Source organism: Neorhizobium sp. P12A (genome assembly GCF_008365395.1).
Classification (GTDB): Bacteria; Pseudomonadota; Alphaproteobacteria; order Rhizobiales; family Rhizobiaceae; genus Rhizobium.
On the sequence record NZ_QOVX01000002.1, the window covers coordinates 1,013,627 to 1,067,260 of the forward strand.

The 53,634-nt window shown below is 59.5% G+C and carries 61 protein-coding genes and 1 pseudogene (2 of these 62 only partly in view); 26 read left to right on the forward strand and 36 right to left on the reverse strand.

Annotated elements, in window-relative coordinates; genetic code table 11:
- Window positions 1–651: the 5' portion of a YafY family protein gene (locus DTW90_RS10975; protein WP_149338194.1), read on the reverse strand. 48 nt of this gene lie to the left of the window's left edge; the window shows 651 of its 699 coding nt (coding positions 1–651); its start codon is at window positions 649–651; the stop codon falls past the left edge of the window.
- Window positions 652–777: 126 nt separating this feature from the next.
- Here DTW90_RS10975 and DTW90_RS10980 point away from each other — a divergent pair, with 126 nt between their 5' ends.
- From DTW90_RS10980 to DTW90_RS10990, 3 genes are all read left to right on the forward strand, one after another.
- Window positions 778–1,413 (forward strand): LysE family translocator, encoded by a 636-nt coding sequence (locus DTW90_RS10980; RefSeq protein ID WP_149338196.1) that lies wholly within the window; start codon window positions 778–780, stop codon window positions 1,411–1,413.
- 253 nt (window positions 1,414–1,666) lie between these two features.
- Entirely contained in the window at window positions 1,667–2,110 is a 444-nt protein-coding gene (locus DTW90_RS10985; protein ID WP_149338197.1) for a cytochrome c, read from the forward strand.
- 104 nt (window positions 2,111–2,214) lie between these two features.
- The gene (locus DTW90_RS10990) at window positions 2,215–3,129 is read left to right on the forward strand and encodes a cytochrome c (RefSeq protein ID WP_149338199.1); all 915 of its coding nucleotides are present in this window, start codon (window positions 2,215–2,217) and stop codon (window positions 3,127–3,129) included.
- Between the two features lie 273 nt (window positions 3,130–3,402).
- Here DTW90_RS10990 and DTW90_RS10995 read toward each other — a convergent pair whose 3' ends face one another.
- The 4 genes from DTW90_RS10995 to DTW90_RS11010 form a co-directional block, all read right to left on the reverse strand.
- A complete protein-coding gene (locus DTW90_RS10995) occupies window positions 3,403–4,716 on the reverse strand; it encodes a rhomboid family intramembrane serine protease (protein WP_188079916.1) in 1,314 nt (437 codons plus the stop codon).
- Between the two features lie 433 nt (window positions 4,717–5,149).
- Complete coding sequence (locus DTW90_RS11000; RefSeq protein ID WP_149338203.1) at window positions 5,150–5,548, reverse strand: DUF805 domain-containing protein; 399 nt, start codon at window positions 5,546–5,548, stop codon at window positions 5,150–5,152.
- A gap of 517 nt (window positions 5,549–6,065) precedes the next feature.
- Window positions 6,066–7,676: an adenylyl-sulfate kinase gene (locus tag DTW90_RS11005; RefSeq protein WP_188079917.1), complete on the reverse strand. Its 1,611-nt coding sequence runs from the start codon at window positions 7,674–7,676 to the stop codon at window positions 6,066–6,068.
- Window positions 7,677–8,623: 947 nt separating this feature from the next.
- A complete protein-coding gene (locus DTW90_RS11010) occupies window positions 8,624–9,889 on the reverse strand; it encodes an adenylate/guanylate cyclase domain-containing protein (RefSeq protein ID WP_188079918.1) in 1,266 nt (421 codons plus the stop codon).
- A 56-nt stretch (window positions 9,890–9,945) separates the two neighbouring features.
- On the opposite strand from DTW90_RS11010, the gene rpe reads away from it, so the two are divergent.
- Both rpe and DTW90_RS11020 read left to right on the forward strand, forming a co-directional pair.
- Window positions 9,946–10,851: a ribulose-phosphate 3-epimerase gene (rpe, locus tag DTW90_RS11015; RefSeq protein ID WP_281407564.1), complete on the forward strand. Its 906-nt coding sequence runs from the start codon at window positions 9,946–9,948 to the stop codon at window positions 10,849–10,851.
- A gap of 81 nt (window positions 10,852–10,932) precedes the next feature.
- Window positions 10,933–11,328: a hypothetical protein gene (locus tag DTW90_RS11020; protein ID WP_149338208.1), complete on the forward strand. Its 396-nt coding sequence runs from the start codon at window positions 10,933–10,935 to the stop codon at window positions 11,326–11,328.
- A gap of 108 nt (window positions 11,329–11,436) precedes the next feature.
- Here DTW90_RS11020 and DTW90_RS11025 read toward each other — a convergent pair whose 3' ends face one another.
- The 3 genes from DTW90_RS11025 to DTW90_RS11035 form a co-directional block, all read right to left on the reverse strand.
- Window positions 11,437–12,198 carry an isocitrate lyase/phosphoenolpyruvate mutase family protein gene (locus DTW90_RS11025; RefSeq protein WP_149338210.1) on the reverse strand — a complete coding sequence of 254 codons (762 nt, stop codon included), beginning with the start codon at window positions 12,196–12,198 and terminating at the stop codon, window positions 11,437–11,439.
- Window positions 12,199–12,284: 86 nt separating this feature from the next.
- Window positions 12,285–13,466, reverse strand: a complete 1,182-nt coding sequence (locus tag DTW90_RS11030; RefSeq protein ID WP_149338212.1) for an MFS transporter — start codon at window positions 13,464–13,466, stop codon at window positions 12,285–12,287.
- 84 nt (window positions 13,467–13,550) lie between these two features.
- The gene (locus tag DTW90_RS11035) at window positions 13,551–14,417 is read right to left on the reverse strand and encodes an SDR family oxidoreductase (protein ID WP_149338214.1); all 867 of its coding nucleotides are present in this window, start codon (window positions 14,415–14,417) and stop codon (window positions 13,551–13,553) included.
- A 166-nt stretch (window positions 14,418–14,583) separates the two neighbouring features.
- Here DTW90_RS11035 and DTW90_RS11040 point away from each other — a divergent pair, with 166 nt between their 5' ends.
- The 3 genes from DTW90_RS11040 to DTW90_RS11050 all read left to right on the forward strand — a co-directional run bounded on the left by DTW90_RS11040 (window position 14,584) and on the right by DTW90_RS11050 (window position 17,883).
- Complete coding sequence (locus DTW90_RS11040) at window positions 14,584–15,183, forward strand: TetR/AcrR family transcriptional regulator (RefSeq protein WP_132517647.1); 600 nt, start codon at window positions 14,584–14,586, stop codon at window positions 15,181–15,183.
- Window positions 15,184–15,465: 282 nt separating this feature from the next.
- Window positions 15,466–17,049 carry a Na+/H+ antiporter gene (locus DTW90_RS11045; RefSeq protein WP_149338216.1) on the forward strand — a complete coding sequence of 528 codons (1,584 nt, stop codon included), beginning with the start codon at window positions 15,466–15,468 and terminating at the stop codon, window positions 17,047–17,049.
- A gap of 99 nt (window positions 17,050–17,148) precedes the next feature.
- Complete coding sequence (locus DTW90_RS11050; RefSeq protein ID WP_149338218.1) at window positions 17,149–17,883, forward strand: phosphotransferase; 735 nt, start codon at window positions 17,149–17,151, stop codon at window positions 17,881–17,883.
- A 90-nt stretch (window positions 17,884–17,973) separates the two neighbouring features.
- On the opposite strand, the gene DTW90_RS11055 is transcribed toward DTW90_RS11050, so the two are convergent.
- The 4 genes from DTW90_RS11055 to DTW90_RS11070 all read right to left on the reverse strand — a co-directional run bounded on the left by DTW90_RS11055 (window position 17,974) and on the right by DTW90_RS11070 (window position 20,135).
- Window positions 17,974–18,261, reverse strand: a complete 288-nt coding sequence (locus DTW90_RS11055; RefSeq protein WP_132517641.1) for a hypothetical protein — start codon at window positions 18,259–18,261, stop codon at window positions 17,974–17,976.
- A 242-nt stretch (window positions 18,262–18,503) separates the two neighbouring features.
- A complete protein-coding gene (locus tag DTW90_RS11060; RefSeq protein ID WP_149338220.1) occupies window positions 18,504–19,208 on the reverse strand; it encodes a DUF2807 domain-containing protein in 705 nt (234 codons plus the stop codon).
- 31 nt (window positions 19,209–19,239) lie between these two features.
- Complete coding sequence (locus tag DTW90_RS11065; protein ID WP_149338222.1) at window positions 19,240–19,812, reverse strand: DUF1700 domain-containing protein; 573 nt, start codon at window positions 19,810–19,812, stop codon at window positions 19,240–19,242.
- Window positions 19,809–20,135: a PadR family transcriptional regulator gene (locus DTW90_RS11070; protein ID WP_149338223.1), complete on the reverse strand. Its 327-nt coding sequence runs from the start codon at window positions 20,133–20,135 to the stop codon at window positions 19,809–19,811. Before DTW90_RS11070 ends, DTW90_RS11065 begins: the two co-directional genes overlap by 4 nt.
- Window positions 20,136–20,355: 220 nt before the next feature.
- On the opposite strand from DTW90_RS11070, the gene DTW90_RS11075 reads away from it, so the two are divergent.
- Together DTW90_RS11075 and DTW90_RS11080 are read left to right on the forward strand one after the other, a co-directional pair.
- Window positions 20,356–21,267 (forward strand): alpha/beta fold hydrolase, encoded by a 912-nt coding sequence (locus tag DTW90_RS11075; RefSeq protein ID WP_246664920.1) that lies wholly within the window; start codon window positions 20,356–20,358, stop codon window positions 21,265–21,267.
- 108 nt (window positions 21,268–21,375) lie between these two features.
- Window positions 21,376–21,906 (forward strand): GNAT family protein, encoded by a 531-nt coding sequence (locus DTW90_RS11080; protein ID WP_132517631.1) that lies wholly within the window; start codon window positions 21,376–21,378, stop codon window positions 21,904–21,906.
- Window positions 21,907–21,960: 54 nt separating this feature from the next.
- Here DTW90_RS11080 and DTW90_RS11085 read toward each other — a convergent pair whose 3' ends face one another.
- On the reverse strand, window positions 21,961–22,581 hold the full coding sequence (locus DTW90_RS11085; protein WP_132517629.1) for a YdeI/OmpD-associated family protein: 621 nt from the start codon (window positions 22,579–22,581) through the stop codon (window positions 21,961–21,963).
- Between the two features lie 161 nt (window positions 22,582–22,742).
- A complete protein-coding gene (locus tag DTW90_RS11090) occupies window positions 22,743–23,714 on the reverse strand; it encodes a DMT family transporter (RefSeq protein ID WP_132517627.1) in 972 nt (323 codons plus the stop codon).
- 167 nt (window positions 23,715–23,881) lie between these two features.
- On the opposite strand from DTW90_RS11090, the gene DTW90_RS37080 reads away from it, so the two are divergent.
- Both DTW90_RS37080 and DTW90_RS11095 read left to right on the forward strand, forming a co-directional pair.
- Window positions 23,882–24,055 carry a hypothetical protein gene (locus DTW90_RS37080; protein WP_165927740.1) on the forward strand — a complete coding sequence of 58 codons (174 nt, stop codon included), beginning with the start codon at window positions 23,882–23,884 and terminating at the stop codon, window positions 24,053–24,055.
- On the forward strand, window positions 24,055–24,300 hold the full coding sequence (locus DTW90_RS11095) for a hypothetical protein (RefSeq protein ID WP_132517625.1): 246 nt from the start codon (window positions 24,055–24,057) through the stop codon (window positions 24,298–24,300). Before DTW90_RS37080 ends, DTW90_RS11095 begins: the two co-directional genes overlap by 1 nt.
- Here the strand turns inward: DTW90_RS11095 and DTW90_RS38030 are convergent.
- Window positions 24,287–24,415, reverse strand: a complete 129-nt coding sequence (locus DTW90_RS38030; protein ID WP_281024702.1) for a hypothetical protein — start codon at window positions 24,413–24,415, stop codon at window positions 24,287–24,289. The two genes, DTW90_RS11095 and DTW90_RS38030, sit on opposite strands and share 14 nt — an antisense overlap.
- A 246-nt stretch (window positions 24,416–24,661) precedes the next feature.
- On the opposite strand from DTW90_RS38030, the gene ftsZ reads away from it, so the two are divergent.
- Window positions 24,662–25,705, forward strand: a complete 1,044-nt coding sequence (gene ftsZ, locus DTW90_RS11100) for a cell division protein FtsZ (RefSeq protein ID WP_132517623.1) — start codon at window positions 24,662–24,664, stop codon at window positions 25,703–25,705.
- Here the strand turns inward: ftsZ and DTW90_RS11105 are convergent.
- Window positions 25,699–26,487: a class I SAM-dependent methyltransferase gene (locus DTW90_RS11105; protein WP_149338225.1), complete on the reverse strand. Its 789-nt coding sequence runs from the start codon at window positions 26,485–26,487 to the stop codon at window positions 25,699–25,701. The genes ftsZ and DTW90_RS11105 overlap by 7 nt on opposite strands.
- A gap of 108 nt (window positions 26,488–26,595) precedes the next feature.
- Here DTW90_RS11105 and DTW90_RS11110 point away from each other — a divergent pair, with 108 nt between their 5' ends.
- Window positions 26,596–27,222 carry a C39 family peptidase gene (locus DTW90_RS11110; RefSeq protein WP_149338227.1) on the forward strand — a complete coding sequence of 209 codons (627 nt, stop codon included), beginning with the start codon at window positions 26,596–26,598 and terminating at the stop codon, window positions 27,220–27,222.
- 18 nt (window positions 27,223–27,240) lie between these two features.
- Here the strand turns inward: DTW90_RS11110 and DTW90_RS11115 are convergent, their stop codons facing one another.
- Together DTW90_RS11115 and DTW90_RS11120 are read right to left on the reverse strand one after the other, a co-directional pair.
- The gene (locus tag DTW90_RS11115; RefSeq protein ID WP_149338229.1) at window positions 27,241–27,573 is read right to left on the reverse strand and encodes a hypothetical protein; all 333 of its coding nucleotides are present in this window, start codon (window positions 27,571–27,573) and stop codon (window positions 27,241–27,243) included.
- Between the two features lie 208 nt (window positions 27,574–27,781).
- Window positions 27,782–28,294 carry a DUF6428 family protein gene (locus DTW90_RS11120; RefSeq protein WP_149338231.1) on the reverse strand — a complete coding sequence of 171 codons (513 nt, stop codon included), beginning with the start codon at window positions 28,292–28,294 and terminating at the stop codon, window positions 27,782–27,784.
- A 42-nt stretch (window positions 28,295–28,336) separates the two neighbouring features.
- Here DTW90_RS11120 and DTW90_RS11125 point away from each other — a divergent pair, with 42 nt between their 5' ends.
- The 4 genes from DTW90_RS11125 to arsK are packed head-to-tail and all read left to right on the forward strand — an operon-like array spanning window position 28,337 to window position 31,020.
- On the forward strand, window positions 28,337–28,687 hold the full coding sequence (locus DTW90_RS11125) for a metalloregulator ArsR/SmtB family transcription factor (protein ID WP_132517613.1): 351 nt from the start codon (window positions 28,337–28,339) through the stop codon (window positions 28,685–28,687).
- Window positions 28,687–29,388, forward strand: coding sequence for an MIP/aquaporin family protein (locus DTW90_RS11130; protein WP_149338233.1), 702 nt, complete (start codon window positions 28,687–28,689; stop codon window positions 29,386–29,388). The genes DTW90_RS11125 and DTW90_RS11130 overlap by 1 nt, the downstream gene beginning before the upstream one ends.
- The gene (arsC, locus tag DTW90_RS11135; protein WP_149338235.1) at window positions 29,385–29,813 is read left to right on the forward strand and encodes an arsenate reductase (glutaredoxin); all 429 of its coding nucleotides are present in this window, start codon (window positions 29,385–29,387) and stop codon (window positions 29,811–29,813) included. The genes DTW90_RS11130 and arsC overlap by 4 nt, the downstream gene beginning before the upstream one ends.
- Window positions 29,770–31,020, forward strand: a complete 1,251-nt coding sequence (arsK, locus tag DTW90_RS11140; protein WP_149338237.1) for an arsenite efflux MFS transporter ArsK — start codon at window positions 29,770–29,772, stop codon at window positions 31,018–31,020. The genes arsC and arsK overlap by 44 nt, the downstream gene beginning before the upstream one ends.
- Window positions 31,021–31,102: 82 nt before the next feature.
- Here arsK and DTW90_RS11145 read toward each other — a convergent pair whose 3' ends face one another.
- From DTW90_RS11145 to DTW90_RS11165, 5 genes are all read right to left on the reverse strand, one after another.
- Complete coding sequence (locus tag DTW90_RS11145) at window positions 31,103–31,564, reverse strand: MarR family transcriptional regulator (RefSeq protein WP_149338239.1); 462 nt, start codon at window positions 31,562–31,564, stop codon at window positions 31,103–31,105.
- A 96-nt stretch (window positions 31,565–31,660) separates the two neighbouring features.
- Window positions 31,661–32,377: an SDR family oxidoreductase gene (locus tag DTW90_RS11150; RefSeq protein ID WP_149338241.1), complete on the reverse strand. Its 717-nt coding sequence runs from the start codon at window positions 32,375–32,377 to the stop codon at window positions 31,661–31,663.
- Window positions 32,378–32,449: 72 nt separating this feature from the next.
- On the reverse strand, window positions 32,450–32,824 hold the full coding sequence (locus tag DTW90_RS11155) for a hypothetical protein (RefSeq protein WP_132517601.1): 375 nt from the start codon (window positions 32,822–32,824) through the stop codon (window positions 32,450–32,452).
- Between the two features lie 30 nt (window positions 32,825–32,854).
- Window positions 32,855–33,736, reverse strand: coding sequence for an NmrA family NAD(P)-binding protein (locus tag DTW90_RS11160; RefSeq protein WP_149338242.1), 882 nt, complete (start codon window positions 33,734–33,736; stop codon window positions 32,855–32,857).
- A gap of 264 nt (window positions 33,737–34,000) precedes the next feature.
- The gene (locus DTW90_RS11165; protein ID WP_132517597.1) at window positions 34,001–34,489 is read right to left on the reverse strand and encodes a GNAT family N-acetyltransferase; all 489 of its coding nucleotides are present in this window, start codon (window positions 34,487–34,489) and stop codon (window positions 34,001–34,003) included.
- A 266-nt stretch (window positions 34,490–34,755) separates the two neighbouring features.
- Between DTW90_RS11165 and dmeR the strand changes: the two genes are divergently transcribed.
- The 3 genes from dmeR (at window position 34,756) to bla (ending at window position 37,132) form a co-directional block, all read left to right on the forward strand.
- Window positions 34,756–35,028: a Ni(II)/Co(II)-sensing transcriptional repressor DmeR gene (dmeR, locus tag DTW90_RS11170; RefSeq protein WP_149338244.1), complete on the forward strand. Its 273-nt coding sequence runs from the start codon at window positions 34,756–34,758 to the stop codon at window positions 35,026–35,028.
- 64 nt (window positions 35,029–35,092) lie between these two features.
- Window positions 35,093–36,085, forward strand: coding sequence for a CDF family Co(II)/Ni(II) efflux transporter DmeF (gene dmeF, locus DTW90_RS11175; protein WP_149338246.1), 993 nt, complete (start codon window positions 35,093–35,095; stop codon window positions 36,083–36,085).
- 75 nt (window positions 36,086–36,160) lie between these two features.
- On the forward strand, window positions 36,161–37,132 hold the full coding sequence (gene bla / locus DTW90_RS11180) for a class A beta-lactamase (RefSeq protein ID WP_149338248.1): 972 nt from the start codon (window positions 36,161–36,163) through the stop codon (window positions 37,130–37,132).
- 91 nt (window positions 37,133–37,223) lie between these two features.
- On the opposite strand, the gene DTW90_RS11185 is transcribed toward bla, so the two are convergent.
- From DTW90_RS11185 to DTW90_RS11195, 3 genes and pseudogenes are all read right to left on the reverse strand, one after another.
- Complete coding sequence (locus tag DTW90_RS11185) at window positions 37,224–37,706, reverse strand: hypothetical protein (RefSeq protein ID WP_149338250.1); 483 nt, start codon at window positions 37,704–37,706, stop codon at window positions 37,224–37,226.
- Window positions 37,707–37,793: 87 nt separating this feature from the next.
- A pseudogene (locus tag DTW90_RS11190) lies at window positions 37,794–40,124 on the reverse strand (glucose/quinate/shikimate family membrane-bound PQQ-dependent dehydrogenase).
- 242 nt (window positions 40,125–40,366) lie between these two features.
- Window positions 40,367–41,872, reverse strand: coding sequence for a protein adenylyltransferase SelO (locus DTW90_RS11195; RefSeq protein ID WP_149338252.1), 1,506 nt, complete (start codon window positions 41,870–41,872; stop codon window positions 40,367–40,369).
- Window positions 41,873–41,966: 94 nt separating this feature from the next.
- Here DTW90_RS11195 and DTW90_RS11200 point away from each other — a divergent pair, with 94 nt between their 5' ends.
- Both DTW90_RS11200 and DTW90_RS11205 read left to right on the forward strand, forming a co-directional pair.
- A complete protein-coding gene (locus tag DTW90_RS11200; RefSeq protein ID WP_149338254.1) occupies window positions 41,967–42,227 on the forward strand; it encodes a ribbon-helix-helix domain-containing protein in 261 nt (86 codons plus the stop codon).
- 3 nt (window positions 42,228–42,230) lie between these two features.
- Window positions 42,231–42,539, forward strand: coding sequence for a type II toxin-antitoxin system RelE/ParE family toxin (locus DTW90_RS11205; protein ID WP_149338256.1), 309 nt, complete (start codon window positions 42,231–42,233; stop codon window positions 42,537–42,539).
- 18 nt (window positions 42,540–42,557) lie between these two features.
- Here DTW90_RS11205 and DTW90_RS11210 read toward each other — a convergent pair whose 3' ends face one another.
- A complete protein-coding gene (locus DTW90_RS11210) occupies window positions 42,558–42,749 on the reverse strand; it encodes a hypothetical protein (protein ID WP_132517579.1) in 192 nt (63 codons plus the stop codon).
- A gap of 26 nt (window positions 42,750–42,775) precedes the next feature.
- Entirely contained in the window at window positions 42,776–43,732 is a 957-nt protein-coding gene (locus DTW90_RS11215) for a homocysteine S-methyltransferase family protein (protein ID WP_149338258.1), read from the reverse strand.
- 225 nt (window positions 43,733–43,957) lie between these two features.
- On the opposite strand from DTW90_RS11215, the gene DTW90_RS11220 reads away from it, so the two are divergent.
- Window positions 43,958–44,569, forward strand: a complete 612-nt coding sequence (locus DTW90_RS11220) for a TetR/AcrR family transcriptional regulator (RefSeq protein WP_132517575.1) — start codon at window positions 43,958–43,960, stop codon at window positions 44,567–44,569.
- Between the two features lie 87 nt (window positions 44,570–44,656).
- Window positions 44,657–44,923: a type II toxin-antitoxin system ParD family antitoxin gene (locus DTW90_RS11225; RefSeq protein WP_132517573.1), complete on the forward strand. Its 267-nt coding sequence runs from the start codon at window positions 44,657–44,659 to the stop codon at window positions 44,921–44,923.
- 25 nt (window positions 44,924–44,948) lie between these two features.
- Here DTW90_RS11225 and DTW90_RS11230 read toward each other — a convergent pair whose 3' ends face one another.
- The 3 genes from DTW90_RS11230 to DTW90_RS11240 are packed head-to-tail and all read right to left on the reverse strand — an operon-like array spanning window position 44,949 to window position 48,209.
- Window positions 44,949–45,476 (reverse strand): DUF1697 domain-containing protein, encoded by a 528-nt coding sequence (locus DTW90_RS11230; protein ID WP_132517571.1) that lies wholly within the window; start codon window positions 45,474–45,476, stop codon window positions 44,949–44,951.
- A gap of 26 nt (window positions 45,477–45,502) precedes the next feature.
- Window positions 45,503–46,102, reverse strand: a complete 600-nt coding sequence (locus tag DTW90_RS11235; protein ID WP_246664921.1) for a class I SAM-dependent methyltransferase — start codon at window positions 46,100–46,102, stop codon at window positions 45,503–45,505.
- Between the two features lie 13 nt (window positions 46,103–46,115).
- Complete coding sequence (locus DTW90_RS11240; protein WP_132517567.1) at window positions 46,116–48,209, reverse strand: S9 family peptidase; 2,094 nt, start codon at window positions 48,207–48,209, stop codon at window positions 46,116–46,118.
- 292 nt (window positions 48,210–48,501) lie between these two features.
- On the opposite strand from DTW90_RS11240, the gene DTW90_RS11245 reads away from it, so the two are divergent.
- Window positions 48,502–48,888 (forward strand): DUF930 domain-containing protein, encoded by a 387-nt coding sequence (locus tag DTW90_RS11245; protein ID WP_132517565.1) that lies wholly within the window; start codon window positions 48,502–48,504, stop codon window positions 48,886–48,888.
- Window positions 48,889–48,921: 33 nt separating this feature from the next.
- Here DTW90_RS11245 and DTW90_RS11250 read toward each other — a convergent pair whose 3' ends face one another.
- The 5 genes from DTW90_RS11250 to DTW90_RS11270 form a co-directional block, all read right to left on the reverse strand.
- On the reverse strand, window positions 48,922–50,187 hold the full coding sequence (locus DTW90_RS11250) for a DUF4010 domain-containing protein (protein ID WP_132518086.1): 1,266 nt from the start codon (window positions 50,185–50,187) through the stop codon (window positions 48,922–48,924).
- A 77-nt stretch (window positions 50,188–50,264) separates the two neighbouring features.
- Window positions 50,265–51,350: an acyltransferase gene (locus DTW90_RS11255; RefSeq protein WP_149338262.1), complete on the reverse strand. Its 1,086-nt coding sequence runs from the start codon at window positions 51,348–51,350 to the stop codon at window positions 50,265–50,267.
- 464 nt (window positions 51,351–51,814) lie between these two features.
- Window positions 51,815–52,135, reverse strand: coding sequence for a chaperone modulator CbpM (locus tag DTW90_RS11260; RefSeq protein WP_149338264.1), 321 nt, complete (start codon window positions 52,133–52,135; stop codon window positions 51,815–51,817).
- Between the two features lie 2 nt (window positions 52,136–52,137).
- The gene (locus tag DTW90_RS11265) at window positions 52,138–53,049 is read right to left on the reverse strand and encodes a DnaJ C-terminal domain-containing protein (protein ID WP_149338266.1); all 912 of its coding nucleotides are present in this window, start codon (window positions 53,047–53,049) and stop codon (window positions 52,138–52,140) included.
- A 375-nt stretch (window positions 53,050–53,424) separates the two neighbouring features.
- Window positions 53,425–53,634, reverse strand: the 3' portion of a protein-coding gene (locus tag DTW90_RS11270; RefSeq protein WP_149338268.1) for a hypothetical protein. It continues 72 nt past the right edge of the window; 210 of the gene's 282 nt are visible here — the last part of the coding sequence; the start codon falls outside the window, past its right edge; the stop codon is at window positions 53,425–53,427.

Sequence of the window (53,634 nt, forward strand, 5' to 3'; positions counted from 1 at the left end):
CGCCCGCAACCGCTCGCCGTCACCCTTGAAGAACTGCCCGGTGGCCTCGCAGACCTCGATCCGGTCGCTGCGGAAATTGCGGATCGCCTCGCGCAACTCGCACCAGGCGACGACATTGGCGGTCTGGGAATAATAGATCAGTGCGATCGGTCGGATGACGCGTTGAGTCTCCCGGCCGAGTTCGTCGCGATAGGCAATATCGAGCTTCTGCTCGTCGCGGATGGCACGCCGCACGGAGGCAAGATCCGCGGTGGGCGAGGGCGCTATCGAACCCCAGGCATAGAGCGCCTTCGCATCCATTGCCTGCCGCAATGGCGGCGGTACAGCGCCGGCGATCTTCTGGCCGATGCGCGCGGCCGCCTGCTTCAGCTCGCCGTCGCCGGTTCGCTCAAGCAGCGCCAGCGACAGCACGATCGCCTCCATCTCCTCGATCGAGAACATCAGCGGCGGCAGGTCGAAGCCAGGCCTAAGGATATAGCCGATGCCCCGGCCGCCCTCGATCGGCACGCGCATGGCCTGCAGCGCGACGATATCGCGATAGACCGACCGCACCGTCACTTCCAGCTGTTCGGCGATGATAGCTGCGGTGACGGGCCTCTTCGCCAGACGCAGGATCTGGATGATCTCGAACAGCCGCGACGCCTTGCGCATGTGAGCCCCCACTTCCACGCTACTGACAATACCCTGTCAGTTGGGCTGGTTTATAGGAGCGCTTATCGAATTGAAAATCAATGGCATCCCTAATGGATCGGCCGTTTTTGATGATGGGCAACTGACATGGCTTACAGCGAAAACCTCTGGCTCTATTTTATTCTTCTCTTCGGCATCATCATCGTGCCGGGCATGGACATGCTCTTCGTATTGGCAAGTTCGCTGACCGGCGGCCGCAGCGCCGGCATGGCGGCAACGGCGGGCATCATGGCGGGTGGGGCGGTGCATGCGCTCTACGGCGCGCTCGGCATCGGCCTGCTTGCAAGCTTCCTTCCCTGGCTCTTCAATCCATTGCTTGTTGTCGGCGCGCTCTATATGGCCTGGATCGGAATCAGCCTGATCCGCAGTTCGATCACCGTCGACGGCGGCGGACCGGATGGCAGCCGCACTTCATGGCGTGCGTTCCGCCGCGGCGCGATAACCTGCCTCATGAACCCGAAAGCCTATCTCTTCATGCTTGCGGTCTATCCGCAATTCCTGAAGCCCGCCTATGGCCCGATCTGGGTCCAGGGGCTGATCATGGGGCTGATGACGGTCTGCACGCAGTTTGCCATCTATGGCGCGCTGGCTGTCACCGCCGGGCGAAGCCGCTCCTTTCTGATCTCCAATCCGAAGGCGACTGTCATTGTCGGTCGAGCAGCCGGCCTGTTGCTGGTCCTCGTATCGCTCTTTGGCCTCTGGCATGGCTGGCGAGCGGTCTGACCCCAAGGAAATCAACGGGATGGACTGGCTGCGGTGAATCGGATCGTGAGCCTCTTCAAGCGGCGTTTGAAGAGCGCGAAGATTTCTTCGCTGGAGCCCATCAAGGGCCCGGCAGGCTTTGTTGAAGGAAATATGATACTGATTTTATTGCGTTCTCACCATTTTGTGACTTCATTGCCGCCATGAAGTTCGTCCAATATGCTCCCGCGAATAGGCGCCAGCCGCATCCGCGGCGATTTACAGGAGTGGGATTATGAATTGGAAGGCGATTGTGGCCGCAACGGTGTTTGCCGGTGTGGCCTTTGGTTCCGTCGTTGCGGCGGATGGCACGCATGATTCCCGTATTGCAATGATGAAGAAGATCGGCGGAGCTGCAGGCACTTTGGGTGCCGTTGCCAAGGGCACCAAGCCCTACGACGCCGATGCCGTAAAGGCTGCCTTGACGACGATCGCCGAGACGGCCAAGGCTTTCCCCGACCAGTTCGGCCCCAACAGCGACAAGACCGATCCCGAAGTCAATCCGAAGCTCTGGGACAATATCGACGACTTCAAGGCCAAGGCTGCCAAGCTTTCGACCGATGCCGAAACGGCGCTGGCCACCCTTCCTGCCGATCAGGCTGGCGTGGGCGAGGCCCTGAAGACGCTCGGTGCTGATTGCGGCGCCTGTCATCAGGCCTATCGCATCACCAAGAACTAAGCGGTAGGTCCTTCCCAGTCTTGAATTGCGGAAACCGCGTCGGCCTTGCCGCCGATGCGGTTTCTACTATCTGACGCTTCTGGCGCATCGGGGATGATGAGAGCATGGTCGCAAGATTTGTGAGATGGCTGCTCTGTCTGGTCGGCATTGCCATCATCGGCTTTGCCGCTTTTTATTTCATCACGGCGCCGTCGCCGCTGCCGGAAAGCCATTGGGCAAATCTCGGAGCGCCCGACGTCAAGAATGGTGAGATGGTCTTCTGGGCCGGCGGCTGCACCAGCTGTCATGCGGCGGCGGGTGCGCAGGGAGATGCCAAGCTGGTCCTGTCGGGCGGTCTGGCGCTGAAGAGCCCTTTCGGCACGTTCCACGTCCCCAATATCTCGCCGGATGAACAGGCCGGCATCGGCGGCTGGACGCTGGCCGATTTCGGCAATGCCATGAAGCGCGGCGTCGGAAAGCACGGCGAGCATCTCTATCCCGCCTTTCCCTACGGCTCGTATGCCCGCATGAGCGACAAGGACATCAACGACCTCTTCGGCTTCCTGAAGACCCTGCCGAAAAGCAGCAATGTCGCGCCGCCACACGAGCTGCCCTTTCCCTTCAATATCCGCCTGGCATTGGGCGGCTGGAAATTCCTCTATTTCAACGATGCGCCCCGCGTGACCCTCGCCAATGCCGACGACAAGCTGAAGCGCGGCCAATATCTGGTCGAAGGCCCCGGCCATTGCGGCGAGTGCCATACGCCCCGCGACGCGCTCGGCGGCTTCCTGAAGGACAAGTGGCTGGCCGGCGCGCCGAATCCGGAAGGCAAGGGCACCATTCCCGATATCACCCCGGGTTCGAAAGCGATCGGCAACTGGAGCGAGGCCGATATCGCCAACTATCTGGAAACGGGCTTCACCCCGGACTTCGATTCCGCCGGCGGGCAGATGGCAGAGGTACAGCAGAATATCGCGAAACTGCCGAAGTCAGACATCGAGGCGATTGCCGCCTATCTCAAGGCCGTGCCGTCGCGTTGAGCGGATTGTGGCGTTTGGGCTGCAATGCGGCAGTCAAAGGGGCACTCTGCGCCCGCGGAACGTCATTCAAACGGGGTCCCATTCGGCCATGGCGATCATGATCTAAGCCACACCCCTTAACCAAGAATGGCACCGGTTGGGGGTGAGTGGTGAGAGTAATCCATTTGGGGTTCAAACCGGCGGCGCTGCCACAAGGCGAGACCGACTAGAACTCCGACGGAAACTGCCGCGACAAAAACAAACACATGTCGAACAAAATCGGGTTGATCTGTATCAACCAGCTCCTAGCGTTTTGAGTTCACCCACTGCGCCTTCGTATTCCATATATGTCTTGGGGCACATGGCCCGGGCTCTCTGCAGAAGCGGAACTGCGTCGGTTATATCCTGGCTGAGAAGCCTACCCTCGCCTAAATAGAAAAACGCCTCACATCGTTGGTTGTCATCGCCGGCTTTCGCAAACATCTCGTTGCTACCGATCCTATGCAGATAAAATTGGAAAACCGGGTATGGCCATTGCCGGGCGTCCTGTCTAAATGCCGCCGCGGAGAGTTCGTCGATCGCATTTGCATCACGCTCCCTGGCCTGGGCGATAAACTTCCACAGTCTGTAGTATGGTTCGGTCTCTCCGCCCTGCTTGGCGTGCGCCTCAAAGATTTTAGCCGCTCTCTTGAAATCACCAGCAAAATACCTCTGGAAGCCGTCGCCCATGTTTGCATCCCAGTTCTCGGCGACCGGAACAACGGCGTATAGACAGACTGCAACATAAAGGCCAACCAGCGCAATCGCAGCAGCAGGGTAACGCGGATGGGGCTTGTCTTGCGGCCAAATCAAAAGGACGAGACAGGCGAGTAGTGCTCCAGCTACAGCACCTCCGTAGTGGCCTGCATACTCAACGGGAAATTCCGGAAGATGTTGATCGAGGAATGGAAGCAATGACGGGGCGATCAACACTACCGTTACCAATTGCAGCGCTCGAACTGCCGGATGCCGCGGATAGTGGAACATCAGGATTAAAACGGCAGCAAAAACACCAACGACTCCTCCCGATGCGCCTACCGTGACCGAGGCCTCCGCACCGAACAAAAGCCCTCCAATGGAGCCGCCAACGCAGCTGAAAAAGAAGATTGCAGCGAACCAGGCACGTCCGATATTTCGTTCGAAAAGATTCCCGCCGATCCACAAGACAGTTGCATTCAAAACAAAATGAATGACGCTCCCATGCAGCATCGGCGCGGTGAACATACGCCACCATTCGCCAGAGTTAACAACGGCCGAACTGTTCCGCCCCCCCAATGCAAGCAGCGTTCTAACAGTAAGCGTGGAGCGATCGTTCTCGGTCTGCCCGAGGGCAAGCTCCATCACAAAGACAAGGCCCATCGCGGTGATAAGAGCGTAGGTCAGCCATTGCGCACCTGTTTCGAATTTGAAGTCGGGACCTTGAGCACCGCGCTGTTGATGCACTGGCCCTGCTTCGTCTGCATGGGAGCCTGTATCGACGCGCTGCCCGGGTTCGAATTCGCTGGCACCATTCTGAGAGCTTTCAACTGGCAGTGCGTTAGCCCCTGTGAAATGCGGTACCGTGGACATGGATGTCTCGTCGCCGTGATGGTCTGCGGGCGGTGCTGCTATTGCCGCTCCTTTCGCGCTTTCGATATTTCCTAGGGTATTCCCTCTATCGAATGGTGCAGACCTAGTCATCGCGCGGAATGGATCCTGAGGAGAGGTTATTGATCATCGGTCAGCAATGTCGACCAGGGTGCGAATAGTGGAGACGCGATAGAAATTCGCGGCCTGAGTCCGATCGCACTTGCATGACTGTCTGTGTCCGATAGCGGAAACCAGACCCAGGGCCGTCATTTCCGATCGAAACCCCTTGTAGCTGCCGAAGGAGCCAAAGACGAAAGACATCAGATTGCTTTGCTGCACTTGAGAGCTGCGGCAGGAGAAGGAAAATCGCGCGTACATCGGCACAACAGTGACGCAATGGCTATCTATGGTCGGTTTGCCAAGACTAGGGATTTCAATAGACCGCTGCCTCCGACGGAGAGACCCCAGAAGCATTGTCATCGTTTGGCGGACCAAAGCGGTTTGGGCCGGGCATCGACTTTGTGCACAGAAAGACAATCATTGTGATCGCGCCGATAAGCGGTATCAAAATGATAAAATACCACCAGCCACTTCTATTGGTGTCGTGCAGACGCCGCACCGCGACAGCGATGGACGGTATGAAATGTACCAAAGAGACTACTGAAGATAGTATATTAACCCGCGTTTGGCCGCCCCCCAAAAGAGCAAAATCGACGACTATGGCCGCTACGCCGATGGTAAAGTACATCAGTATGAAAAGCCAATATTCTGTGCGAGTTGCGCGACCGGTAAAAGTCGCATATTTCTTCATTGCGGCAATATAAGAGTTCATTTCATCCCCTCGCGTTATTTTATTTACCCAGTATGATCGCGCACGTTTTTAGAACTAGAGCCGTATTAAATCTTTCCGACGCGTAAAAGACAGACGTGACGTCACCACCGCTTGGCATCAAGTACCACCCGAGCGCCCCGAAGAGTAATTACATCGACTTTAGCTGACGAAGGCTATTACCCTACCATTACGCGAATAAAACATAGCTCAATGAGCGAGTCCACACAATCGATTGGTGCAAGCGATCTATTGCGTCTTCTTCGTCGTTATGAAATTTTTCTTACGCGATGACGTCAAACAGCTTTCCGTCCTGAGCCTGCCATTGGATAGAGTGCAGAGTGAAGTTGGCGACTCCAGCCAACTTGCTGACGACCTGTCGATAGCGGACCCTTTCTCGATTGTCGGAAACGCCCAAGGATCTGCACGGATCTGATCGAAGAGGTTCGCGTCGCACCTCGATCGAAAGGGGCCTAACCCACCCCCACCCTAAGCTGGGGTGGGGGTGACCAAAAGGCCCCTAGGCATTGGGCGAAACGGGAATTCCTTTTGGATCGCCGTTCAGCAAGACCGATTTCCGTATCTTGGTTGCCGAAATCGCGTGCAATTCGTCGTTCAAGTCGATCCGTTCCACGACATATCCGACGTCCCGCCCGTAATAGATTCCGGTAATGTTCGGGATCTGGACCACTGTGAACCGGCCAAGATAATGGCGCAGGCCTTCCTCGATCCGGCTTCGGACATGTTCGAAGCCATAGGGGTTCTTTTCATCCAGCTGGCTGGTATCACGAACCGCTATGCAGGCCTGGCCCACACGCCGAATCCCTTCCTCGATCAATGCCTTGTGCCCGTCATGGAAGGGCTGGTAGCGCCCGACGAACAATGCCGTTGGGCGTTTCGGGTCGAAAACCGGCCTCAGCATTCCGCATATCTGCTCGGCCCAGTATTCCGGACTGCCGTCGGCGGTGACGCGTATGTCACTGTGGTTAGGCGCGACGAACAGCTTGTTGGTGTCGGCAAATCGGCCTTCCCTGATCCTGTCGACCCAGATTACAGCCGCATCTCCGAAGGCCTCGCGTGTTTCCGGCGTCGGGCAAACGAAGTCGGCGATGACGTAAGATCCTGAGGCGGCAATCTTGTCTGCGAGCCAGCCCATCCGACGGGCATGTTCGACGCGGTCCGGCACCGAGAAGGAAAGATCCTTATTGATGTTTGCCCTTATCTCGTCGGCATTCAGATGAACCGCGCTCAACCGGGGAACCAGCGCCTTTGCGAGTGTCGTCTTGCCGGAACCAGGTAAGCCCATGATCAGGATTTTACGCATGATTTTCCTTTCGGAGGTTTCAATCGACAAAGTTGGCAGAGTTTTGTGCGTGGCTGTCTCCGAGGTTTGGAAGCGATAACCGAAGTGATCTATCTCCTTCTCGCAGGCGCGTTCGACCAGCGCACGTGTTGGCTCGTCATATAATTCGCGATAGTCGTATTGAGTGGCCGCCTTGGCATGCGGAAGCTCTTGCACGGGCAGATCGAGCAGCCCGCACAGTTCCGCGAAGTCCTTCGGCAGTTGCTCGAACTTTCCGATGAAATCAACGGCGACCCGGTCATTGATCGTGTAGATGGGCCACGTGCTCACCAGCCGTTGCCACTTGCTTAGACGGCCTTCGCCGGCGATGAGCCGTGGAACGAATTGCGAGAAGGACATGTCCGGGTAACCCGCCCGGCCGGTGAGGTAGAAATAGAAGGAAGCCATACGCGCATAGGGATTTCGCACGAAGGAAAATTTGAGATTGCGATTCCAGGCCGCTTCATCGAAACGCCGCACCTCCTCGGCGAATGGATGATCGGTGACTTGTCCGAAATGAGGCTCATAGAGCCTGTCCTGGAATGACAGAACGCTACGTTGCCGGCGGGCATTTGCGGCAACGATTGACCCGATCCTGTCCGGTCTACATCGAAAGGCATCCCATCGAGCTCGAAGGTTGAGTTTGATTGCCGCCTTTTCCCGTTCCCGCTGGGCACCCAGGAGAATGTCCCGCGGACCAAGAAATGGCGCCAGAGCAACATTTATCGAACTTCCCGCAGTCTTTGGACAATGCAGGAAGGTAAAGCTATGCCGATAGGAAATGATCACGGCGAAGAACCCCCATTCTCTCGCACGCCGCATCGGCAAGCAGACAGACGCCTGCATACGATGCGGCTCACCGACTAAGCACAGCCACTAACGATTGACCCGACCAATCGCCCGTGACGAATCAGGACAAAACAGTGCCCTGAATTTCGAGCCTATACGAATATTAGAGGAATGTTAATTCCCGGATGCCTTGTATGAGGTCAACCTGGTTGTGCTACCCGGCGGCAGGCCTTGGACTCTTGCCTCGTTGGAGGCCGGCATCGGAAGTCCCACGTGCGAATCTATCGCATCATTGAGCCAAGCCGGATCATTGTTTCGTGGATATGCGGATGCGCTTTGCGATCGACGAAAACGCACCCCAGTCAGTTAGCGATTGGACCCGCGCGTTGACAACCCGGTGCAATCGAGGGCTCCGCCACAGGAGTTGGGGCTATAGGGCCCGATCGGGTAATTTCTTGCCGGACCCGGATTGGATGGGCGATCAGGACGCGGGCCGCTTGGGCGTCCTGCGCCGGAGTTGCCGCCCTGTCCCCGCCCGTCGTTGTTCCCCCGCCAGTTGTTGTTCCCTTGGCGGTAGTCATTCCCCCGCCGATAGTCGTTCCGGTTATCCCAGTCTCGACCGGGGTAGCGGTCGTAGCGCCTGTAGCGGTATGGATTGTCATACCCACCATAATACCTGTCGTATCCACTGTAATAGCCGTCATATCCGCCGATATACACACCGCTGCCATATGCATATCCGCCGTCGCCGTAGCTTGCACTGTCAACACAACTCGCAAGCGAAAGGCCTGTGAGACCTATCGCTGCGACAAATTTTAGAACGCTCATGAAATCAATCTCCCCACCCACTCCGGAGTATATAGAGCCGGGCCACCGGCATATCCAGTGGGGAGAGACTAGGCTGCGTGCCGAGCTTCCCGTCGCATGCCGCACTGAAATGCGGTTTCTCAGTGCAGGGACCAGGCGACCGAGCTGCCAGCGAGCGTTCTCCTCAGATGCTCGTTTGCCTCCACACCCTCTGCATCCTTCGCATATTCAGGTTTCAGCCGGTCGAGGAAATACATTGTCATTTTGCCCTTGTTTTTCACATCGAGGGCGCCTCGCGGCGTGCAGTCGAAATACGATTTTACGTGCTGGTAGGTGCTTTCGGAGATGTTCACCTGGTCTGCTTCGTCAGTGCTCTCCATGCGTGCCGCGATATTCACCGTGTCGCCCCAGATGTCGTAGCTGAATTTCTTCCGGCCGACGATGCCGGACATGACGCTGCCCGTGTTGAGGCCGATGCGAAGGTGCCAGGGTCGTTGCCCGGTCGCAGTCCAGCGCTGGTTCGAGTTCACGACGAGGCGCCGCATTTCGAGAGCGGCAAGGCAGCTACGCACCGCGTGGTCCTTGCGACCGAGCATCAGGCCGCCGGCGCACATGTAGGAGTCTCCTATGGTCTTGAGCTTTTCCAGTCCATGCCGCGCGACGATGTTGTCGAATTCGGAAAAATACATGTCGAGGTCATCAAGCAACTCTCGGGGTGAGAGTTCGGCGGCAGACGTGGTGAAGCCGACGAAATCCGTGAAGAGGATCGTCGTGGACGGGTGGTGACGGGGTTCGACACGGCCATTTTCCGTCAGTTCAGCAGCTATCTTGGGCGGCAGGATGTTGAGGAGCAGGCTGTCCGAGCGCTGCTTTTCGGCGGCCAGCGCCTGCTGCGATCGCAAGACCTCGGCGAGCTTCAGGCGCAGTTCGAGCTGGGCGATGGTCTGCCGCGCGAGGCGTCGGATGCCTTCGGCAGCCTCGAAGCCAAGCTCGCGTGGTGCAAGGTCCATGATGCAGAGTGTTCCGAGCGCACGACCGCCTGAATCGATCAACGGCATGCCTGCATAGAAGCTGACGAAAGGTTCGGTCGCGATGAAAGGCAGCGCCTTGAAGCGGTCGTCGGCGTGGGTGTCAGGAACCACCAGCATGTCGCTGCGGCAGATCGCGTGAGCGCAGCAGACGCCGCCGCGAGGCAGTTCCTCGATGCCGGGTGGAACGCCGTGACGGGACTTGAGCCATATCTTCGTGTCGCCGACGATATTGACTATCGCGATCGGGACACCGGCAATCAGGGCGGCAAGGTCGGTGAGATCGTCGAATGCCGGTTCGGGACCGGTGCCGTATACCTCATAGACACGCACCGCGGCGAAGCGTTCACTCTCGTTATCAGGTACGGGAAAATCCATGCTGACGCCCTCCATTGCGCAGAGCCACGACGGCTCGCCCGTTCAGATCAGTCAGGTTGGATCAGATCGGGGGCGGCTCCGGTCTTGTCGATCATCGGTCCGGTGTCGTTTTCGGGACTTGCCCTGGCGAAGCAGCTCACGTCGCCCCTCCGGCATCTGCTGCTTGTCAAAATTTACTCTTGCCATCCCGCTTAATCAATGACGCTGGCGGTCATCCGGGAAAATCTACGGTTGTTGCGCCTCTTCTCGGAATTCGTATTGTTAACCTATTGGATTCGCTGCGTTGGATTGATGCTATGAAAATGCCCGCCCGTATCGCTCCCTCGATACTCGCCTGCAACCTTGCAAGATTGTCTGAAGAATGCCATGCGGCCCTCGAAGCCGGAGGTGATTTTATTCATTTCGATGTGATGGATAACGCTTTTGTTCCCAATCTCTCTTTTGGTGCGCCTCTCCTGAAATCGCTAAGAAGCGACGGTTTCTCCGGCTTCGTGGACGTGCATATCATGGCGAACGACGTTGACCGGCTCGTCGAAGATTGTGCCGAGGCGGGAGCAAACAGCATCACCATTCACTTCGAAGCAACAAGCCACGTCCAGCGAGCGCTTGCCAGAATACGAGCGTTCGGATGCGAAGTGGGTCTCGCGGTGAACATTTCGACGCCAGTCGAAGCCATCGAATATGTGATGGACGATATCGATATGTTGCTGGTGATGACCATCAACCCTGGCTTCGGGGGACAGTCACTCATTCCGGCCGCGTTGCCGAAGATTGAGAGGGCAAGGCGGCTTATCGACAATGCGGGCAGGGCGGCACGAATTCAGGTCGATGGCGGCGTCAAGGTGGGAAACATCCGTACAATTGCCGATGCCGGAGCCGACACATTCGTCGTCGGCAGCGATTTCTTTTCGGCGCCGGACTACAAGGAAAGGTGCGCAGCGTTCCGGGCTCAACTCGCTTGAGGACTGGCTGGGAACGCGGCCGGCTTTGGCTGCTTGGGGCCTGAATACGACTTGGTTCAAATACGAGAGAAGAAGAATGCAATGAAGCAGGTCGAATTACATCTGATTGGCGGCGGAGAGGATGACGTCGCTCTTTTCAACCTTATCGATGAGTATCCAAATTGTCGCCTCCAATGCGAATACCGCGACCGCCGATTAGAAGCGACGGCCTCCGACTTTTTCGAAGCACTTTGCGTTGTGCGAAATATGATGGCGACGGATGGCCTGATCCCATTCTGCTATGGAGCCAGCTTGAACGTCTACCCTTCCGGTATGGCCCGTGACATGGGAAGGGGCTTAAAGGCGTACAAGTTGAAGAAGGATCATCGCGCAGAAGAGCTTGTTGAGATTTTTGCCGAGGCAGCGGACGTTATACCGTCATCTGTCGAACGACAGCGCGAATTTTGGCAAGACTGGCTTGGAAGCCCAAAAAAGTGAAATGCGAAAGCTGTTGTCCGCTTTCGGCCCCGGAAGCAGTCATCGCCTCCGCTGAAGATCCATATGGGAGGCGGTCCGGACTGCTGATCGCCTTCCCATTGTTTGTCGTCAGCTCGAATAGACCTGCTTGGCAGCGGCCCCAAGAGCCCCCATCGCTTCCACATACGGAATATTGCCGAAACTGATCCGTGCAACGCCAAGAGCGGCCAGGCGGTCAGGGGTCGATACACCGTCCATGACCATGACGTTGACCGGCAGAACCGATCCCTTCACGACCCGTTCGATCAGCCTGTCGTCAACGAGGCCGGGGACAAAGAGGCTCGATGCGCCGGCTTCAGCATAGGCTCTTGCCCGGTCGACCGCTTCGTCGACGAAATTTTCTGCATCCTTGAAATGCTCGAAAAATAGATCGGTTCGCGCGTTGATGAACAGGTCGACGCCTCTTCGGTCCGCCGCCTTGCGAATGGCTGCAATGCGCTCGGCCTGGCGTTCTCTGCTATAGAGTCCCGAACCCTTGACGATGCGATCTTCGAAATTGATGCCGACAATGCCGGTGTCCAGAAGCCGGGCGACATTCTCGGCCAGCGTGGCGTCGTCATCGCTATAGCCGCCTTCGAAATCCGCAGAAACCGGAATCTCGACCGCGGCAGCAACTCGACCGATCGTCTCCAGGGCAAGAGGAAGCGGAAGATCCTCGCCGTCGCGATATCCAAGGGCTGCCGCAACCGCCCAACTGCTGGTCGCGATCGCCGGCGCCCCGGCAGCAGCAATGGCTTTTGCGCTGCCCGCATCCCAGGCGTTGAAGAGTTGCAGTGGATTGCCTTTGACGTGCAAGGCTGAAAACTGGCGAGCCTTTTCATTCTGGGTCATGAGATTTTCCTTCTCGTGGTTTGCAGGCGACGACGCTGCCGTTGCCTGCTGTCAATTCCGTGAAGTCGTGGTGCGTCGCCGCATCATCAGGCTGATGCTGCGGATTCATCGGGGTGCCTGCGATTGGCCGCATCGATGCGAAGCGTCGCAAGCTCTGCCAGGACAAGTGCGACGATGACGAAGATAGCGCCGATGTAGCCGAGGTTGTGGGCGCCGACGGCCGGAATTGCCAGCGCGCCGACGACCCCCGCAGCGGTAACGCCGAGATAGGTGCCCGATGTATTCAGGCCGAGGACGACAGGGGCAGAATGCGCGGCGGCGTCGACAAGCCGATGCTGTTGCGGCGCCAGAAGACCCCAGGCAACAGCGCCCCAGACGGCAACCGCAATCGCACTCGTCCAGATATTGACGCTGGCGAGCGGCAGCAGGGCCATCGTCAGTGTCAGGGCGATCAGGCCTCCGAAGATGACCTTGCGGTTACCAATCGTATCGGAGAGGCGACCGGCGATCAGGTTGGCCACCATGCCGCTCGTTCCCCAGAGCACCAGCATTGCGCCGATCAGCAGGGAATTGTGATTGAGCACGTCGTCGAAGACGACGGTGAAGTAAGTGTAGCTGATGAAATGCCCTGTCTGGTAGACGAGACCGGTCAGCAGCGTCAGAGCCACCCGTGAATCCCGGATCGGCGCCACGCGCTGTGCAAGAGTGATCTTCGGCGGCAAGGGAAGATGGGGCAGAAGCGCCCAGATGCCGATCCCTGAAGCGGCAGCGAGGGCCGAGACGAACACCATGGTCAGCCGCCAATCGCCGAATCCGCCGATCATCGCGCCGATGGGCGTTCCGAGCGCGGTCGAGGCCGTCAGGCCGGTGATCACGACGGCGAGCGCAAAGCCGCGTTTTTCCGGTGCGACCATGGTTGCGGCAGCGCCGGTCGCCGTCGGCGCGAACATCGCGGCTCCGAGGCCTGCGAGAACGCGTGTTGCCAGGGCAATACCGAAGGTCGGGGCGATCGCGGTCGCAAGGTTCGCCACCACGAAGGTCGCAAGGCTGAGCAGCAGCAGCGTCTTGCGCGGAACATGCGCTGCAATCGCGGCAACCGTCGGCGCCAAGAGCGCATAGGTAACGGCATAGACCGTCGTGACCTGCCCGGCGACCCCGATCGGCACGTCAAAGCTCTGAGAGATCTCCGGCAATATGCCGGCCATCACGAAACTGTCCGTTCCCAGAGCGAACATTCCTAGGGCTAATATCAGCAAGCGCTTATCCATCACGCTTTTCTCCATTGGACAAATACATCAGGCGTCGGCACGGAAGGACGGGTGCTCACGCCGCCGTCCTTCCGGGACCTGGGTTCATGCCACTTTCAATGTTTCGAGGGCTGCCATGCCGATGGCGTTGATCATGCCGCTCTGGATCGGGGCAACGGCGGTATTGACGGCATCGGCGCCAAATCCATTGCCGACCACGACGCGCGCCGGACGCTGACCGGCAGGCGTCACTGTCAGCCTGGCAATTTCTTCGGCAACATCATGCGAGTTGGGGGCGTCCGGGCCGGAAAGCAGGCCGGAAATATAAGTGTTGAATGCCTTCGACACGTCGGCGACCGCGCCATATTCATGCTCGCGACTCACATCGCTGGCGCCGATCTCTTCATAGAGACTGGTCGGATATGCGCTCGGCTGAACCAGCACGACATCGATGCCGAGTTGCGAGAGTTCATAGCGATAGCTCTCCGTCATCGCTTCGACCGCAAATTTGGTCGCGCCATAGAGGCCGAGGAAAGGAATGGTCACGCGGCCGAGGATCGAGCCGATGTTGATGACGAGGCCCGAGCCGTTCTTGCGAAGTTGCGGAAGAGCCGCGCGGAGCACGCGCTGAATACCCAGGACGTTGACGTCGAACATCTGGCGGGTCTGCTCGGTGGTGACAGCCTCCGAAACGCCCTGAACCATCCGGCCCGCATTGTTGACCAGCACGTCGAGCTTGCCGTCCGTCCGTTCGAAGAGGCTCTTGAACGCGGCATCGACGCTTGCGTCGTCGGTGACGTCAAGCTCGATCAGTTCGATGCCCTTCGCCTGCAACTCGCGGGCGACTTCTGCATGTTTGCCATTGATGCCGCGCATCGTGCCGAAGACGCGATGGCCAGCGGCCTTGAGTGTGAGCGCGGTGTCCTTGCCGAAGCCGCTCGAAGTGCCGGTGATGAGAACGATTTTAGACATGGTGATCTTCTTCTCAGGTGGGCCGGGCGACGCCGGCGCGTGAATTGTCAGGTTCGTTCCTAATTATTCAGTGAACGATGAATAATTCGTAGCGACATTGATTTTGGTCGTCAACTGATTTATTCATCGATCACTGAATATTTTTGAGAACACGCAGGAGGGCTGGATGCCGAGAGGTCGCCCAAGACAATTCGATCGCGATAAGGCGCTGCAGGACGCCATGATGGTGTTCTGGGCAAACGGCTATCACGCGACGTCGATGCCGGAACTTTGCGAAGCCATGGGGATCGACGTGAAGAGCCTCTATGCCGCTTTCGGCAACAAGGAGAAACTCTTCGTGGAATCCGTCGGACTTTACATGAAGGCAACCCAGGACCTGCTTTGGGCGCATCTCGACAAAGGCGATCCGGCCCGCGTGGGGCTGAGGAACATGTTTGAAGCCCTCGTCGCCATCATGACGGACAGCGCATCGCATCCGGTCGGCTGCTGGACGACGCTGGCTTTGGTGGACGAGGACATGCCGAGCCTTGTCGTCGGCGCCATCAGGAAAGCAAGGCGCGATTGGCTCGACGTTATCGGTGCCTGTCTGACTGCAGCCAGGGATAGGGGTGAACTGCCTGCTTCAGCAAAGATTGCCAGCCTCACGCGCTTCTATGTCGCCATCGTTCAGGGCATCGGCATCCAGGCCCATGACGGGGCAACGAAAGCCGAGTTGGATGATCTCGCGGAAACGGCAATGTCAGCGTGGCCGACGCAGACGCACTAGTGCTGGCAGAGCTATCCGGCCAATGATCGCTGAAGGCGTAGTGCCGCCTCGCCAAGTTTGCGCCATTTGCGGTCGTGCTCAACCGCCACGACAACGGATAATCAAGACCGACTATTCGGTTGGTAACTCGAGTGACGCCGGCTCGAGGCGGCATTTTCCGCTGGCTTTGGCCCAATAGCATCGTTGGGCAATTGCTTTTCGATCAAACGCACTTTGTAATAAGGCCGATCACAACATGTAATAAAGCCGAGTATAACAGACCTCGTATCAGGGCAGAGGCGCATGGACCCAACACACTTGTTCGAGCTGGTTATCGGGATGTTTGTGGCGATCATCGCCCTGCATTATGCCGCCCATAGATTGGGTCTGCCGCCAGCCGTGGCGCTGCTCGCAGGCGGCGGGTTGCTTGCCTTCCTGCCGGGTCTGCCCACCATTGCAGTCGACCCCGATCTGGTCCTCGTCATGTTCCTGCCGCCCCTGCTCATGGACGGAGCCTGGTCCATCGCGCTGCGACCATTGCGCCGCCATATGATCGGCATTGCCTCCCTTGCCATCGGCGCGGTGTTCTTCACTTGCGCTGCCGTCGCAGTGGTGACTCATTTCCTGTTTCCGTCGCTGCCCTGGGCTGCGTGTGCAGCACTCGGCGCGATCGTTTCGCCGCCCGACGCAGTTTCCGCCCGCGCCGTCCTGGAACGGGTAAAATTGCCCCGGCGCCTGCAGATCCTGCTCGAAGGGGAAAGCCTGCTCAACGATGCCAGCGGCCTGGTGCTCTTCCGTTTTGCCGTCGCCGCCGCTGTCACCGGTGCTTTCAGCGCCGCGGATGCGGCAGGAAGCTTTCTGGTCTTGGCGGTGGGCGGCGCCCTTGTCGGCATCGTGGTCGGGACGGTCTGGGTCCTGTTCGTCCGTCGTCTCGGCGACGAATATCTGATGATCGCCGCCTCGACCCTGTTGTGCTGGACCGCTTATCTGCTCGGCGAGCAGCTCCATGTTTCCGCCGTCATCGCGACTGTCACGACCGGCCTGATCATGAGCTGGCACCAGCACACGGTCTTCACTGCCTCGACGCGCATGCGCGGCACGTCGTTCTGGGACGTGATCGTTTTTCTGATGGAAGCCGCGGTCTTCATCTTGATCGGCCTGTCGCTGCGCGGCGTCGTCGAGCGTGGAGGCGGCTTTGATGTCGTGGCCGCCACGATGGGATTGCCGATACTGGCGATCCTGATTGCGCTTACCCTCGCGCGCTTCGCCTGGGTCTTCGGATCCGACCTCGTGATCAAACTTTGCAATGGTCTGGGGCTTCGCCGATACAAGCCGCTCGGCGCCCGCGGCGTAACCGTCATAAGCTGGGCAGGCGTTCGCGGCGTGGTCACACTGGCCCTGGCGCTAAGCGTTCCCGAAGGCTTTCCCGGCCGCGACTTCATCCTGGTAACGTCGTTTGCGGTCATTGTCGGAACGGTGCTCGTCCAGGGGATGACGCTGGGGCGCGTGATCACCTGGGCAAGGCTGAGCGATCAGGATACGGAAAAGGCGCGCCTCACGATGAGCCAGGCCGAAGCCGCCATGGCCCAGGCGCAATTCGCGACCGTCCAAAATCTTGCCTATGACGGCGAGGGAAAGCTCATCCATCCCCAATTGCTGGAGCGCTATCAGCGTAGGGCCGTGGCGATCGTCGATTACGCCGCGCGCACGGAGCAATATTCGCCCGTTCTCCACGCCCATTTCGACGTCGTTCTCGAAGCGGTCGCGACCGGGCGCCGCGAACTTCTGCGACTACACCGCGCCGGCGATATCGATGACGAGACGTTGCACGAACTGGAACGGGACTTGGATCTCGAGGAACTGAGCGCGATCTCGGCCAAGGCATGAAGGCGAGGGCGGCTTAGGCGTCAACAGCGGACATCCTGGAGTCGTAAACTTCCTCTATGTCTTCCGCCAATTTCATCATGGCCACCAAGGATATCGCCGATGGGGTGGGAAGCGCTCGGGCAATGGGGTAAAGACGCGGTTCGCATCGGACCACTCGCGGGTGGCGTCGCCAACGACGTGTGGAGCGTTCGCGTCGACGGGCAGATCGCAGTCGGTCGTCTCGGCTCCAGGACCGACGCTGATCTCGCGTGGGAAACCGAGCTACTCCAACATCTCGACCGTAAAGGCATGCACGTCCCAGTACCGATCCCGACGACTGATGGCCGGCTGTTCGTGGACGGCCTAGTGGTGATGAAATACATGGAGGGCGGACCGCCAGAGACGGAAGCCGACTGGCGCCGCGTCGCCGACACACTCCGCGAGCTGCATCGGTTGACGCGGGGCTGGCCGCAGCGCCCAGGCTGGCAATCCTCAACCGACCTCCTGCATGCAGAAACCGGAACGAGGATCGATCTTGCAGCGATGCCGCCCGAGGGCGTCATTCGATGTCGAGCAGCGTGGGCGCGGCTGGTCGGGCGTCAGACATGTGTTGTTCACGGTAATCCGAGCAACTCGGGCAACGTTCGCATGACCGCCGATCGAGTCGCCCTGATCGACTGGGATGAGTCACACGTTGACGTCCCCGATCTTGACCTCGTGCTACCCGGCAATGCCGCCGACCTCGACGACGCCGCACATCACATCGCTGCGCAGGCGTCGGCCGCATGGGAAGCCGCCGTCTGCTGGCGGGACGAGTACGCAGTCAGGCGGCTTGCCGAAGTTCGAGCAGTCTAAGCAATTTGGGCGGATCGACGCGCCGTATCCATGCCGGAAGCTCCGGCGGCTGCATCGCGCTCATTTGCAGTTATAGATAGCTCAGAAATTCTACTTGTTCTGCAACAGCCAGATCTTCCCGGCCATCGTTATACCGTAGACGTCCTTTGCAGCGTCGTCATCCAGGTGGCGCCGGTCTAGAAGACCAGTCTCCGTCAGTTGGCTTAATGTGGCGTCGCTGACAGATTTTATCTTTTGCGGGCGTTCTTTCCACCGGTCGGTTTTCGCGAAGGTCACAGTCGCGTTCTCGTGGGTCCATTTCTTCGGCGACTGCGGATATAGGTCCCCTTGCTGGGCGAGTTTCAGTCCAGCGATCTGCGATGGGGTCAGTTCAATCATGCTTGCGAAAATCTCCGTCTTTGTTTCAAGCTGCGCACTTAGCACGGAAATGCCGAAAGTCTTAGAAAAGAGTCCATTCTTTGATGAGTTGGGGCGATGGCTGGATTGCGCCCATTTGCGATCATTGAGGCTATCGCACCTCGCACAGATAGAATTAAGTTGCCCAGGCTTTCACAAGGTTTGGAACCTGGTTCAGGGTGCGCGGCCGTTGACCCGCCGAGCCGGATTGCCGCCCTTGTGGTTCACGGTACCTGCACAATGCGACCGTTACCCTTGATCTCCGCTCGCCGCATCGCCGGATGCCCCGATAACTCGACATTGCCGCTGCCGGAAATCGAAACATCCGCATCTGCTTGTGCGGTTACCTTTGCATCGCCGCTCCCACGGATTTTCACAGTTGCCGACTTTGCGGTCAGGCCTTCGAACCGGGCGTCGCCCGAGCCGGAAATGCTGAGATTGACTGCGTCTGCAATTCCGCTCGCAGTGGAATTCCCGCTGCCCTTGATGTTCACCTGCAGCTCCGGCTGATTGATCTGCGACAGGGTCAGATCGCCATTGCCGAGCAAGTCCCATCTGGTAATCGCTGGTCCCGACAGCTTGACGTCGAGCTGCGGTGCGGACCAGCCTGGCGTGCAATCGAGGCCAAGCCGGCCGGATTCAATGCGCAGGTGACTGAGCAGCACTGAATCTCCACTGATGACGGCCTCTGCCTTTTCGGCTGGCTGATAGTGGATGGAGCCGGGCAGGGCGATCACCAGCCTGTCTCCCGCAACAAAAGGCAGCGCGACCTGCTGCTGGGTGCCGCTTGCAGGTCCGCACGTCGAGCTTCCGCTCCATAAATATGCTGCGCTGGCCCAGCCGGACCCGGAAAGAATGGTTCCGAGCGTTAGAAAGGCGGCGGCACTGCACAGTCCCGCCGTTGCGATGAATGCCATTGTCCGTCCCATGTCTCGTTCCTTCGAAGACCTGCTAAAAATGTCAGTTACCGTGCCGATCCGGTTCGACCAGCCGGAAATGCAATCGTGCATAGTGGCCAAGTGCGCGGATACCGGTTGCCAACCCCATCAGAAGTAAAGCGCCGCCTCCGACGAAGCCGCTCACAAGTCCAGCACCGATGCAGAGGCGCGACAGCAGAGCGGTCATTGTGTCGCCTGAGGAGGAGAGCAAAGCCGTGACGATGAGCTTCAATCCCGCCGCGCCAATCGCCACGAGTCCAACTGCAAGCCCAGCCGCCAGCAGTATCGCGAGCATCAGCAGCGGCAGCAGGAAGAGGATATCGACGATCGCCAGCGCCGCCAGTGCGATGGCCGCAGCGATGAGGTTCGACAGGCTCCAATGTGTTTCGAGACGTTTCAGTCCGATATCCGCCCGCAGTTCCCGCGCGATCCTAGCGGGATCGCCGAGCGCGGAGACCACCTCCGCCTCACTGCGTCCCCGCATCGCGGACTCGGCGAAATGGTCCGAATAGTCAGACATGATTTCTTCGATCTCTTCGGTTGGAAGACCGCCAAGCCCACGCCGCAGCGCGTTCAGAAAGACATCCTTGGTCATGATAAATCCTCAAGAAGTTTATCGACAGCGGTCGCAAAGGAGCGCCAGTCGCTGCGGTGCGCCTCGAAAACGGTCTGGCCGAGCGGCGTGAGCCGATAATATTTTCGCGGCGGCCCGCTGCTGGATTCGACAAGGCGGGTGGCCACAAGGCCATCATTCTGCATGCGGCGCATCAGGGGATAGATCGTCCCTTCGCCCATGCCGACAGCCGCGACCAAGGTGCTGGCGATCTCATAGCCATAGCTCTCTCCCCGTGACAGCACGGCCAGCACGCACAGATCGAGTGCGCCTTTTCTCAGTTGAACTTGAATAGAGTCGGCCATGTCATTTCCCGTATTTACAGACTGTTTATAGCACGCTACCTGTTATTGCAAGGTAGTGAAGCAGGGGTGCTGAATTTTTCATTTTCAACCCGGGCCGCGCGGCAAAAGGCCGAGTTGCCGGAGAATGTCTCTCACGTCGGAACAATCGCCATGACACGCATATGCTTGGCTCTCGCGGTCGCTTTTTTATCTCGCTCTATCGCCTGCGCAGGCGGCAGGCATGAAATATCTTCATATCCCCGGCGGACAGGATGGTCCGCCAATCGATGCTGTAATGTGGTCGCCGTGTGCCAAAGCGCCGGAACACGTGCAAATCAGAGCGCTCACAATTCCGGCAGTCCCGGATTGCCCGATTGCCGGAGAAAGCCTGCCGCTCGTGATCATCTCGCATGGCTATGGCGGTTGGTACCTTGGCCATCACGACACGGCCGAGGCCTTGGCCGATTCCGGCTTCGTCGTGGTCGCTATCAATCATCCCTACGCAAATTACGCCGACATGAGCCGGGCGAATGGTTTGAGCGTGCTGATCGCGCGACCCGCCGATATCAAGCGAACCATTGATTTCATGCTCACCGACTTCCGGGATTCCGCCAGGATCGACCCGCAAAGGATCGGTTTCTATGGCTTCTCTCAGGGCGGCTACACGGGTCTTGTTCTTGCCGGCGCAAATCCGGATTTCAGCAAATTGCCGTCACGTTGCGCCGATCCGAAAGCAGTCGGTTGTCCGCAGACCAGTCAAGCCCGCCCTCCGCGGCCATCGCCGATACTCCAGACGTTGACGCATGATCACCGCATCAGGGCGATGGTGGTCGCGGAGCCTCTCAGTATTGTCTTTCAGACGACAGACAGTGTGAAGGATGTCACAGTTCCGCTTCAAGTCTGGGGATCGGAGCTTGGCGGCGGCGGCGGGGCATCACCGGAAGATGTTGCGACGCTTATCCATGTACTCCCGAAAAAGCCTGACTTCAGGATTGTGCCCAAGGCCGTCCATATGTCGTTTCTGACGATGTGCCCAAAGATCGATACGTCTTCGCAAGCGTGCATCGACGCGCCCGGCTTTGACCGGGCGGCTTTCCACAGGACGTTCAATGCCGAAGTGGTTGCATTTTTTCAGCGAAATCTTGGAGAGTGAACGTCGTTGACGCGAGCGGCTTAAATCTGCGCGCCAAGTGGTCATTGCCCCATAACGAGTTTCGCATAAATTGGTGCAACTGATCGGCTTTGATATTGGATGATATCCATGGTTTGTCTGGAAGGTGCTGGGGTGCGATTAAGGCCCGCTTCGCCTGATGATGCCAAGGCTCGGTTTTCGTTGGGAACGGATGTCGACATTGCGAAAATGTTCGGAGTGAGCGGGTCGGATGTAAAACCAGTGACGAGAGATGCGGCGGAAGAATGGGCGCAAGGCCAGGCGAAAAATCCTTACGCCTGGATGATCGATGTCGAAGAGCGCCTGATCGGAGAAATCAAACTTCACAGCCTTAATTTCCAGGATCGGCGGGCATCAATGGCGATTGCCATTTATCACCCGGCGTTCCTTGGAAAGGGACTGGGGAGCGAGGCGATCCGGCTGCTTTTGCGGCATGCCTTCACCGAGCTGGAACTCCATCGCATCGGAATAAGGGTGCTTGCCTATAATGAACGCGCAATCCGAGCCTATCAGAAATGCGGTTTCGTGGTGGAGGGACGGGAGCGGGAAACCGCCTTTGTAGACGGCAAATGGCATGACGACCTTATGATGGGCCTGCTTTCAACCGAATTTCTGGCGTAGGCTCTCATCGAGAGCGTTGGCTTTGCGCCGCTCCCAGCCGCTCCTGAACCCGCTTCACCGCTCCGTTGCACCCTTTCCCGCGAGAATATGATCGCGGAATTTCGCAATGCGTGACGTGCGCGTTTCTGACTTCTTCACCCCGTTGAGATTGATCACATAGCTTTTCTGCCGCCCGGGCGTCAGATCGTGAAAGGCCTCTGCAAGTTCGGGATCGGAATCCAGGGCCTCGACCAGCTCGTCGGGCAATTCGATTTCGCTTGTCTCCTTTGGCGGCTTGATGCCAGCCTCCGCATATCCCATCGCTTCCTTCAGGTAAGCGAGGATGACGGGCTCCATGTCAGCCACCTGTGCATTATCGACAAAGCGGATCATGTCGGGATGCCGGGTGTTCGGCCCCTGTTTTTCGAGCACGCCCTCAGGGTCCTTCAGCAGGGCGGCGTTGACGAAACTCGCACGGAAATCGCCGCGAAAGGCGCCGAGGACGACGATATTGCGGCCGCTGTGCATGTAGCACGGATGCGCCCATTTCACCGTCTCGATGAGGCCTGCCGCGAGGCAAATCCGGCGAAGTTCGTTGAGACCGTCGATCCATTGCCGCGTCGAACAGTCCGGCGTTGCAAAGCGCTCGCAGCGTCCGCATCCCTTCGTGAAGAAGTCCTCGATGTCAGTGATCATCTCTCTCGCCCAGGTTTCGCTTCGTGGCACCGGCCATTTCAAGCATATCGAACCAGTGCGTCAACCCGAGGCGGACAGCGGCCGGAATGTCCATGAATGGTATCGGGAAAGTGGCAGGGAGCATTTCCTGAGTCGGAGGAGCCCGGCCACCGCACTCGCCCTCAGGCCTTGGCCGCCTCCGCCTTGGTCTTCGGCTTCAGCAGGATGACGAGAAGCAGGCCGGCGATGATGAGCACGGCACCTTCGAGATGATAGCGGTGCAGCTGTTCGCCGAGGATCAGATAGGCGAGTATCGCAATGAAGATCGTCTGGATATAGAGGAGCATGCCGGCCCGGCCGGCGCCCAGCGCCTCGATGCTGCGATTGAAGAGATAATACATGATCGCGCCGCCGGGAATGGCGACATAGGCAAGCGCGATCAGCCCGCTGCCGTTGAGCGTCGACCGTTCGTCGGAGAAAAGCTCGAAGAGGTAGAAGGGTAATGCCGTCACCACAGCCGCACCGAGCAGCAGCACCAGCAGCGCCAGGCGGTTTATGTCGAATTTTGCCCGACGGAGCAGGACGGTATAGAGGCTGAAGCAGAAGGCGCCGGCGACGATCCAGAGTTCACCGGGGTTAAGGTCGAGGCGCATCAGCGCAGCCGGGCTGCCTTTTATGATGATGACCACGATCCCGAGAAAGGCCAGGATCGAACCGATCACCTGCCAGCGTCCCATCGGCTCGGCCAGAAGAAATCGGGCAAGGACGAGGGTGATGATCGGGATCAGCGCGATGATGATGCCGGCGGTGGTCGCATCGGCATGTTGCAGGCCGACAAAGATCATGCCCTGGCAGATCGCCAGTCCCATGCCGCCGACGATGAGCAGTTCGATGGGGCGAGCCCGCACCAGCGCGACCATGTCGCCGAAATGGTGGCGCACGATCGGCATCAGGATCGCCCAGGCGATCAGCACGCGCCAGAAACAGAGCGTCCAGGGCGGCATCTCGGAAGAGACCCATTTCGCGGCAATATAGACGCCGGCCGATAGCAGCCAGCAGAGAATGCCCACGGAATAGGCCGCTGCAAGCGAATTGCCCGCCGCCTGTTCCGTCCCGACAGTGTCGCGATGGACTGCCAAGACATTGATTGCCATGCCACCCTTATGCCACATTTCCGCCGGCCTGCACAGACGAAGACGACGGCACTTCGCCTATTTCGAGCGCAGACCGGTCGCCCCGCGTCCCATCAGTGGCATTCTCGAATCTTCCTTGACTCCTTGCTAATTGAATGAGAACATAAAGTGAACAAATGGAGGCGTCCATGAACAAGTCGAAGGAAGTGATCGAGCGGAGCATGGCCCTGGTGGCGGCGCTGAGGGCGCAGCGGGAGCGTGATTTGCAGCGCCGCGCCGAGTGGCAGAAGCGTATCGAGCTCAGCCGGCCGATACCTTACGCCAAGAATGGCGTGCAGCTGTCCCTGAGGCTCGACAGTTGATGCAACCCGGAAAGGCAATTGATGTGGATTGGGAGGTCGAGGCGGTGCTGGCCTGGCACGACGAAGACCCCAAGGCTGCGATTGCAACCCTGCTCGAGGACATTCGTCATCTACGGGAGCAGCTGGCCCTGGCCGATCGAGCATTGAGCCGCGGCATGGTGCGGGGATGGCGGCCGCAACCATCCCGCCGCCACCACGAGCTGAAGCCGCTTCCACATAGCAAGACCGAGCTTACTTCTTCTTGATCGTGCTTTCGCTGTTTTTTACCTGCATGCCCGGGGCCGAGGATGGTTTCTCGCCTGCTTTGTCTTTCTTCGGTTTCCGGGCTTCTTTATTGCTTCTAACTTGACCTTTGGCCATTCCCGTTACTCCTGTTGCTGGAACAGCATAACCCGCTTATCGTCCACAGAAATCAAGCGGATTATTTTTGCGACCTCGGGCGACACTGCGAGCTCCCATCATTGCGTCAGCATTTTGCGACAATGCCCGCTCTTTGCCTTTATAAGACGCTAAACTGTGACAACTCTGATTCGCGTCGGCATGCTTGCCGGCGAACAGCTGAAATTGACGACATCGAGCCTGAAGGCGCGCGCAAGGAGACAAGACATGACAGATATCGCAAAGCCTGAAGTCTCGGAGATGAGACCGAAGATCACTGTCATCGGCGTCGGCGGCGGTGGCGGCAACGCGATCAACAACATGATTGCCGAGAGGCTGAAGGGTGCCGATTTCATCGTCGCCAATACGGATGCGCAGGCGCTGACCATGTCCAAGGCGCAGAAGCTGATCCAGCTCGGCGCCCAGGTGACGCAAGGCCTCGGCGCCGGCTCGCTTCCCGAAGTCGGCCAGGCCGCAGCGGTTGAATCCATCGACGAGATCATGGATCATCTGCGCGGCACGCATATGTGCTTCGTCACGGCAGGCATGGGCGGCGGCACGGGAACGGGCGCTGCCCCGATCATCGCCAAGGCCGCGCGCGACGCAGGCATCCTGACGGTCGCCGTCGTCACCAAGCCGTTCACCTTCGAGGGCAAGCGCCGCATGGACGCCGCCAATGAAGGCATCGAGCGGCTGCGCCAGGCGGCCGACACCGTCATCGTCATTCCGAACCAGAATCTCTTCCGCATTGCCGACGCAAAGACCACCTTTGCCGACGCCTTCTCCATCGCCGACCGCGTGCTCTATGCCGGCGTCGGCTGCATCACCGACCTGATCGTCAAGGAAGGCCTGATCAACCTCGATTTCGCCGACGTGAAATCGGTCATGCGCGGCATGGGCCGGGCGATGATGGGAACCGGCGAAGCGGCCGGGCAGGGCCGGGCGATCAAGGCGGCGGAAGCGGCAATTGCCAACCCGCTGCTCGACGACATGTCGCTGAAGGGCGCCAGGGGCGTGCTCGTCTCGATATCAGGCGGCATGGATATGACGCTCTTCGAAGTCGACGAAGCCGCGACCCGCATCCGCGACGAAGTCGACGAGGATGCCGAGATCGTCGTCGGCGCGATCTTCGATCGTGAGCTGGACGGCGCCTTCCGTGTGTCGGTCGTAGCAACGGGTCTCGACGGCACACTTTCCGGCAAGGACCTCACGAACAAGCCGGGCGCCACGATGCAGGATCCGGCACAGATCCAGATCCGGACGCTTCAGTAAGCAGCCATGCCGCCGCGTCGGCGCCCCATGTAGAGATGCGCTTCATAGCGCATCTCGAATTCGCCGCCATGGTTTTCGATAGCGTCGGCGATGGCGCCGAAAAGCTGATTGCGCGAAGAAGGCGCAAGCAGAGTGTGGCTGGAGAGCGTTCCGAGAAGGTCGATGTAGCTGGAACCGGTGTGCATCCGGCTCCAAGGATAGGACCGATGCACCGGCGGATCGATATATTCCGACGCTTCCCACAAGGCAGCGATCGGTCCATCGGGCAAATACCAGTTTTCCGGTGGCGGCCCTGTCAGCGATGGGGCATGCGCGGCATAGATTTGCTCGAATGCCTGCCTCAGGGGAGACCGGATTGGCATGGGCACATTCGCCATGACCGCCAGCGATCCTCCCGGCGCAAGCATTTTAGCCGCCTTAGCGAAACGAATTTCGGGCGCGACCCAGTGCAATGATTGCGCTGCGACCACGAGGCCAAAGGCGGTCGAACCTGGCGAAAACGCCTCGAAGGTCGTTTCGATGAATTCGACCTTGGGAAAGTGGCCGAGTTTCTGCCGCGCTATCTGAAGCAGCGCCGCACCGGGATCGAGGGCCACGACCGAAAATCCGCGGCTGGCAAAGCCCTCAGTCGCCTGTCCGCTGCCGCAGCCGATCTCCAGGATGGCGTCGTCGGGGCCAAGGCCGGTCCAGTCGACGATATCGTCGAAGAGGGCTTCCGGATATTGCGGACGGATGTCGTCATAGAGCTTGGCTGATGCATCGAAGGTAAAGCGTCGTTCCATCACCATTTCCCTATGCAGACTGCCGCCAGGATAGGCGCCGCCTTTATTCTAGCGCATTTGGGTTGAAATTAGCACGCCGCTGGATGTGGGTTGTAGAGGGGCAAGGCCATGGATGGGACGACGGCGCGGAAGGTTCCTTATTTTAGTCAATGGGAAACGCCTGACATGACGATGGCCGTCGTCGAGGAGGGGGCGAAGGCGGCATTGCTGAAGGACCCGCTCTGGGCATCTTCCGGTGCTTCCGATGTCGAGGAATATGCGCTCTGGGCTGGCAATGCCTGCGGCATGGCCTGCCTGAAGATGATCCTTGCGGCGCGCACCGGCGAGGCTTTGCCGATCGTTCCGCTCGCGCTTCAATGCAAGGAATATGGCGGCTACGTCGTCCAGCCCGAAGGCGGCATCAAGGGGCTGATCTACGCGCCCTTCGTCCAGTTCGTGAAGGACCGCTTCGCACTCAACGCCAAGGTCGTCACCGGCATCTCGTCGGGCGACATTCCCGATATCCTGGCCCAGGCCGAATTCTTCATCGCTTCCGTCCATCACTTTATCCGCTGGCCGGAAAGGGAGCCGCCGTCAAAGGGCGGCCACCTGGTGCTGGTGACATCAGCGACGCCCGAAACGATCCGCTTCCACAACCCCTCCGGCCATGATGCAGCAGCAAGGGAGAATGCCGAGCTCCCGCTCGCCGATTTCGAGCGCTTCTTCGCGGGGCGGGGAATTGCCATCTGTCATTGATGGCTTTTCGCACACTCACTACAGGCTACAGCCGGGATACTTATAAAGATCTGCTTGCGACAGGTCGGGAGGGCACTTTTGAGCGCTCGTGGTTTTCTGGCCGCATGAAGAAGCCTTGAGCTGCGATATGGCCGCATAACGTCCCTGAGAGACGCGAACCTTTACGCACTGCTTTCTGTCGGCATTCCACCACGTGTTGTTGCCGCCGGCATCGACATAGCCCCGCGCCTGCATCTCGCTCTCGGCCCCGGCGGCACGCGCACCTACAAGGTCGGCGACATCGGATGGAGACTTGGCAAAGGCCGTCAAAGGCATCAACACGACCATGCTGATTGCTAACCCCAGGCGCATGACCGTTCCCCCATAGCGCGCTTATTGGCTAAGATTAGCAGAGTCGAATGTGCTTGACGAGAGGACTGTCTTCTAGGCTGGCGGGTACAGGATAAGCGTCGATAGCACCAGTTTGCCATTTCCAGATTGGCGGCATGCAGGCACCTGCAGTCCGTCGCTGCGGTGACCGGAGGCAGTCGCAGCCGGCCCCTTGCAGCCATAGGACGTATTAGTCGCAGCATTTTTCTGAATTGGATGAACCGCAGCAGGATGTCGACTGGCGCTGTTCGGCCAGCCACCTGTCACGTGGCTTGCAACTCGCCGCCCGCGGAACCAGCTCGATATGCACCGCATGGTCCCTGAGGACGGGCGTGGCTGCGCAATAGAGCTGCATCGGCTCCACGCCATCGCTCACCTCGAAGGTGAGTTTCGCCGAACCGTCAAGCTGCACATGCTCTGACACCTTGCGAATGATGGCGGCAAACTTGCCTGCCGGCATATGGGTGCGGTCTCCTTCCTCGATATCCCAGAGCTGCACGAAAACCTCCGCCCATGCTTCCGGGTTGGCCCCGCAATCCAGTGCCGAAAACTGACCTGCTTTGACTTCGGTGACATGGTAGCCCGGCTTCACAGGCCGACCATCGTACCGGAACACCAAGGGCAAGTCGCGGGAGGCGGCCAAAGCTTCGAGAAGAAAGCCGAGGCTGATATCCGAAGATAGGGTCTTGTCGATCGCATTCATCTGAGGTACTCCTTGTTTCAACATTTCAAGGATTATTGAATTATGGATGAACGTCAAGCCCTCGCTTCGTTCGGCGCGCTTTCTCAGGAGACCCGCCTGCAGATCGTCCGCATGCTTGTCGTTGCCGGCCCCGACGGAATGGCAGCGGGGACGATTGCAGAAAGGCTCGAAGTTTCGCCTTCGAACGTTTCCTTTCATCTGAAAGAGCTCGATCGGGCAGGTCTTATCAGCCAGCAGCGGGAAGCCCGCTCGATCATCTACACCGCCAGTTACGATGCGCTTGGAGGGTTGGTGCGCTTCCTGATGGAAGACTGTTGCGCAGGCCATCCCGAAATCTGCGCGCCGGCAGCGGAGGTCGCAGCGTGCTGCGGAACCGTTGGGGAAAAGAGGTGATGACTCTTTTTCCGCTCTCGCGTCGCCTTGTCTCCGAGGCCCTGGGCACGGCCATTCTGGTCGCCACCGTGGTCGGTTCGGGCATTATGGCGGACAGATTGACGACCGATACCGCGCTTGCCCTGCTCGCCAACACGCTGGCGACAGGCTCGATCCTTGTCGTGCTGATCACCGTGTTGGGACCGATTTCCGGGGCTCATTTCAATCCGGTCGTATCGCTGGTTTTCGCGCTCCGCCGGGAGCTGACCGCCACGTCCCTTTCGATCTATATCGCCGCTCAAGTCCTTGGCGGAATTGTCGGCACGATGCTTGCTCATGCCATGTTCGCACTTCCCTTGCTGCAGGCCTCGGCCACCATTCGAACCGGCGGCGCGCAATGGCTGGCGGAAGTGACGGCGACCTTCGGCCTCGTCTTCGTCATCCTCGCCGGTCTGCGGTTTCGCTCCGATGCCGTGGCGTGGCTTGTCGGCCTTTACATAACGGCAGCCTACTGGTTCACAGCGTCCACCTCATTTGCCAATCCAGCTGTCGCGATCGCTCGATCCCTGACACACACATTCGCCGGCATCCGCCCGGTCGATCTGCCGGGCTTTATCGTCGCGGAAGTCCTCGGTGCATTGCTTGCGCTGATGCTTACGGGATGGCTGTTGATGGAAGCCCGCAATCCTCAAACTCTCACCGAGACGGAACCCACTCCATGACCATGGATGTCACGATCTATCACAACCCGGAATGCGGCACCTCGCGCAACACGCTGGCAATGATCCGCAATGCCGGTATCGAACCCGCCATCATCGAATATCTGAAAAACCCGCCGAGCCGGGATGAACTCGCCAAGATGATTGCGGATGCGGGCCTGACCGTGCGCGGGGCGATCCGCGAGAAGGGCACGCCCTATGCAGAACTCGGCCTCGACAACCCGGCACTCACCGACGACCAATTGCTGGATGCCATGCTGAAGGATCCGATCCTGATCAACCGCCCCTTCGTCATCACCCCGATCGGCACCCGGCTTGCCCGGCCTTCGGAAGCGGTGTTGGATATCCTGCCCGACACGCATAAAGGGCCGTTCGCCAAGGAAGATGGCGAGCAGGTTCTGGATAGCCAGGGCAAGCGTCTTGTCTGAACGGGTGCCGCTTCCTGCCGTGCTCGCGCTCGGCCTCACACAGATCATCGGCTACGGCACCCTCTACTACAGTTTCAGCATTCTTGCGCCTGATATGGCGAGGCAGTTTGCCTGGTCGCGCGAATGGGTCTTCGGCGCGCTCTCGGCAGCGCTTCTGGTTGGCGGCCTCACGGCGCCGTGGCTGGGTGTGTTGTTCGACAGGATCGGCGCAGGCAGGGCGATGACGATAGGTTCGCTGGTTGCGGCTCTCGCTCTGACGGTCTGCGCCTTTGCTCCCAACAGAGCGGTCTATGTGGTCGCACTTATTGCCGTCGAAGTCGCCGCCAACCTCGTTCAGTACGGGGCGGCCTTTGCGCTGCTTGTGCAAATTCGACCACATGTCGCTTCCCGCAGCATTACCTATCTGACGCTGATTGCCGGTTTCGCCTCGACGATATTTTGGCCGGTCACCACAGCCCTTCATGCATATCTGAGTTGGCAGAGCGTCTATTTGGTGTTTGCCGCCCTCAACCTGTTTATCTGCTTGCCGACCCATGCATGGCTGTCGCTTGGACCGACCACGTTCCGAGCAGTGGTATCGACCGTCTCTCCACGTCTGGAAGGTATTTTGCCACCTTCGCAACGCCGGATCGGCTTTGCCGTGATGGTCACGGGCTTCTCGCTCATGTCGCTGGTCAGCTCGGCTGTGCTGGTGCATCTGGTACCGTTGCTGTCCGGGCTTGGGCTCGGTGCAACCGCCGCCTTGGTCGGTACGTTATTTGGTCCTTCGCAAGTCGCCAGCCGGCTGATCAACATGGTCTTCGGCAAGAACCTGCCCGCAGTTCATTTGGCGGTGATCGCGGCGATGCTGATCCCCGGCGGTGTATTGGTGCTTTTGCTTTCGGCCCCATCCGTAGCGGGTGCGATGCTCTTCGCCGTGATCTTCGGCATGGGCAACGGCTTGTTGAGTATCGTCAGCGGTACGCTTCCGCTTCACCTTTTCGGCAGCGATGGCTATGGCAAGCTTCAGGGCAAGACGATGGCGGCGCGATTGATTCTTTCCGCCCTGGCGCCGTTCGTGCTGGCCTTCGCGATGGCGAAGATCGGTATTGCGCTTTCACTTGGCCTGGTCGCGGTCCTGGGTGGGCTTGCCATCCTCTCCTTTGGTTTCATCGCAGCATTGCTGCGACCGCTTCCGGCACAAAACTACAGCAACCAAATTCGATGAGATGCCCAGGCGGCCTCAACCACGAAGAAGGAACGCCCTTTTCGGAGAGAATTCCAGGCTGCCCAGCCGCTCGATCAAAGCCTCAGTCCTCCGATGAGACCTTCGCGGGCTCGCCTACCGCCATCTCTCTCAATCCTTCCCGCAGACTGGCAACATTGGCAGCGCCGTTCATCTGCTCGAATTCTTGCTGGGCCTTCTCCCAGAGAGGCTCCGCTCTCTTATGCAGAAGATGGCCCTCCTCGGTGAGTTCGACGATGCGGACCCTGCCGTCCGTGGGAGACGGCGTGACGGTCACGTACCCGTCGCGTTCCAGGAAGCCGACCATCTTGCCCATCGCCGTCCGCTCGACGTCGAGCCGCTCGGCGAGAACGTTGACCGTGGCGCCCTCGGCCTCACCGAGAGCCGCCAGGATGAGAAACTGCGTGATGCGCAGGCCGATCGGCGCAAGATGGCCGTCGTAAAGCCGCGTGATCTGCCGGCTCGCCTTTCTCATGGCGGAGCAGGTGCACTGGTCGATCCCAAGCGGTTGGTTGGCCGACAACATTCTGCGTTCCTTTCGATGTCCGTTCTTTACCGGAGCCGTGCCGCGGCGCGAAGCCCGGCAAGCTTCGCGCGCCAGTAGCTCCTGCCATTGCCGGAGTTAAAATACCCCTTCCGGCGGGGTGATGTAGCCGGGCACTTCGTCCGCAAGCGTGCTTTTCAGCAAGGTCGTGCCACGATCTGCCATGACCTCGCTCTTGCCGGCGGCGAGCGCGTCGTAGGTCTGGCGCACCACGTCGTCCGGGCTGCTCTTCGGCACGTCGATGCCGTTGGTCAGGTCGGTATCCAAAAAGCCGACATGCAGGCCAAGGACCTGGATTCCGCGGTCGCGAAGGTGGAAGCGCAGCTGGTTCGTATAGCTCCACGCCGCCGCCTTGGAAGCCGCATAAGGGGTCAGAATAGGCCGCGGAAGCCAGACGATATCGGACAGCACGTTGACGATGGCGGCTTGGGGCTTAGCCGACAGGATCGGCTCGAAGGCCTTCGAGACGCGCACCACGCCGTAATAGTTGGTATCGAAGAGACGCTGCGACTGCTCTTCGACATCATCTGCCAAGGGGCTGTCGATCAGGGCGGCGATCCCGGCATTGTTGACCAGCAGCGCGGTGTCGGCCGCCAGTTCCGCGGCTGCAGCGATCGATGCCTTGTCCGTCACATCGATCCTGACCGGAACAATGCCCGGCTCGTTGAAGCCGTTCGTATTGCGCATGCCTGCGTAGACCTTCGATGCGCCGCGGCGGAGTGCCTCGCGTGCAAAGGCCAGGCCCAGGCCGCGATTGGCACCGGTGATAAAGACTGTGTTGTTGGCGACGTCCATAACGAATTTCCTTTCAGGAAGCCCAGGTCAGCGTACGCGGTGTTCGGTTGCTGGCCCGGCGTTTGGTTGGGTTCAGAGAAAAAGCTCTTCCGGCACTTGGCTCGAAAGCGCTTCACGCAAATGGGTGGCGAGCGACAGAACAGCGGTCAGCGGGCTCATGCGCACGCTGACCCGCGGTACCGAGCCATCAGACGCATGATCGACGACCGCCACCGCGGTCAGCTTCTCCCCGCTGGTCAAAACGGCCTCATATTCGAGAAAGAGGCGGGAGCCGACGGTCTGGAGGTATGTTGGCGTCTGCGAGGCGTAAAAGCTTCCAACGGCGTTGACCGCAAGCCTGATCTGGTCGCGTCCGATGACGGGACCGCGCAAGACGGAGCTTACGAGTTCCGCGTCCGCAGTCAGGTCATCCAGAAAGGGATGACGTTCTTCTTGAGCATGTGACATTATGAAGTCTCCGACTTGTCTTGGCGCCGATTAAACGAAGGCGGCGCGATTGTTGGAAACGAACTGCCGGACCGAAAGTGCCGGCGTTCCGGTGATCCGCTCGACCACATCATTGGTGCCCGCAAAGATGCCGTCGCGATAATTCTGGGCGACTTCGACAAGATGCTGCACAAGGAACGGCGGGAACTTGAAGAGATTTTCCATCTTGTTTTTGAACGCCTCTATCGAAGACGGCGCATACTCGATCTTCGTGCCAAGCACGTCGCTGACGATGGCGGCGATTTCGGTGTAGTTCATCTCAACCGGACCATGGAGCGGATAGATCTTGCCTTCATGGCCCTTCGGATTAGCCAGGATATGAGCGATCACTCGGCCCTGATCGTCGGAGGCGATAGGCGCGTGCCGCCCGTTCTCGAAGGGGAAGGAGATCGTCTTCGCCGCCCAGATATCCCCTGCGAAATGAGGATAGGCGAGCCAATCGGCAAAAAACGTCGGGCGAAGGTGGGTGGTCGGAACGCCGGACCAGTCGAAAACCCGTTCGGAGATCCAATGGTCCTGCGCTGCGTGGCTTGCCGACTCGCGGCGTGCCGAAATCTGCGACATGTTGACGATGGCGCCAACACCGGCTTCCTTTGCAGCCTGCGCGAAATAGGCGGCCGCGCCAATGATCCCTGGTGCGATCGGGTAAAGAAAATACGCCGACTGGATGCCTTCCATGGCCGCCCTGATCTGATCGATATCGGTGAAATCGCCGACCGCGATGTCGACCCCGCGAGACCTCAGCGCCGCCGCCCGCTCGTCGTCCGAGCGCACATAGGCGCGCACGCTTTTGCCCAGCTTCAGCAGTTCGTCGACGGCAGCGCCTCCGGTCCGTCCCGTTGCACCGCTTACGAGTATCTCAGCTTCGCTCATGATCGTGTCTCCGTTGTAATTGAGAGCATATGCTCTTAATGACGTGAATGTAGGAGCATATACTCTTATCGTCAAGGGTCTTTTGTCGGATGTCCGGTTTCGTCCTGATCGAACGAGAGAAAAGGCTGTAGAAAGTGGGGGATTTACCGGCCGCTTGCCGGCGAAAGCCAAGGCCTGTCAAATTCGGTGGAACGCTCAAATGGCTCCAACCACGAAGAAGGAAGGCGGCGCCTTCCTCCTGCCGTCATGTCCGTCGCCGGGCCCTTAGGCCAGGGCCTGCAAATAGCGCATGCCCGTAACAGGGCGCGGCTTGAAGTCCATCTGTTCGTAGAAGCGGTGGGCGAGAACATTGCCCGTGGCGGCGCTGACGGAGAGGTAACCGCAGCCGGCCTTGCGGGCGGTTTCGCGGGCGCGGTCGACGAGATGCTGGCCGATGCCGTGGCTGCGGTGGCCGTCGCGCACGAAGAGGTGGTGGAGATCCATGCCGCGCTGGCCGTCCTGTGCCCTGTAGAGCGGCACGAGAATGGCGTAGCCGAGAAGGCCGTCATCCGATTCCGCGACCAGGGCCGTGATCCACGGAACGGGGCCGAAGAGGTCGCGCTCGAGCTGGTCGGGCGTGATCGCGGCCGCATCGCCGTGATGGGCGGCAAGCATCCGGATCATCTCGTTGAGCTCGGGAAGGTCGCGCGATTTGGCGGCGCGGATGGTAACAACAGGCGGGCGGAGAAGTGAGATTTCGCTATCGTCGAGCATTGCGGTCTGCGTCCTTATTAGTTTTGCCGTCAGGACGCTGTCGCATACAACAAAGCCGCCTGACGGCGGCTTGTTGACATGATGATCTGTCGGCCGCCCTTTACAGGTACAGCCAAAAATACGAGCGATTGTGGGGCGCGTGCTTGATCATGGCAGACTTCATGATCCCAAACCGAAGCTTTGTCAAGCCGTGACGGGGGCAGGCCGGGTCTTTCCATCAGATGAAAAATATACTATACCCCCCTATATTATAGATCGAGATCGCCATGTCGCATACCATTCGTGAGAAGACCAAGCTGTTGTCCCGCGTCCGCCGGCTGAAAGGCCAGATGGAGGCGGTCGAACGTGCATTGGAGAGCGAGCGGCCCTGCGGCGAGGTCTTGCAGTTGCTGGCTTCGATCCGTGGCGCATTGACGGGGCTGACCGGCGAAATTCTGGAAGATCATCTCGAAGAGCATGTTCTGCAGGCGGAAACCGACGAGGCCCGAAGGCAGGCCGTCGATGAAATATCGGATGTCTTGAAGACCTATCTGCGCTGATCCCAATCGCGTTCAAATAGTCGCGCATTCGAGTCGTTGCGTATTCAAAAAGGAGCTGGAAGCGATGAGCGTTTCCTCCGATGCTGTGAGACATGAAGCCCTGAGCCACGATCACGTCTTTCTCGGCGACGATCACCAGCGCAATGAGCGCCGCATCTGGCTCGTCATTGCGCTGACGACAGCCATGATGGTGGTCGAGATCGGCGCCGGAACGGTCTATGGCTCCATGGCGCTGGTCGCCGACGGCTGGCACATGTCGACGCATGCGAGCGCGCTTCTGATTTCCGCCGTCGCCTATCTCTATGCCCGCCGGCAGGCGCGCAATCCGCGCTTCACCTTCGGCACCGGCAAGCTCGGCGATCTCGCCGGCTTTGCAAGCGCGATCATCCTGGCGCTGGTCGCGCTGCTGATGGGCTGGGAAAGCCTGTTGCGCCTTCAGCACCCTGTCGCGATCAACTACGAGGAGGCGATCCTGATTGCGGCGGTTGGCCTTGCCGTCAATATCGCCAGCGCCTGGCTGCTGCGCGGCGAAGATCACCATCATCACCATGGCCATCATCACGGCCAGCACCACGATCACGGTCATGATCACCATCACGATGATGGACACCATCATCACGGCGACCATGGCGGCAGCGACAACAATCTGCGCTCGGCCTATGTCCATGTCATCGCCGACGCACTGACCTCGGTTCTCGCAATCGCTGCCCTCCTGCTCGGCAGCCGCTTCGGTTGGAGCTTCCTCGATCCGGTCATGGGCATTGTCGGTGCGCTGATCATCGCGCAATGGTCGTTCAGCCTGATGCGGTCGGCAGGTGGTGTGCTGCTCGATGTAGTACCGAGCAATGAGGACCTGCCGGACGAGATCCGCGGTGCGATCGAAACCGGCAGGGACCGGATAACCGACCTGCATGTCTGGCAGGTCGGCCCCGGTCATCACGCAGCGATCGTCGCCGTCCTGACACCAGAGCCGAAGGAGCCGGCCTTCTACAAGGAAAAGCTCGGCCGGCTGCACGAGCTCTCGCATGTGACGATCGAGGTCACGGCGGCCGCGTAAAAATGGCTGCAACAGAGGCTTGCCATAATCTCCGTGTAGCGCATTATCCCGCTGATTCTGCCGGAGAACTTCACAATGCTTGAGTCGATCACCCGCCGCCGCCTTCTGGCCGGCTCGGCTTTGCTGCTTCCCGCCTTGACGCTGACGCCGTCCCTAGCCGTCGCGGAGCAGGCCCAGCCGACGAAGCCGGCGGATACTGCGACCCCGCCTGCCGATGAAAACACGCAGGATCAGCAGAAGACTGAGGGCGAGGGAGACGACGCCGACAAGCAACTCGCCGAGCTGGAAAAGAAGACCGGCGGCAGGCTCGGCGTCGCGGTGCTGGATACGGAAACCAATATTTCCCTCGGCTACCGCGAGAACGAGCGGTTCTTCATGTGCAGCACCTACAAGGCGCTGGCCGCCGGCTTCGTGCTGGCGCGAGCCGACAAGGGCGAGGAAAAGCTCGATCGCCGCGTCATGTTCGGCAAGGATGCGCTCGTCTCCTATTCCCCGGTCACCGAAAAGCATGCCGGCACTGACGGCATGACGGTCGCGGAGCTCTGCGAAGCCGCAATCACCATGAGCGACAATACGGCAGGCAACCTGCTGCTCGACAGTTTCGGCGGACCTTCCGCACTGACGGCATGGCTGCGGGCGACGGGCGATGACGAGACCCGGCTGGATCGTCGCGAGCCAGACCTAAACGAGGCGAAGAAGGGCGATCTGCAGGACACGACCACGCCGGATTCCATGCTCGACACGATCGGATTGCTGACGCTTGGCGATACGCTGAGCGAAGCCTCCCGCAACCATCTCATCGACTGGATGGTCGCCGACAAGGTCGGGGATGCGCGCCTCAGGGCCGGCGTCCCGAAGGACTGGAAGATCGGCGACAAGACCGGCACCGGCAACAATGGCGCGCTCGGCGACATCGCCGTGATCTGGCCACCGGATCGCGGCCCCTTCATCGTCGCCGTCTACATCGCTGAAGCGACTGCGCCGATGAAGGATCTGAACGACGTCTTCGCCGCAGTTGGCAAGCTTGTGTCAGGTATGGCGAGCTGACTTTCTGACCGTAAAAATATTGCAGATCAAATAGATAAGGCGGAGATGCGAATCTCCGCCTTATCTTGTTCATGCGATGCCGTAGTTGGTCTCAGACGAGTGCGAGGGCCGATGCGGCGCTGTCGCTTGTATCGGTGCTGTCGTTCTTGCTGTCGTCACCGAGCTTCTGCTTGATTTCCTGGGCGATCGCGTCGTTGATCGCCTTCTGCTGATCGGAAGGCAGCGCGTTGAACTGGTCTTCCGTCATATTGTGTTCTTCGAGATACTGCGCGCGGATCTTCTGGGCCGGCGTCATGTTGGCCAGGTCGCCGAATTCGTCTGCGATAGACTGGCTTGACGGACCGTCCGTGCCAGGTTGGTCGGTCGATGCCGGATCGTCGGCCTGGTTGATCCAGAAGGACGACAGCGACGAAGGCACGCCGCTCGACGCGACGGAAGGCGCGTTCGACTGCTGCTGCTGCTGGTCGCTGGTGTCGTCCGGAAGAGAAAACGGGGTATCGTCATCCGAGTCGCTGCTAGGCTGCGACTGGAATATGCTGGTGTAAGAGCTCTGCAGGCTGCTGTGAACTTTCATCGGAGTATCTCCCTTGGGCTGACGCGAAAATGACTCGCCAAGCCTGTCCGGGCCTTGCGCTCTGACGTGGATCGCCGATTGGGATGCTCAGGGCAGCGTATAGGAAATGACGTAGTCTCCGGGCTTCGTGCCGAGCGAGCCGTGGCCGCCGGCGACGATCACCACATATTGCTTGTCGCCGACCGCATAGGTCATCGGCGTGGCCTGGCCGCCGGCCGGAAGGCGGCCCTCCCAGAGCTGCTGGCCCGTTGTCACGTCATAGCCGCGCAGATAATTGTCGACGGATGCAGCAAGGAAGGCGACGCCGCCCTTGGTGACGATTGGTCCGCCTATGCCGGGCACGCCGACCTTGAAGGGCAGGGGCAGCGGCGTCATGTCGTGCACGGTGCCGTTCTTGTGCATATAGGCGATCCGGCCGGTGCGAAGGTCGGCACCCGCGACATAGCCCCATGGCGGAGCCTGGCAGGGAACGCCGATCGGCGAGAGGAACGGCCCCATGAACACGCCGTAGGGCGCCCCTTCATTGCGGTTCAGCCCTTCTTCGCTGGCTTTTTCGTCCTGTCCCTTCGGCGGAATCTGGCTGGCGGGAACGAGCTGCGAGGTGAAGGCGAGATAGGTCGGCATGCCGAACATGATCTGCCGCTCCGGATCGACGGCAATGCCGCCCCAGTTGAAGGTCCCGAAATTGCCGGGATAGATGATCGAGCCCTGCAGCGACGGCGGCGTGTAGCGGCCTTCGTAATGGAGTTGATGAAAGCGGATGCGGCAGGCGAGCTGGTCGAACAGGGTGATGCCCCACATGTCCTTCTCCTTCAAGGGATCGGGCATGAAGCTCAGCGAGGATAAGGGTTGGGTCGGAGACGAATGGTCTTCCGGTATGGTTCCGCTGGGTGCGGGCACCTCCCTGACCGGAATGATCGGCTGGCCGTTACGTCGGTCGAGAACGTAGATATCGCCCTGCTTGGTGGCGGCGACAAGGGCAGGCACAGTGCTGCCATCGGGCTTCGTGATGTCGAGCAGGGTGGGTTCAGCCGGCACGTCCATGTCCCAAAGGTCGTGATGAACCATCTGGCGCACCCACTTGGCCTATCCGGTATTGATGTCGAGCGCGACGACGGAGGACGAGTATTTCTCGACATTGGCGCTGCGGTTCATGCCGAGCTGGTCGGGCGGCTGGTTGCCGAGAGGCACATAGATCATCCCAAGCGCCTCGTCGACGCTGGAGACCGACCAGCTGTTCGGCGAGTTGGTGGTGTAGGTCTGTCCGGGCGGCAGCGGCGCCGTCTGGTCGGGATTGCCCGAATCCCAGTTCCAGAGCAGTGCACCGGTGTTGATATCGAAAGCCCGGATGACGCCGGACTGCTCCTGCGTCGAATAATTGTCGTTGACCGCGCCGCCGACGATGATCTTGCCGGCGACGGCGACGGGCGGCGATGTCGAATAATAATAGCCGGCCGGATTGAACTTCATGTTCTGGGTGAGATCGAGCGTGCCCTTGTTGGCAAAGCTGGCACAGACCCGGCCATTGGCGGCATCAAGCGCAATCAGCCGGGCATCCGAGGTCGGCAGGTAGACGCGATCGGCGCAGGGCGTTCCCGGTGCCGCCGATGGTTCGTGATAGTAGGTGACGCCCCGGCAGGTCTGGTGCTGGCGGTTGGGGTTCATGCCGGAACTGGAATCGTATTTCCATTTCTCCTTGCCGGTCGCCGCATCGATGGCGACTGCCCAATTGTGCGGCGTGCAGAGGTAGAGCGTGTCTCCGATTTTCAGAGGCGTGACCTGATAGGTCGTCTCGCCCACGTCGTCCGGCCGCCGCTTGTCGCCCGTCTCATATTGCCAGGCCACTTTCAGGCTGGCGACGTTGGAGGGCGTGATCTGGTCGAGCGGCGAGTAGCGCTGGCCGAGCGGCGTGCGGCCATACTGGTGCCACTCGCCGGGCGGAACGCTGTCAGTAGGTGCAGCGCTCGCCGTGACGACACCGGGCAGGGACCCCTCGAGATCGTGCCGATCCGTCGTCATCGAATAACCCGCTGCAATGATGCCGAGAATGACAGGAACGGCCAGCGGCCACGGATTGGCGGGATAGTACCCGGTCGAGCTTCGAAAGCCGAGCGGCCTGCGGATCCACGGCGTCAGCAGCCACAGCCCCAGGAGGATGATGAGGCCCCCGCGCGGACCGAGTTGCCACCAGTCGAAGCCAACCTCCCATATCGCCCAAATCAGGGCCGCAAGGACAAGAAACGCATAGACCCACAGCGCGATGGCCTGCCGCATCATCAGCAGCACGGCCGTGATCAGGAACATCAGCCCGGCGAAGAGATAAAACGGGCTGCCATCGAGAGCGATGAGCCAGCCACCTCCGCCGCTAAGCGCCAGTCCAATGAGGATGAAGAGGATGGAGGTGAGGACGATCGCCATGAACGCAGTCTCCCGCTGATCGAAGGCAGGCAAGGACACGACGGAAGGTTGTGGAAAAAGTAGTTCGCCATCCGACAAAAACGCAGATAGCGCGAAGAATGGGGCTTTCAATGGCCGGAAACAGGCTGTGGTGGTTATAGAAAACCGAGGAATTTCAGCGGATTTACGGGCACGAAGCCCGTTGATCCGGGACCTCGCGGAGGCCTGTCAACGGGCGCGTTCAATCCTTCCGAAAGCGATCCTCAGGTGCCGCAGAATGTCTGCAGCACCCGTTCGGAGGGCTGCGGCGGTTCGGCATAGGGCGCAAAATCAGGCTGATCCTCGTAGGGCTTGGCAAGGACAACGAGAAGCGCCTCGAACAGCGAGAAATCACCGTCTTCGACCGCCGCTTCGATTGCCTGTTCGATCCGATGGTTGCGCGGAATGAAGGCAGGGTTGACCTGCCGCATGGCTTTCGCCCGTTCCGCCGGCGATTGCGGGTCGCGAGAGAGACGCTCGTGCCAGCGGGTCAGCCACGGACTGACCGCCTCGGGCATCTTGAAACTGGCTGTAAAGGCCGCTTCGTTCGCATCGGTTTCGGCCGAGGCCGAAAGGCGGCGGAAGGTGAGGGTGAAGTCCGCTTCCTGCTCGTGCATCAATGCGAGCAGCGCCTGGATGAGGTCGAGATCGCCGTCTTCGGCAATCGCAAGGCCGATCTTGCGGCGCATGCCCTCCAGCCAATGGATCTGGAAGCGTTCGCCATAGCCCTTGATGATCGCATTCGCCAGATCCACGGCCTTGTCCTGGTCCGCATCGAAGAGCGGCAGCAGGGTCTCGCCCAGCCGCGCAAGGTTCCATTGCCCGATCGCCGGCTGGTTGGAATAGGCATAGCGTCCGTTTCGGTCGATCGAAGAGAAGACCTTTGCCGGATCGTAGGTGTCCATGAAGGCGCAGGGACCGAAATCGATCGTTTCCCCTGAAATGGTCATATTGTCCGTATTCATCACGCCATGGATGAAGCCGACATGCAGCCAACGCGCGATCAGCGACGCCTGCCGCTCTGCTACCATCTTGAACAGGGCGAGATAGGGGCGAATGCTTTCCTTGGCCCGAGGGTAGTGGCGGTCGATGACATAGTCGGCAAGCGCCTTAACGCCATCGGTATCCCCCCGCGCGGCGAAGAACTGGAAGGTGCCGACGCGGATATGGCTCGCGGCCACGCGGGTGAAAACGGCGCCGGGTAGGACCTCCTCGCGATAGACGGGCTGGCCTGTGGTGACAGCGGCCAGCGCCCTTGTCGTCGGAAGGCCGAGCGCATGCATGGCCTCGCTGACGATATATTCGCGCAACACCGGCCCGAGTGCGGCGCGGCCATCCCCACGGCGTGAAAACGGCGTCTGTCCGGCACCCTTCAGCTGGATATCGCGGCGCTTGCCATTGCAGTCGACGACTTCTCCGAGCAGGATCGCCCGCCCATCGCCAAGCTGCGGCACGAACTGACCGAACTGATGGCCGGCATAGGCCATCGCCAGGGGCTCCGCGCCTGATGGCACGAGATTGCCGGAAAATATCTGCGCGCCGTCGCGGCGCAGGGCTTCGACATCAAGCCCAAGCTCCTCCGCGAGCGCTTCGTTCAGCTTGATCAGCTGCGGCGCTGTCGCCGTCGAGGGAATCTGCCGCGCAAAGAAATGCGCGGGCAGCCGGACGTAGCTGTTGTCGAACGAAAAGGGCGCCTGGAGCGCGGTGCTGTCGTCTAGGGAGAGGCTCATGATGGTAAGGTAGGGTCGCGCGGCAGGTGGCGCAAGGCAGTTGTTGATGGTAGGATATAATCCTACTTTATCCTCCCGCCGATAGGAGAGAGACATGAACGAGAAGCTGAGCATCACGTTGCCGACGGAAATGGTGAATCTGATCAAGACGAGGGTGGAAGCGGGGGACTACGCCTCCACCAGCGAAGTGCTGCGCGAGGCGATGCGCGTCTGGATGCGGCAGGAAGAGGAACACCGGGAACGCATCGCTTCCATTCGGGCGCGCGTCAAAGCTTCGTTGGATGATCCGAGGCCAAATTTGGCCGGCGAGGAAGTGAAGGCCAAGCTTTCCGATTTCTTTGAGAAGCATCGCTGATTTATGAAGCGATATCCGGTGGAATATCGCCCTAGGGCTTCCGAAGATCTTCTCGACATTGCGGCTTATATTCTCGATCAGAGCCAGAACATAAATACGACAGAAAGCTATCTTGATCGCATCCAGGCTCGATGCACAAGGATCGGCGACGCCCCTCTCGGTGGCGTCGCGCGCGAAGACCTTGGCCCTGGTATCCGCATGACCGTCTTCGAAAAGAGTGTGGTGATCCTCTATACGATCGAGGCTGAAACCGTCTGGATCACCAACGTCTTCTCCGGCGGCAGGGATTACGAGACCCTGTTGAAAGCCTGAGAGCGCTTCCGGCAGGTGTCAGAACCGCCACTCATCCTTTTCATGCAGCCGTCCGTCGCGGTGAAAGCCGATATCCTCTTCCGTGTGCGAATCCAGAGTGTCGAAGTGGGGGAACCCTTTGGTCGGCCGCGAGCGTAACCTCGTAAAGAGGGTATTGATTATGGGCAGCAGACCATGCTGCTCGTTCGACTGTGGTTGTACCTTCGTCATCGTCCCATTCCTTTTTTTAGTTTGTATCAGGCGCTTGCCGCTCGCTGCGGCAGGCAGGCCTCGCAGATGGCCGCGATGTGCCGCTCATCTGTGCCGCAGCAGCCGCCAAGAACGCGCATATGCGGCATGCGGCTGACGAGATGGCTGTACCGGCGTCCAAGGTCTGCAGGATCGCCTGCATCCAGCGTATCGCTCTCGTCCAGTTCGGTGTGGCTCATTTTCGAGGCATTGGCCCTGAGCCCTGCTATGCGCTTGATCCAGCGGCTGTCATGATCGAGTACGCCCTCGAAATGGCTCGGATGGGCGCAGTTGATCATGTAATAGGCCGGTGCCGCATTCGTGGCGGCATCGACGCTCTCGATCGCGTCGCGGAGCGTACGTCCGGTTACAAGATGACCGTTTGTCTCCACGGTGAAGGAGATCACACAAGGCATGTGGTATTTCTTAGCCGCGGTTGCAATACCGATTGCCTCGTCAATGTTGGTTAAAGTGAGTGCCGTCACCATATCGGCTTCCGTGCCGGCGAAAGTGGCGATCTGCGCGCTGTGATAGTCCTCTGCCTCGGCGGCACCCATGTCGCTGGCCTTGTAGCCGTCGCCGCGCGGTCCCATCGAGCCGTTGATGACGATCGGCACCTGAGGCCGCTCATATTCACGGCGCAGATCAATCAGCAAATCGACTGCGCTCTCGTTCAGCGCCTTCAGCGCCTGAGCGTCATAGCCGAGCTTTTCGCCCCAGTCCGCATTGGCGCGCCATGTGGCGGTATCGAGGATGAAGCCCGTCCCGTGCTGGCGGGCAATCGCCAGATAACGCCGATAGTACTGCTTCAGCTGCTCGCGTCCCTCCGGCCGTTCCAGAAGAATGACGGATGCAAAATGCGGCAATTCCACGCCATCCTGGAAGATGAGGCTTGTTTCCATGCCCCCGTCGCTCAGGAATAATCCATCGCTGATTTGCGGCAGGCTGTTCCTATACTTAGCCATGTTGATCTCCAGCTTTCGCTTGTCGTTTGACCTTCGCAATGTGGGGCATAGTCAGGAGGATGGCGTATTATCGCATGCTAAAATAGAAGGCTTGCGGTACACTTAAGCGAGAAAACTTGATCGTTATGCCGATTCAAGGGCTTAAGGGCCAGGTTTCGAGAAATGGAGAGGATGACTTTGGGTTAGTCGGTCTAGGGAACCGCACCGCCGGTACAGGAGTCGCTAATGCGTAAGGGTGAAGAAACGCGTGTCAGGATCCTGGAAGTTGCGGAGGCTGCCGTCCTTGCCAAGGGCTTCGGCGGAACCTCGATCGACGAACTGATCGCCGAAACCGGTATCACCAAGAGTGGCTTCTTCTACCATTTCCGTGACAAGAACGAACTCGCCAAAGCATTGCTCTATCGCTACATCGAGGCCGATGAGAAGATCTACGACGACATCTTCGGCCGCGCCCGCGAACTCGTGGATGATCCGCTGCAATCTTTCTTGCTGGGCCTGAAGCTTCTTTCGGAACTCCTTGCCGACCTACCGAATGGCCACCCCGGCTGCCTCGTCGCGACCATGTGCTATTACGAGCGCGCCTTCGACCGGGAAATCCAGGCGATCAATCGCGAGGCGGCACTGATGTGGCGCCGGCGCTTCCGTGGCATGTTTGAGGAAATCACGGCAGTCCATACGCCGCGCGAGCCCCTTGATGTCGACCAGCTCGCCGACATGGTCTCGACCGTCGTCGAAGGCGGAATCGTCATTTCAAAGGCGCTGAAGGAGCCCAGGGCGCTTGCAGATCAGGTTCTGGTATTTCGCACACTGGTCAAACTGCTTTTCCACCCTATGTAGGGGTTCCATCACGCTTTGTGACAGCGCGTTGTCTGACCGTTGAGCCGGTGGTATATTGCGCGCCGCACGCTTCCACGGGAGGTTTACATGCCAATGAACGAGAAGCTGACAGTCGAACTCTCCAAAGCACAGGCAGGCGCCCTCCGCCGGGCGGTCGCATCGAGCACCTATATCGATACCGACGAAATCATGGCTGAAGCCTTGAACGATTGGTTTGCCAAGCGCGATGCCATGGCGAGCGATATCGAATTGCTGAGAAGGCTTTACAACGGCAGCGCGGCCCGAGGGGAAGTATGCCCGGTTGATTTTACCGGCCTCCGCAAGGCTTCGCATCAACAGTTGAGAAGCGCCTAGCGCTTCCCGGATATTAAACGGGCGATCATCCCTCACCATCCTCGAGCGCGGCTGCCATTTCGGCAAGCTTGATCGTGGTGTTGAGATTTCGTGAGGTGCCGACCTTGAGCGCGGGAAGCTTCAGCTTCGACCGGCCCGACCCGTTTGGATAATGCACATAGATCTCCCGACCGGCGATGCTCACCTCTTCGCCATCCGGGGCGACAAGCTTGTCCAGCGCATCCTTAGGCGGCGGTTCGGGCAGGAAATAGACGAGCAGGAAACTCGGCTTGGCATGCGGAAAGGGCGATCCCCCGGCTGCAGCATCGAGTTCTTTCCGGCTGCGCAGCATCACGCCCGGCGACGCCCCCATTCTCTCGGCAAGCGCTGTCTCAAGCCGCTTCTGGACGCTTGCCTTCGGCTCATCGGAACGGAAGACTACATTGCCGCTCTGGATGTAGGTGGTGACATCGGTAAACCCGAGCCCCTCGCAGATCGCTTTCAATTCGGCCATCGGCAGGGCGCCGGTACCGCCAACGTTGACGGCTCTGAGCAGTGCGACATAGGCGGGCATTCGTTTCCTTTCCAGGCTTCTCCGCTCTATTTGCCTTTGATCGCCATCACGTAGAGCCAGTCGGTTGGCTTGCCATCATAGCCACCCCCACGATCCGCCACGAGCGAAATGTCTTCCCAGGCGACAGTCGAATAGAGCTCTCGCAACCAGTTCTCCGAGGGGTAATTGTAGTACCTGCCGAACTGGTCGCGCCCTTCCGCGTCCCCTGCCTTGAAGCTGGCGAAGAAAGCGCCGCCCGTCTTCAGGGCGATATGAATGCGCAAGATAATTCCCGGCAAATCGACCCGTGGCACATGGAGGAGGCACGCATTTGCCCATATCCCGTCGAATGCCTCGACCGCGTCGAGATCATTGAACAGGAGGTGCGCCACCGGCCTTCCCAGGCGCTTTTCGGCGGCCTCTGCCATCTCAGGCGTTCCATCCGTGGGGCTTACATCGAAGCCTTGAGATATCATCACCTCGCTGTCCTGCCCCGCGCCGCATCCGAGTTCGAGAACGGAGCCTCCGGCAGGTAACACGGACATGAATCTATCGAGATGGCGGTAGTTCGGCTTTGCGCCCCTCGATGCGTAGGCGACAGCCTCCGTGGCATAAAACCTTAGGGTATTACCATCCTGTGCCGTCACGGATATCTCCCGGTCACATCTTGCCCGCGACCTTGATCGCAAACGCATATTCGAACGCGATCTCTTCCAGCCGCTGGAAGCGTCCGGAGGCGCCGCCGTGGCCGGCGTCCATGTTGGTCTTGAGCAGGATCGGTCCGTCGCCCGTCGTCTTGTCGCGCAGCTTGGCGACCCATTTTGCCGGTTCCCAGTAGGTGACGCGGGGGTCGGTCAGGCCGCCGAGCGCCAGGATCGGCGGATAGGGATTTGCCTCGACATTGTCGTAGGGCGAATAGCTGGCGATCTGGTCGTATTCTTCCTTGCTCTCGATCGGGTTGCCCCATTCCGGCCATTCGGGCGGGGTGAGCGGCAGCGTGTCGTCGAGCATGGTGTTCAAAACGTCGACGAAGGGAACGGCAGCGATGAGGCCGGCGAACTTTTCCGGTGCCATGTTGGCGACCGCGCCCATCAGCATGCCGCCGGCCGAGCCGCCTTCCGCAATGATGCCGGCGTAAGACGTGAACTTCTCTTGATTCAGATAGTCGGCGGCCGCGATGAAGTCCTTGAAGGTGTTGGTCTTCTTGCCCATCTTGCCGTCTTCGTACCAGGCAAAGCCCTTGTCCTTGCCGCCGCGGATATGGGCGATGGCATAGACGAAGCCGCGATCGGCGAGTGAGAGGCAATTGGTATTGAAGCCGGCGGGAATGGTGATGCCATAGGCGCCGTAGCCATAGAGCAGGCAGGGCGCAGAACCGTCGAGCGGCGTATCCTTGCGATAGAGCAGGGTTACAGGCACCTGTTCGCCGTCCCAGGCCGGCGCAAAGACGCGACGGGTGACATAGTCGTCAGGATTGTGGCCTGACGGCACTTCCTGCGTCTTCAGGAGTGTGCGTTCGCGCGTCACCATGTTGTAGTCGTATAACTGCGACGGCGTCGTCATCGACGAGTAGGAGAAGCGGATGACATCGGTGTCGTATTCGGCAGCACCCTGCAGGCCGAGCGAATAGGCCTCCTCTTCGAAGGCGATGGCATGTTCCTCGCCGCTGCGGCGATCGCGGATGATGATCTGCGGCAGGCCGTCCTTGCGCTCCAGCCAGAGAAGATGGCGGGCATAGGCCATGTGCGACAGGATCAGCGTGCCGGGCTTGTGCGCCACCACCTCGCGCCAATGTTCCTTCTCTGGCGTGGCGACAGGCGCCTCCATGATCTTGAAATCCTTGGCGCCGCCATCATTGGTGAGGATGTAGAAGACGTCGCCGCCCTCGGTCATCTCGTATTCGATGCCGGTCTCACGCGCTGCAACAACCTTCGGCTCCGCCGTCAGGTCCTTGGTGGAGAGGATGCGGTATTCAGATGTCTCGTGGTCGTGAATGTCGATGAACACATAGTCGTCGAGCAGCGAGCCGCCGACGCCCATGAAGAAGCCCGCGTCGTCTTCCTCGTAGACCAGCCTGTCCTGAGATTGCGGCGTGCCGACGACGTGATGAAAGACCTTCGACGGCCGGTGGTTCTCGTCCAGCGCCGAATAAAGGAAGCTTTTGCCATCGGGCGCCCAGACGCCCCCGCCACCGGTATTCTCGACGATATCAGGCAGGTCTTCGCCGGTTTCGAGGTTGCGGATCTTCAGCGTGAAATATTCCGACCCCTTGTCGTCATAGCCCCAGATGCCGTGGCTGTGGTCGGTGGAATGGTCGATGCCGGAGAGACGGAAGTAGGACTTGCCGGCATTTTCCTTGTCGCCGTCAAGCAGGACTATCTTCTCGCCGCCATCGCGGGGCGTGCGGAAATAATGCGGCTGCTCGCCGCCGGTCACATAGAGCGTGCCATAGGCGAAAGGGCCGTCCTTCACGGGAACGGAGGAATCATCTTCCTTGATGCGGCCCTTCATCTCGGCAAAGAGCGTCTTCTGCAGGTCCTTGGTGTCGGCCATGGCAGCGTTCATGTAGATGTTTTCCGCTTCCAGATGCTTGCGGATATCGGCGTCGAGGATCGAGGGATCCTTGAACATGGCCTGCCAATTGTCGGCGCGCAGCCAGGCGTAATCATCGGTGCGGGTAATGCCGTGGCGTGTGTCGCTGGCCGGCCGCTTCGGGGCTTCGGGGGCGGCGGGAAGATCCTTGAATATCGGCACGGCGATCGCTTTCTGCTCTAAGCTTGTGAAGGCTGCTGGTGGAAGAGAGATAGAGACCGGCACGCGCCGGATCAAGCGCCAACTGGCCTCCTCCATCCTCGCGCAAGCAAGCCTCTGTATGGTTTCCTGATTCAGCGGAATGCGGCAACGTGGCTCCACGTTGCCTTGATGTCACCACATTCTTTAACAAAGTGCCGTAGCCTTGGGACAAGTCTGTTCAAGCGTTTAGGCGGGTTTTTGCCTTGTTTTGCGCCTGATTCGGGCTTGGAAATAAGCAAGGGACTAGTGATTCATGCTGAAATTCGTCGCCGTTCTGCTGCCGGCCGTCTGCCTCGCGACCTCTTCTTTTGCGGTCGATCCGAAGATCAAGCAGCAGCTGCAGAAGCTCGATCCTTCCGAGCGCATGGAACAGAGCTGCGACACGGAGGCGATGCGCAAGATCGCAGCTGAAGACGGCTATAAGCCCGACAAGGTGATCGCCTACACCTTCAGCGACCCCGACATGGGCGAGAACTCGATCAAGGCACCGGGCGCCGTCTTCCGCAGCAAGGGCGACTGGTATCATCTCACCTACGATTGCGTGACAGGCCCCCATCACATCAACGTGCGCTCGCTGGATTTTCAGATCGGCCAGAAGGTGCCGCGCGATACCTGGACGAAATATTACCTCTACGATTGACGCCGCTGCCTGTCCCTAGGCGAGCCGGTTTCATCAGCTGATCATGGTCGCACCAGCATAACCGGCGGCGCCGGCAACGATGCCGATGATCGTTGCGATGCTGAACGGTATTGAGTAACCGCGATCGCCGAAAACAATGGCGAGCACCATCTTCACGATCAGATTGACGGCTGCAGCCAAGAGGATCGCGGTCGCAGCGATTTCCTTGGTGAGCACCGAGCCAACCATCTGCGCCGTCGACAAGGTGATGGCATCGACATCGGCGACCCCCGAAAGCAGGGCGACGCCGTAGATCGTCGATGTGCCGACGCGCTCGATCATCACGCGCGACAGGCACATGATGATGCCAAGGAACGCCCCGAACCGAAGCACCGTCATGAGTTCGAAGGGATTGTCCAGATGGACATCAGCGGCACCCTTTTCGGACGCCGACCGCCTCGCCAGCCAGAAACTCGCCACGAGAAGGACGAGAATGACGGGAGCGAGCGCCACGGCCAGCAGCGGCACGAGAACGGGAGCCATGATGCCGCTGATGACAAGCACGCGCCCGATCGATAGCGCCCCCGCGATCGAGGCTCCCGCCGCAAGGTTGGTTGCGGCTTGTGCGCTTGCGGCGGACATGCGGGCGAAGGACAGGGTGACGGCGGTCGACGAGATGAAGCCGCCGGCAGCACCGCTGAACAGGATCCCGTATTTCGGTCCGACGATGCGTATCGCGAGATAGCCGGCATAGGAAATGGCGGCGATCATGATCGTCAGCAGCCAGAGCTGGAACGGATTGATGGAATTCCAGGGGTCGACCGTCCTGTCGGGCAAGAGCGGCAGCGCCACCAGCGTCATCGCCAAAAGCACGAGTGCGGCCCTGAGTTCGAGCCAGGTAAGATTTCTAAGGAATCCGTGCAGGCTGTGGCGCGCGGCGAGCAGCGCCGTCGCGGCGACGCCGCCGGCCGCCGCGACCGACATGTTCGAAACAACAGCCACGGTTCCCAGCGCGAAAACGACGAGCGCGGCCACCACGCTGGTGACGCTGTAATCCTGGCTCTGCTCTGCTTCAAATCTCTTGAAGACCACGAAGGCGATGCCGAACACGACGAGCAGGGCAGCCGGCAGCATGGGACCGACGAATGGCTGCAGAAACCCGGCGAGCCCGCCGAGAAAACCGGTAAGGCCGAAGGTTCGGATGCCCGCGGTTCGCTTCCCCGCCGCTTCCTCGCGCTCCTGCCAGCCGCGTTCGATGCCCACGAGGACGCCGATTGCAAGCGCAAGACTAAGACGCTGGAATGCCTCGATGATATCCATTGCCCGATGGTAGCGGATTGCGCCTACCGGCGGCATCTATCTTTAGTCGTAGCCGAATTTTCGCAAGTCGTCGCAAATCAGGCGGCGGCGACCGCTTCCTGACGCGGGCGCCATAGTCGGCGTAGGCCGTTCTGCGCCCTGACCTCGAAGAGCATGTAGCTCACCGTAGCAAATACGACAGCTATCGCGAAATATATTGCGATGACCAAGTAGAAGCCGATCGCATGAGGAAGCTTCGTTTCCGCTGCCACAAGGATCTTCGGAAAAAGCGTGACCAGCAGCGCATGAACGAGGTAGAGCGAATAGGAAATCTTGCCGAGGAAATACGAAACCGGATTGTCGAATATCGATTTGGCAATGGGTCCTTCGAAGGACGAGGAAAAGACGAGAACGGCGATGCCAATATAGGTTATCTCGTCACCGAGGCCGCCATAGATCGAGATGCCGATCAGCAAGAGCGAGGCCGCAACCGCAATATCCCACTTGCGTTTGTGCTGCGTTACCAGCGGCGCAACCTTGAAGAAACTCATACCGATGACAAAGCCGCACAATGCACGCAATGTCGGATAGTACGTATCGCCGAAAACCACGTCGAGTCGTCCTTCGACGCCGATATTCAAGGAGGCTATGAGCAAAATACCGGCGTAGGCGACAACAAGGCTTACGATCGCCGATGTGATGTTGCGCAGGACGGCAAGGACCAAGAACGGGAACACGATATAGCAGAAGACTTCAACGCAGACCGACCATGAGGGACCGATGATGGGTCGGGCATTGATCGCCCAAGTCCCCAGCATGAAAAAGTTCGATATGAAGTCGACAGGCGTGAAGTGGCCGAGTGCGCCGTCGCCGCTGACGTTGACGATCAGCTTTGCGATGTAGAGCAGCATCAGGGCGAAATAGGCAGGATATATTCGGCAGAACCGCCGATACATGAACTGAAGGTAATCCCGCCACTGGAAGCGATGCTGAAATGTCTTCGCATAGCTGAACGCCAGCACGAAACCGCTCAGGATGAAGAAGGCGTCGACCGACATATAGGCGCCGCTGAACGTCAGTGGACTGGAAGGCGCGATCGTCTTGAAGGTGACAAAGTGGTAAAGGGCAATGAGGGAAGCGGCCAGACCTCTGATGCCCGTAAACGTTCTAATTTCTTTCGCCATACCACCATGATCCAAAAAATAGTGCGGACAAAGGCCATCTCACCTGTCGATATCGACCCTGCCGATATCGACAGGTGAGATGGCCAGCCAAAATTTGCTTGAAAACGCCAATGACGCTCTCGTTTTAAGCAATACGATGTAGTCTTCGTTTGTCGGCTAGATATAATTCAGTAATTCTGAAAGAACATCCGGCCACAGGTTCGCACAACAATTTCGGAAAGAATAGTCGTGCCGCGCTAAAAATAACCAAAAGGTTAATCGCGTGGTTCAAATGCAATACTTCGTTGCCGCACCGATACCAAAGCATCTCGCGCAAAGGTGTGAAGCGGTTTTGCGACAACGACATGCAGCAACAAGGACCTAAAGTGCGGCAAGCGAATCCTAGAGATCGCGACGCGCTTTAGGTCCGGCAGCATGGTATGCGGCACCCAAATCCGTCAGCGGACGGGTCTTCGCCGCGATCTCTATTCGGCGATAGTTTCTATTTTGGCAACGATGCGCCGCCTTACCGCTTCATCTTCCGCGTTCAGCGCCTCGACCAGTTCGCGCAGCGTGCCGCGCAGGCTGTGGACCTGGTCGAGCAGATCCATGGCGACATCCACGCCTGCCTCGTTGACCCCCATCGTATCGATGAGATCGAGGATCAGGCGGCCGCGCGCGACATCGGCGTCGCGAAATTGCCGCCCCTTTTCCGACGACCGTGGAACGACCCAGCCCTGTTCGACCCAGACGTCCAGCACGGTCACGTCGATCTTCAGGCAGACACGGAATTCAAGCTCGTCCATGGTCATGCTCCCATGTTCTTTCTCGGATCATATGTCTTGCCTGCCTCCCAACCCTCCACGAAGGCGGTGAGAGCGGCATCGGCTCCTTCGGGGAGCACGACCTTCAACGTCGCATAGGCGTCTCCGGCTTCGCCATTGCGCTTCGGCACGCCCTTGCCCTTGAGACGCAAGGTCTTGCCGGTATTCGAATTGGGCGCAAGCGTAACGGCAACGGCGCCGCCCGGGGTCGGCACGCGGATCTTGCCGCCGAGCACCGCTTCGCTGAGCGAGATCGGCAATTCGAAACGGATGTCGTCGCCATCGCGGGTGAAGAAGCGATGCGGGCGAACATGGACCTCGATCAGCGCATCGCCGGCTTGCCCTGTGCCGATGCCGGGCTCGCCCTTGCCGCGCAGGCGCAGGGTCTGGCCGTCGCGCGTGCCCGGCGGGATGCGGACGTCAAGCGCCGGACCGGTTGGCAGCGTAATCTCAGTCGTGGTGCCGTTGATGGCATCCAGGAAATCGACTTCCATGGAATAGTGACGGTCCTGTCCCGGCATTCCCGTCTGTCCTCGGCTGCGGCGTGTGAAGAAGCTGGAGAAGAGATCGTCCGCATCGCCGAAATCGGCAAAGCCGCCGCTATTGTGATAGGGACCGTTCGGACCCTCGGCATTGGCATAGTCTCGATAATAGTTGCGCGGCGCCTGCTCGACGCCGTCGATATCGATCTCGCCACGGTCGAAGCGGCCACGCTTCTCTTCGTCGCCCACGATGCCATAGGCGGCCGACACCTGCTTGAATTTTTCCTCGGCCTTGCTGTCGCCGGGGTTGAGGTCTGGATGCAGCTTCTTGGCAAGCTTCCGGTACGCGCTCTGGATTTCCTTTTGCGAAGCGTCCTTTTTCACGCCAAGAAGCTCGTAGGGATCACGGCTCATGGATGTCTCCGATTGGTTAAGCGGAAAGATATGTATCGCCCGCTATCAAGACAACCGCCGTGGCCAGCATTTGTTGGCTGTATGGGGACGCTTGTAACCAGATGCGACCCCTCGCCAATCAGCGCAACGGCACTGAAGAAGGAAGAAGGCCTGCTTCCGGCGCTGGCCGAGCTCGACGATCAGCTCTGTGAATATCGTGGAAAAGTGATCATCCACATGGGAATATGGTATTATTAGGAATATAATATATTCCGTAGCCCATTTGGGAGATGCATGGGCCTGGGGCCGTTGCCGGACATTAGATGAGATCTGGCAGCGGTCTCCCCTGTTTGAGCCCCCTTGTCCCGCACCGGGACGCGTTACGTGCCCTGGCGGCTAATTTTGATAAGGGTTAGCGGCCCCAGCCTGCGCTGCGATGCTCGATTGCGCCTCGACCTGCGATTTCGCCCTGAGCAAGGTTTCCGCAAGCGATCGGCATTGCCCCGGTGTCAGCGTAAGTTGCAGGTGCTCAGTGGTATGCGCCTGCATTCCTTCCATGTCCTCCGCATAGCCTATGCGCAGGATGACCGCGACCCCGGGGATCAA

What these genes read in the sequence shown, in the direction of transcription:
- DTW90_RS11250 (WP_132518086.1), bottom strand. Translation starts at nt 50,187, where the DNA reads ATGGATATCATCGAGGCATTCCAGCGTCTTAGTCTTGCGCTTGCAATC.
- DTW90_RS11085 (WP_132517629.1), bottom strand. Translation starts at nt 22,581, where the DNA reads ATGATCACTGACATCGAGGACTTCTTCACGAAGGGATGCGGACGCTGC.
- DTW90_RS10995 (WP_188079916.1), bottom strand. Translation starts at nt 4,716, where the DNA reads ATGTCCACGGTACCGCATTTCACAGGGGCTAACGCACTGCCAGTTGAA.
- DTW90_RS11155 (WP_132517601.1), bottom strand. Translation starts at nt 32,824, where the DNA reads ATGTCACATGCTCAAGAAGAACGTCATCCCTTTCTGGATGACCTGACT.
- DTW90_RS11215 (WP_149338258.1), bottom strand. Translation starts at nt 43,732, where the DNA reads ATGGCTAAGTATAGGAACAGCCTGCCGCAAATCAGCGATGGATTATTC.
- DTW90_RS11220 (WP_132517575.1), top strand. Translation starts at nt 43,958, where the DNA reads ATGCGTAAGGGTGAAGAAACGCGTGTCAGGATCCTGGAAGTTGCGGAG.
- DTW90_RS11115 (WP_149338229.1), bottom strand. Translation starts at nt 27,573, where the DNA reads ATGCGCCTGGGGTTAGCAATCAGCATGGTCGTGTTGATGCCTTTGACG.
- DTW90_RS10990 (WP_149338199.1), top strand. Translation starts at nt 2,215, where the DNA reads ATGGTCGCAAGATTTGTGAGATGGCTGCTCTGTCTGGTCGGCATTGCC.
- DTW90_RS11195 (WP_149338252.1), bottom strand. Translation starts at nt 41,872, where the DNA reads ATGAGCCTCTCCCTAGACGACAGCACCGCGCTCCAGGCGCCCTTTTCG.
- DTW90_RS11030 (WP_149338212.1), bottom strand. Translation starts at nt 13,466, where the DNA reads ATGGATAAGCGCTTGCTGATATTAGCCCTAGGAATGTTCGCTCTGGGA.
- DTW90_RS11055 (WP_132517641.1), bottom strand. Translation starts at nt 18,261, where the DNA reads ATGATTGAACTGACCCCATCGCAGATCGCTGGACTGAAACTCGCCCAG.
- DTW90_RS11060 (WP_149338220.1), bottom strand. Translation starts at nt 19,208, where the DNA reads ATGGGACGGACAATGGCATTCATCGCAACGGCGGGACTGTGCAGTGCC.
- DTW90_RS11265 (WP_149338266.1), bottom strand. Translation starts at nt 53,049, where the DNA reads ATGAGCCGTGATCCCTACGAGCTTCTTGGCGTGAAAAAGGACGCTTCG.
- DTW90_RS10980 (WP_149338196.1), top strand. Translation starts at nt 778, where the DNA reads ATGGCTTACAGCGAAAACCTCTGGCTCTATTTTATTCTTCTCTTCGGC.
- DTW90_RS11210 (WP_132517579.1), bottom strand. Translation starts at nt 42,749, where the DNA reads ATGACGAAGGTACAACCACAGTCGAACGAGCAGCATGGTCTGCTGCCC.
- DTW90_RS11260 (WP_149338264.1), bottom strand. Translation starts at nt 52,135, where the DNA reads ATGGACGAGCTTGAATTCCGTGTCTGCCTGAAGATCGACGTGACCGTG.
- DTW90_RS11070 (WP_149338223.1), bottom strand. Translation starts at nt 20,135, where the DNA reads ATGGCCGACTCTATTCAAGTTCAACTGAGAAAAGGCGCACTCGATCTG.
- DTW90_RS11045 (WP_149338216.1), top strand. Translation starts at nt 15,466, where the DNA reads ATGGACCCAACACACTTGTTCGAGCTGGTTATCGGGATGTTTGTGGCG.
- DTW90_RS11185 (WP_149338250.1), bottom strand. Translation starts at nt 37,706, where the DNA reads ATGAAAGTTCACAGCAGCCTGCAGAGCTCTTACACCAGCATATTCCAG.
- DTW90_RS11065 (WP_149338222.1), bottom strand. Translation starts at nt 19,812, where the DNA reads ATGACCAAGGATGTCTTTCTGAACGCGCTGCGGCGTGGGCTTGGCGGT.
- DTW90_RS11145 (WP_149338239.1), bottom strand. Translation starts at nt 31,564, where the DNA reads ATGTTGTCGGCCAACCAACCGCTTGGGATCGACCAGTGCACCTGCTCC.
- DTW90_RS11245 (WP_132517565.1), top strand. Translation starts at nt 48,502, where the DNA reads ATGCTGAAATTCGTCGCCGTTCTGCTGCCGGCCGTCTGCCTCGCGACC.
- DTW90_RS11110 (WP_149338227.1), top strand. Translation starts at nt 26,596, where the DNA reads ATGGATGGGACGACGGCGCGGAAGGTTCCTTATTTTAGTCAATGGGAA.
- DTW90_RS11000 (WP_149338203.1), bottom strand. Translation starts at nt 5,548, where the DNA reads ATGAACTCTTATATTGCCGCAATGAAGAAATATGCGACTTTTACCGGT.
- DTW90_RS11255 (WP_149338262.1), bottom strand. Translation starts at nt 51,350, where the DNA reads ATGGCGAAAGAAATTAGAACGTTTACGGGCATCAGAGGTCTGGCCGCT.
- arsC (WP_149338235.1), top strand. Translation starts at nt 29,385, where the DNA reads ATGACCATGGATGTCACGATCTATCACAACCCGGAATGCGGCACCTCG.
- dmeF (WP_149338246.1), top strand. Translation starts at nt 35,093, where the DNA reads ATGAGCGTTTCCTCCGATGCTGTGAGACATGAAGCCCTGAGCCACGAT.
- DTW90_RS11095 (WP_132517625.1), top strand. Translation starts at nt 24,055, where the DNA reads ATGCAACCCGGAAAGGCAATTGATGTGGATTGGGAGGTCGAGGCGGTG.
- DTW90_RS11105 (WP_149338225.1), bottom strand. Translation starts at nt 26,487, where the DNA reads ATGGAACGACGCTTTACCTTCGATGCATCAGCCAAGCTCTATGACGAC.
- DTW90_RS11010 (WP_188079918.1), bottom strand. Translation starts at nt 9,889, where the DNA reads ATGGATTTTCCCGTACCTGATAACGAGAGTGAACGCTTCGCCGCGGTG.
- DTW90_RS11075 (WP_246664920.1), top strand. Translation starts at nt 20,356, where the DNA reads ATGAAATATCTTCATATCCCCGGCGGACAGGATGGTCCGCCAATCGAT.
- DTW90_RS11125 (WP_132517613.1), top strand. Translation starts at nt 28,337, where the DNA reads ATGGATGAACGTCAAGCCCTCGCTTCGTTCGGCGCGCTTTCTCAGGAG.
- DTW90_RS11225 (WP_132517573.1), top strand. Translation starts at nt 44,657, where the DNA reads ATGCCAATGAACGAGAAGCTGACAGTCGAACTCTCCAAAGCACAGGCA.
- DTW90_RS11020 (WP_149338208.1), top strand. Translation starts at nt 10,933, where the DNA reads ATGAAGCAGGTCGAATTACATCTGATTGGCGGCGGAGAGGATGACGTC.
- DTW90_RS11130 (WP_149338233.1), top strand. Translation starts at nt 28,687, where the DNA reads ATGACTCTTTTTCCGCTCTCGCGTCGCCTTGTCTCCGAGGCCCTGGGC.
- DTW90_RS10985 (WP_149338197.1), top strand. Translation starts at nt 1,667, where the DNA reads ATGAATTGGAAGGCGATTGTGGCCGCAACGGTGTTTGCCGGTGTGGCC.
- ftsZ (WP_132517623.1), top strand. Translation starts at nt 24,662, where the DNA reads ATGACAGATATCGCAAAGCCTGAAGTCTCGGAGATGAGACCGAAGATC.
- DTW90_RS11160 (WP_149338242.1), bottom strand. Translation starts at nt 33,736, where the DNA reads ATGAGCGAAGCTGAGATACTCGTAAGCGGTGCAACGGGACGGACCGGA.
- DTW90_RS38030 (WP_281024702.1), bottom strand. Translation starts at nt 24,415, where the DNA reads ATGGCCAAAGGTCAAGTTAGAAGCAATAAAGAAGCCCGGAAACCGAAG.
- DTW90_RS37080 (WP_165927740.1), top strand. Translation starts at nt 23,882, where the DNA reads ATGAACAAGTCGAAGGAAGTGATCGAGCGGAGCATGGCCCTGGTGGCG.
- DTW90_RS11090 (WP_132517627.1), bottom strand. Translation starts at nt 23,714, where the DNA reads ATGGCAATCAATGTCTTGGCAGTCCATCGCGACACTGTCGGGACGGAA.
- DTW90_RS11200 (WP_149338254.1), top strand. Translation starts at nt 41,967, where the DNA reads ATGAACGAGAAGCTGAGCATCACGTTGCCGACGGAAATGGTGAATCTG.
- DTW90_RS11120 (WP_149338231.1), bottom strand. Translation starts at nt 28,294, where the DNA reads ATGAATGCGATCGACAAGACCCTATCTTCGGATATCAGCCTCGGCTTT.
- DTW90_RS11025 (WP_149338210.1), bottom strand. Translation starts at nt 12,198, where the DNA reads ATGACCCAGAATGAAAAGGCTCGCCAGTTTTCAGCCTTGCACGTCAAA.
- DTW90_RS11040 (WP_132517647.1), top strand. Translation starts at nt 14,584, where the DNA reads ATGCCGAGAGGTCGCCCAAGACAATTCGATCGCGATAAGGCGCTGCAG.
- arsK (WP_149338237.1), top strand. Translation starts at nt 29,770, where the DNA reads ATGGCGAGCAGGTTCTGGATAGCCAGGGCAAGCGTCTTGTCTGAACGG.
- DTW90_RS11050 (WP_149338218.1), top strand. Translation starts at nt 17,149, where the DNA reads ATGGGGTGGGAAGCGCTCGGGCAATGGGGTAAAGACGCGGTTCGCATC.
- bla (WP_149338248.1), top strand. Translation starts at nt 36,161, where the DNA reads ATGCTTGAGTCGATCACCCGCCGCCGCCTTCTGGCCGGCTCGGCTTTG.
- DTW90_RS11150 (WP_149338241.1), bottom strand. Translation starts at nt 32,377, where the DNA reads ATGGACGTCGCCAACAACACAGTCTTTATCACCGGTGCCAATCGCGGC.
- DTW90_RS11205 (WP_149338256.1), top strand. Translation starts at nt 42,231, where the DNA reads ATGAAGCGATATCCGGTGGAATATCGCCCTAGGGCTTCCGAAGATCTT.
- DTW90_RS11080 (WP_132517631.1), top strand. Translation starts at nt 21,376, where the DNA reads ATGGTTTGTCTGGAAGGTGCTGGGGTGCGATTAAGGCCCGCTTCGCCT.
- dmeR (WP_149338244.1), top strand. Translation starts at nt 34,756, where the DNA reads ATGTCGCATACCATTCGTGAGAAGACCAAGCTGTTGTCCCGCGTCCGC.
- DTW90_RS11230 (WP_132517571.1), bottom strand. Translation starts at nt 45,476, where the DNA reads ATGCCCGCCTATGTCGCACTGCTCAGAGCCGTCAACGTTGGCGGTACC.
- DTW90_RS11165 (WP_132517597.1), bottom strand. Translation starts at nt 34,489, where the DNA reads ATGCTCGACGATAGCGAAATCTCACTTCTCCGCCCGCCTGTTGTTACC.
- DTW90_RS11035 (WP_149338214.1), bottom strand. Translation starts at nt 14,417, where the DNA reads ATGTCTAAAATCGTTCTCATCACCGGCACTTCGAGCGGCTTCGGCAAG.